52 protein-coding genes and 1 tRNA gene (1 of these 53 running past the window's edge) are annotated in these 57,671 nt (G+C 61.3%); 26 read left to right on the top strand and 27 right to left on the bottom strand.

Translation table 11 applies throughout. From position 1 onward, the window contains the following. Positions 1–35 precede the first annotated feature (35 nt). The gene (locus E9677_RS10925; RefSeq protein WP_136558152.1) at positions 36–791 is read right to left on the bottom strand and encodes a metallophosphoesterase; all 756 of its coding nucleotides are present in this window, start codon (positions 789–791) and stop codon (positions 36–38) included. Between the two features lie 467 nt (positions 792–1,258). On the opposite strand from E9677_RS10925, the gene E9677_RS10930 reads away from it, so the two are divergent. Next, positions 1,259–1,699 carry a DUF4864 domain-containing protein gene (locus tag E9677_RS10930; protein WP_235882929.1) on the top strand — a complete coding sequence of 147 codons (441 nt, stop codon included), beginning with the start codon at positions 1,259–1,261 and terminating at the stop codon, positions 1,697–1,699. Positions 1,700–1,742: 43 nt separating this feature from the next. Here the strand turns inward: E9677_RS10930 and tgt are convergent, their stop codons facing one another. The 5 genes from tgt to coaD all read right to left on the bottom strand — a co-directional run bounded on the left by tgt (position 1,743) and on the right by coaD (position 5,704). Continuing rightward, positions 1,743–2,873, bottom strand: a complete 1,131-nt coding sequence (gene tgt / locus E9677_RS10935) for a tRNA guanosine(34) transglycosylase Tgt (RefSeq protein ID WP_136558154.1) — start codon at positions 2,871–2,873, stop codon at positions 1,743–1,745. 3 nt (positions 2,874–2,876) lie between these two features. Then, on the bottom strand, positions 2,877–3,971 hold the full coding sequence (gene queA, locus E9677_RS10940; protein ID WP_136558155.1) for a tRNA preQ1(34) S-adenosylmethionine ribosyltransferase-isomerase QueA: 1,095 nt from the start codon (positions 3,969–3,971) through the stop codon (positions 2,877–2,879). A 92-nt stretch (positions 3,972–4,063) separates the two neighbouring features. Beyond that, a complete protein-coding gene (locus E9677_RS10945) occupies positions 4,064–4,573 on the bottom strand; it encodes a peptidylprolyl isomerase (RefSeq protein WP_136558156.1) in 510 nt (169 codons plus the stop codon). A 38-nt stretch (positions 4,574–4,611) separates the two neighbouring features. Beyond that, positions 4,612–5,181, bottom strand: coding sequence for a peptidylprolyl isomerase (locus E9677_RS10950; protein ID WP_136558157.1), 570 nt, complete (start codon positions 5,179–5,181; stop codon positions 4,612–4,614). A gap of 28 nt (positions 5,182–5,209) precedes the next feature. Next, positions 5,210–5,704, bottom strand: coding sequence for a pantetheine-phosphate adenylyltransferase (coaD, locus tag E9677_RS10955; protein WP_136558158.1), 495 nt, complete (start codon positions 5,702–5,704; stop codon positions 5,210–5,212). Between the two features lie 209 nt (positions 5,705–5,913). Between coaD and E9677_RS25165 the strand changes: the two genes are divergently transcribed. The 3 genes from E9677_RS25165 to E9677_RS25725 all read left to right on the top strand — a co-directional run bounded on the left by E9677_RS25165 (position 5,914) and on the right by E9677_RS25725 (position 6,504). Continuing rightward, entirely contained in the window at positions 5,914–6,072 is a 159-nt protein-coding gene (locus tag E9677_RS25165; protein ID WP_168801193.1) for a hypothetical protein, read from the top strand. Positions 6,073–6,155: 83 nt separating this feature from the next. Then, positions 6,156–6,308, top strand: coding sequence for a hypothetical protein (locus tag E9677_RS25170; protein ID WP_162760091.1), 153 nt, complete (start codon positions 6,156–6,158; stop codon positions 6,306–6,308). Positions 6,309–6,369: 61 nt separating this feature from the next. After that, positions 6,370–6,504: a hypothetical protein gene (locus E9677_RS25725; protein WP_267499031.1), complete on the top strand. Its 135-nt coding sequence runs from the start codon at positions 6,370–6,372 to the stop codon at positions 6,502–6,504. Positions 6,505–6,673: 169 nt separating this feature from the next. Here E9677_RS25725 and gyrA read toward each other — a convergent pair whose 3' ends face one another. Next, positions 6,674–9,484 carry a DNA gyrase subunit A gene (gene gyrA, locus E9677_RS10960; protein ID WP_136558159.1) on the bottom strand — a complete coding sequence of 937 codons (2,811 nt, stop codon included), beginning with the start codon at positions 9,482–9,484 and terminating at the stop codon, positions 6,674–6,676. Between the two features lie 195 nt (positions 9,485–9,679). Between gyrA and E9677_RS10965 the strand changes: the two genes are divergently transcribed. Together E9677_RS10965 and E9677_RS10970 are read left to right on the top strand one after the other, a co-directional pair. Continuing rightward, a complete protein-coding gene (locus E9677_RS10965) occupies positions 9,680–10,309 on the top strand; it encodes a MarC family protein (RefSeq protein WP_136558160.1) in 630 nt (209 codons plus the stop codon). Positions 10,310–10,319: 10 nt separating this feature from the next. Then, positions 10,320–11,597, top strand: a complete 1,278-nt coding sequence (locus E9677_RS10970; protein ID WP_136558161.1) for a DUF2254 domain-containing protein — start codon at positions 10,320–10,322, stop codon at positions 11,595–11,597. An 84-nt stretch (positions 11,598–11,681) separates the two neighbouring features. On the opposite strand, the gene E9677_RS10975 is transcribed toward E9677_RS10970, so the two are convergent. Next, a complete protein-coding gene (locus tag E9677_RS10975) occupies positions 11,682–12,218 on the bottom strand; it encodes a single-stranded DNA-binding protein (protein ID WP_136558162.1) in 537 nt (178 codons plus the stop codon). 268 nt (positions 12,219–12,486) lie between these two features. Here E9677_RS10975 and uvrA point away from each other — a divergent pair, with 268 nt between their 5' ends. The 3 genes from uvrA (at position 12,487) to E9677_RS10990 (ending at position 18,120) form a co-directional block, all read left to right on the top strand. Further along, positions 12,487–15,408: an excinuclease ABC subunit UvrA gene (uvrA, locus tag E9677_RS10980; protein WP_136558163.1), complete on the top strand. Its 2,922-nt coding sequence runs from the start codon at positions 12,487–12,489 to the stop codon at positions 15,406–15,408. A gap of 94 nt (positions 15,409–15,502) precedes the next feature. Beyond that, entirely contained in the window at positions 15,503–16,306 is an 804-nt protein-coding gene (locus E9677_RS10985; protein ID WP_136558164.1) for a DUF72 domain-containing protein, read from the top strand. Positions 16,307–16,458: 152 nt separating this feature from the next. Further along, positions 16,459–18,120: a Na/Pi cotransporter family protein gene (locus E9677_RS10990; RefSeq protein ID WP_168801194.1), complete on the top strand. Its 1,662-nt coding sequence runs from the start codon at positions 16,459–16,461 to the stop codon at positions 18,118–18,120. A 33-nt stretch (positions 18,121–18,153) separates the two neighbouring features. Here E9677_RS10990 and E9677_RS10995 read toward each other — a convergent pair whose 3' ends face one another. Further along, positions 18,154–19,629: an NAD(P)H-hydrate dehydratase gene (locus tag E9677_RS10995; protein ID WP_136558166.1), complete on the bottom strand. Its 1,476-nt coding sequence runs from the start codon at positions 19,627–19,629 to the stop codon at positions 18,154–18,156. A gap of 351 nt (positions 19,630–19,980) precedes the next feature. On the opposite strand from E9677_RS10995, the gene E9677_RS11000 reads away from it, so the two are divergent. From E9677_RS11000 to hspQ, 4 genes are all read left to right on the top strand, one after another. After that, on the top strand, positions 19,981–20,319 hold the full coding sequence (locus E9677_RS11000) for a P-II family nitrogen regulator (protein ID WP_136558167.1): 339 nt from the start codon (positions 19,981–19,983) through the stop codon (positions 20,317–20,319). Between the two features lie 62 nt (positions 20,320–20,381). Further along, a complete protein-coding gene (glnA, locus tag E9677_RS11005) occupies positions 20,382–21,791 on the top strand; it encodes a type I glutamate--ammonia ligase (protein ID WP_136558168.1) in 1,410 nt (469 codons plus the stop codon). A gap of 150 nt (positions 21,792–21,941) precedes the next feature. Then, positions 21,942–22,862 carry a DMT family transporter gene (locus tag E9677_RS11010; protein WP_136558169.1) on the top strand — a complete coding sequence of 307 codons (921 nt, stop codon included), beginning with the start codon at positions 21,942–21,944 and terminating at the stop codon, positions 22,860–22,862. Between the two features lie 87 nt (positions 22,863–22,949). Continuing rightward, positions 22,950–23,279: a heat shock protein HspQ gene (hspQ, locus tag E9677_RS11015; RefSeq protein WP_136558170.1), complete on the top strand. Its 330-nt coding sequence runs from the start codon at positions 22,950–22,952 to the stop codon at positions 23,277–23,279. Between the two features lie 82 nt (positions 23,280–23,361). On the opposite strand, the gene E9677_RS11020 is transcribed toward hspQ, so the two are convergent. Then, entirely contained in the window at positions 23,362–23,997 is a 636-nt protein-coding gene (locus tag E9677_RS11020; RefSeq protein WP_136558171.1) for an invasion associated locus B family protein, read from the bottom strand. A gap of 272 nt (positions 23,998–24,269) precedes the next feature. Here E9677_RS11020 and E9677_RS11025 point away from each other — a divergent pair, with 272 nt between their 5' ends. The 4 genes from E9677_RS11025 to E9677_RS11040 all read left to right on the top strand — a co-directional run bounded on the left by E9677_RS11025 (position 24,270) and on the right by E9677_RS11040 (position 28,326). Continuing rightward, positions 24,270–26,075: an extracellular solute-binding protein gene (locus E9677_RS11025; RefSeq protein WP_235882930.1), complete on the top strand. Its 1,806-nt coding sequence runs from the start codon at positions 24,270–24,272 to the stop codon at positions 26,073–26,075. Positions 26,076–26,173: 98 nt separating this feature from the next. Next, on the top strand, positions 26,174–26,845 hold the full coding sequence (locus E9677_RS11030) for a DsbA family oxidoreductase (protein WP_136558173.1): 672 nt from the start codon (positions 26,174–26,176) through the stop codon (positions 26,843–26,845). Positions 26,846–26,902: 57 nt separating this feature from the next. Beyond that, complete coding sequence (locus E9677_RS11035) at positions 26,903–27,835, top strand: DMT family transporter (RefSeq protein ID WP_136558174.1); 933 nt, start codon at positions 26,903–26,905, stop codon at positions 27,833–27,835. Between the two features lie 8 nt (positions 27,836–27,843). Further along, on the top strand, positions 27,844–28,326 hold the full coding sequence (locus tag E9677_RS11040; protein WP_136558175.1) for a GNAT family N-acetyltransferase: 483 nt from the start codon (positions 27,844–27,846) through the stop codon (positions 28,324–28,326). Between the two features lie 7 nt (positions 28,327–28,333). Here the strand turns inward: E9677_RS11040 and mfd are convergent, their stop codons facing one another. Continuing rightward, complete coding sequence (gene mfd / locus E9677_RS11045) at positions 28,334–31,840, bottom strand: transcription-repair coupling factor (RefSeq protein ID WP_408014726.1); 3,507 nt, start codon at positions 31,838–31,840, stop codon at positions 28,334–28,336. Positions 31,841–31,846: 6 nt separating this feature from the next. Next, a complete protein-coding gene (locus tag E9677_RS11050) occupies positions 31,847–32,161 on the bottom strand; it encodes an FAD assembly factor SdhE (RefSeq protein WP_136558177.1) in 315 nt (104 codons plus the stop codon). Positions 32,162–32,256: 95 nt separating this feature from the next. Between E9677_RS11050 and recG the strand changes: the two genes are divergently transcribed. Further along, entirely contained in the window at positions 32,257–34,362 is a 2,106-nt protein-coding gene (gene recG / locus E9677_RS11055) for an ATP-dependent DNA helicase RecG (protein ID WP_136558178.1), read from the top strand. A gap of 12 nt (positions 34,363–34,374) precedes the next feature. Here recG and E9677_RS11060 read toward each other — a convergent pair whose 3' ends face one another. From E9677_RS11060 to pcsA, 9 genes are all read right to left on the bottom strand, one after another. Further along, on the bottom strand, positions 34,375–35,103 hold the full coding sequence (locus E9677_RS11060) for a DUF502 domain-containing protein (protein ID WP_136558179.1): 729 nt from the start codon (positions 35,101–35,103) through the stop codon (positions 34,375–34,377). 102 nt (positions 35,104–35,205) lie between these two features. Then, a complete protein-coding gene (glmS, locus tag E9677_RS11065) occupies positions 35,206–37,032 on the bottom strand; it encodes a glutamine--fructose-6-phosphate transaminase (isomerizing) (RefSeq protein WP_136558180.1) in 1,827 nt (608 codons plus the stop codon). Positions 37,033–37,170: 138 nt separating this feature from the next. Beyond that, complete coding sequence (gene glmU, locus E9677_RS11070; protein ID WP_136558181.1) at positions 37,171–38,532, bottom strand: bifunctional UDP-N-acetylglucosamine diphosphorylase/glucosamine-1-phosphate N-acetyltransferase GlmU; 1,362 nt, start codon at positions 38,530–38,532, stop codon at positions 37,171–37,173. Positions 38,533–38,604: 72 nt separating this feature from the next. Continuing rightward, on the bottom strand, positions 38,605–39,357 hold the full coding sequence (locus E9677_RS11075) for a FadR/GntR family transcriptional regulator (RefSeq protein WP_136558182.1): 753 nt from the start codon (positions 39,355–39,357) through the stop codon (positions 38,605–38,607). A 150-nt stretch (positions 39,358–39,507) separates the two neighbouring features. Beyond that, the gene (locus E9677_RS11080; protein ID WP_136558183.1) at positions 39,508–40,581 is read right to left on the bottom strand and encodes a BMP family ABC transporter substrate-binding protein; all 1,074 of its coding nucleotides are present in this window, start codon (positions 40,579–40,581) and stop codon (positions 39,508–39,510) included. A 39-nt stretch (positions 40,582–40,620) separates the two neighbouring features. Next, positions 40,621–41,541 (bottom strand): ABC transporter permease, encoded by a 921-nt coding sequence (locus E9677_RS11085; protein WP_136558184.1) that lies wholly within the window; start codon positions 41,539–41,541, stop codon positions 40,621–40,623. Further along, positions 41,538–42,629, bottom strand: a complete 1,092-nt coding sequence (locus E9677_RS11090) for an ABC transporter permease (protein ID WP_136558185.1) — start codon at positions 42,627–42,629, stop codon at positions 41,538–41,540. Before E9677_RS11090 ends, E9677_RS11085 begins: the two co-directional genes overlap by 4 nt. Then, positions 42,619–44,214, bottom strand: coding sequence for an ABC transporter ATP-binding protein (locus tag E9677_RS11095; protein ID WP_136558186.1), 1,596 nt, complete (start codon positions 44,212–44,214; stop codon positions 42,619–42,621). Before E9677_RS11095 ends, E9677_RS11090 begins: the two co-directional genes overlap by 11 nt. 117 nt (positions 44,215–44,331) lie before the next feature. Continuing rightward, positions 44,332–45,060 carry a phosphatidylcholine synthase gene (gene pcsA, locus E9677_RS11100; RefSeq protein ID WP_136558187.1) on the bottom strand — a complete coding sequence of 243 codons (729 nt, stop codon included), beginning with the start codon at positions 45,058–45,060 and terminating at the stop codon, positions 44,332–44,334. Positions 45,061–45,249: 189 nt separating this feature from the next. On the opposite strand from pcsA, the gene E9677_RS11105 reads away from it, so the two are divergent. Further along, positions 45,250–46,455, top strand: a complete 1,206-nt coding sequence (locus E9677_RS11105) for a UbiH/UbiF family hydroxylase (RefSeq protein WP_136558188.1) — start codon at positions 45,250–45,252, stop codon at positions 46,453–46,455. Here the strand turns inward: E9677_RS11105 and E9677_RS11110 are convergent. Together E9677_RS11110 and E9677_RS11115 are read right to left on the bottom strand one after the other, a co-directional pair. Next, the gene (locus tag E9677_RS11110; protein WP_136558189.1) at positions 46,432–47,394 is read right to left on the bottom strand and encodes an AEC family transporter; all 963 of its coding nucleotides are present in this window, start codon (positions 47,392–47,394) and stop codon (positions 46,432–46,434) included. The genes E9677_RS11105 and E9677_RS11110 overlap by 24 nt on opposite strands. A 41-nt stretch (positions 47,395–47,435) precedes the next feature. Beyond that, positions 47,436–48,182 carry a cytochrome c biogenesis CcdA family protein gene (locus E9677_RS11115; protein WP_136558190.1) on the bottom strand — a complete coding sequence of 249 codons (747 nt, stop codon included), beginning with the start codon at positions 48,180–48,182 and terminating at the stop codon, positions 47,436–47,438. Positions 48,183–48,367: 185 nt separating this feature from the next. On the opposite strand from E9677_RS11115, the gene E9677_RS11120 reads away from it, so the two are divergent. Further along, positions 48,368–48,443: transfer RNA gene (locus E9677_RS11120), tRNA-Lys, on the top strand. A 359-nt stretch (positions 48,444–48,802) separates the two neighbouring features. Then, the gene (locus tag E9677_RS25730; RefSeq protein WP_268960303.1) at positions 48,803–48,928 is read left to right on the top strand and encodes a hypothetical protein; all 126 of its coding nucleotides are present in this window, start codon (positions 48,803–48,805) and stop codon (positions 48,926–48,928) included. 38 nt (positions 48,929–48,966) lie between these two features. On the opposite strand, the gene E9677_RS11125 is transcribed toward E9677_RS25730, so the two are convergent. Then, positions 48,967–50,421: a cobyric acid synthase gene (locus E9677_RS11125; protein WP_136558191.1), complete on the bottom strand. Its 1,455-nt coding sequence runs from the start codon at positions 50,419–50,421 to the stop codon at positions 48,967–48,969. A gap of 238 nt (positions 50,422–50,659) precedes the next feature. Here E9677_RS11125 and E9677_RS25735 point away from each other — a divergent pair, with 238 nt between their 5' ends. The 5 genes from E9677_RS25735 to bmt all read left to right on the top strand — a co-directional run bounded on the left by E9677_RS25735 (position 50,660) and on the right by bmt (position 55,754). Further along, positions 50,660–50,788, top strand: a complete 129-nt coding sequence (locus tag E9677_RS25735) for a hypothetical protein (protein WP_268960304.1) — start codon at positions 50,660–50,662, stop codon at positions 50,786–50,788. A 637-nt stretch (positions 50,789–51,425) separates the two neighbouring features. Continuing rightward, positions 51,426–52,424 carry an ABC transporter substrate-binding protein gene (locus E9677_RS11130; RefSeq protein ID WP_136558192.1) on the top strand — a complete coding sequence of 333 codons (999 nt, stop codon included), beginning with the start codon at positions 51,426–51,428 and terminating at the stop codon, positions 52,422–52,424. A 218-nt stretch (positions 52,425–52,642) separates the two neighbouring features. Then, positions 52,643–53,557, top strand: coding sequence for an ABC transporter permease (locus E9677_RS11135; RefSeq protein ID WP_136558193.1), 915 nt, complete (start codon positions 52,643–52,645; stop codon positions 53,555–53,557). Continuing rightward, positions 53,550–54,602: a quaternary amine ABC transporter ATP-binding protein gene (locus E9677_RS11140; protein WP_136558194.1), complete on the top strand. Its 1,053-nt coding sequence runs from the start codon at positions 53,550–53,552 to the stop codon at positions 54,600–54,602. Before E9677_RS11135 ends, E9677_RS11140 begins: the two co-directional genes overlap by 8 nt. 132 nt (positions 54,603–54,734) lie before the next feature. Further along, complete coding sequence (gene bmt, locus E9677_RS11145) at positions 54,735–55,754, top strand: betaine--homocysteine S-methyltransferase (protein WP_136558195.1); 1,020 nt, start codon at positions 54,735–54,737, stop codon at positions 55,752–55,754. 72 nt (positions 55,755–55,826) lie between these two features. On the opposite strand, the gene E9677_RS11150 is transcribed toward bmt, so the two are convergent. The 3 genes from E9677_RS11150 to E9677_RS11160 all read right to left on the bottom strand — a co-directional run. Then, positions 55,827–56,639 (bottom strand): ferredoxin--NADP reductase, encoded by an 813-nt coding sequence (locus E9677_RS11150; RefSeq protein ID WP_136558196.1) that lies wholly within the window; start codon positions 56,637–56,639, stop codon positions 55,827–55,829. Between the two features lie 170 nt (positions 56,640–56,809). Next, a complete protein-coding gene (locus tag E9677_RS11155; RefSeq protein WP_136558197.1) occupies positions 56,810–57,322 on the bottom strand; it encodes a DUF934 domain-containing protein in 513 nt (170 codons plus the stop codon). 13 nt (positions 57,323–57,335) lie between these two features. Further along, on the bottom strand, positions 57,336–57,671 hold the end of the coding sequence (locus tag E9677_RS11160; protein WP_136558198.1) for a nitrite/sulfite reductase. 1,338 nt of this gene lie beyond the right edge of the window; the window shows 336 of its 1,674 coding nt (coding positions 1,339–1,674); the start codon falls outside the window, past its right edge — the gene reads right to left on this strand; the stop codon is at positions 57,336–57,338.

The raw sequence follows: 57,671 nt of genomic DNA on the forward strand, positions 1-57,671 counted from the left end.
GTTGATAACAACGAGGATGGCCTTTCCCACGACCATCAGAGATCAGCGACATGCAGAATTGTCTTGGCCGAGATCTCTGTCTCCGACGGATAGCCGAAGGCGTTGTTGATGTAGGTCACGCCGTCAATCAGCTTGTTGCGGTTCAGATGGCTGTGTCCGTAGAAATGCTTCGATGAACCAAGGCGGCGGATCTGGGCTTCGAGCCTTTCGGTGCCCAGCACCGGAAACAGCGCCTTGTGTTTTTCCGGGTAACGGACCGGCATCAGGTCGAGGCGCGGCACGAAATGCGAGACGCTGTAGACGGCGTTAAAGCCTGAAGTCTCCGGGATTACGTTCATCGCGTCGAACCGGGCCGCGACATCCGGCGGTGTGAGACCTTGCCAATTGCATTTGTAAAAATCCATCCAGCCGCGGCGGATGCTAGGTCCGGGTTCACCGAAGGAATAATCATACCAGGCAAGCAATGGGACGATCAGGGTCTGGCCGACTGCAAGCGGTCCGGTCTCGATGCCGTAGCCGTGGCAGAGCGTGTTCAGCGTCTCGAATTTATCGAAGGATGGCCCCTTCCCGCTGCGCGACGTCCAGAGGTCGTGATTGCCAGGGAGGAAGAGGAGTTTCTTGTAACGCGGCACGATTTCGTCGAAACAGGATTTCACGAGATCGAGCCGGTCGGAGAGATCGCCCGCAACGATCAGGACGTCGTCCGTGAAATCGGCTCGCGATAGCGCGCGCAACCAATCCAGGTTCTGCTGGTAGTCGACGTGGAAATCGGATCCGAGGAAGAGACGCATGCTCAAGGGATCCGCTGAGTTTTCGGAGGCATGAAAACCTTCTAGCAATATTTGAGGCTTGGGCAAGGGACCACGGGCCGCATCACGGGCTTTGCCGTCTGTCCGCAGTCGATGACATCGGGCAGAAGGCCAACCAGGCTCCTTCCCGCCATTTGTCCGCTGGCGCAAGGCGCCGTCCGGACTTTTGTGCTCCGTCGTCCAGTGGAGTATGCCGTCAATCATCAGGAAGCTCGTGGAATTCCGTGGTGCTCCGCCCCCCATGGGCTGTGCGCGGCGGAATTGTGCTGCCACATCGGCATTTTCTTCAATCTGTACCCAGTGGCGTACTGACCAACTATCTGGTTTGGAAAAAAGCGACTTTCGCTCACGATCTCGCGATCTGTGACATCAAACGGTCACAGGGCCTTCCCGACGGAGAGAATCGTCCTATCCTGTTGTTTCGGACTTCCTAAACGAAGGGGATGATGATGCGCATGCGGATTGGAATTGCCCTGTTTCTCATGGCCGGCATTGTCACTGCCCCGGCCCTCGCCCAGCAGGAAACAGGCACCGGGGCCGCTGGACTGGCAAAGGACGTGATCGAGCAGCAGATCACCGCTTTCCTCAATGATGACGCGACGACTGCCTATTCCTTCGCATCGCCGGAGATCAAGTCGGTCTTTCCGAATGCAGAACGCTTCTTCGAGATGGTGAAGAAAACCTATGCGCCGGTCTATCGTCCCGGCAATTATGCATTTGGACGCAATCAGGTGTCGCCCGACGGCACCGTCGCCTATCAGGAGGTGCTGATCTCGGCGCCTGATGGCAAGGACTGGGCGGTCTACTACGAGCTGAAGCGGCAGCGTAACGGCCAGTTTGCCATCAATGGCGTGCGCATGATGCGCGAGACCAACAGCCAGGGGATCTGAGGACAGATCAGGGCGATAGGCGCGCCCTGCCCTTTGCCTTCGATCACACCGGATCGATGTCGCCGCGTGCCCAGGTTTCTATGGTTTCAGCCTTGAAGTCTTCGAAGCGGTTCTCGGCGATCGCTTGGCGGATGCCCTGCATCAGTTCCTGATAGTAGCTCAGATTGTTCCACGACAAGAGCATGCCGCCAAGCGCCTCGTTGGAGCGCACGAGGTGATGCAGATAGGCGCGCGAGTAATCGCGGGTCGCCGGGCAGGATGACTGTTCGTCGAGCGGGCGCGTGTCTTCGGCATGGCGGGCGTTGCGAATGTTGACCTTGCCGCGCCGGGTGAAGGCGAGGCCATGGCGGCCGGAACGGGTCGGCATGACGCAGTCGAACATGTCGATGCCTTCGGCGACCGATTTAAGCATGTCGTCGGGTGTTCCGACGCCCATCAGGTAACGCGGCTTTTCCGTGGGCAGAACCGGCAGTGTGATGCGCAGCATGTCGAGCATGACGGCCTGGGGTTCGCCGACGGCGAGACCGCCGATCGAATAACCCTTGAGGTCCAGTTGCTTCAGGCCTTCGGCCGAGCGGATGCGAAGCGCCGGCTGGTCGCCGCCTTGGACGATGCCAAACATGGCCTTGCCCGGCTGGTTGCCGAAGGCGACGCGGCAACGTTCGGCCCATCGCAGCGACAGTTCCATGGCACGTTCGATCTCGCGGGGCTCGTTGGGCAGCGCCACGCATTCGTCGAGCTGCATCTGGATGTCACTGTCGAGCAGGCCCTGGATCTCGATCGAGCGTTCCGGCGACATGTGGTGGAGCGAGCCGTCGACATGGCTCTTGAAGGTCACGCCCTGCTCGTCGAGCTTGCGCAGGCCCGAGAGCGACATGACCTGGAAGCCGCCCGAATCGGTCAAGATCGGGCCGGGCCAGCGGATGAGTTCATGCAGACCGCCGAGGCGGGCAACGCGTTCCGGGCCGGGGCGCAGCATCAGATGGTAGGTATTGCCGAGGATGATGTCGGCGCCGCCTTCCTTCACCTGGTCGAGATACATGGCCTTGACCGTGCCGACGGTACCAACAGGCATGAAGGCCGGCGTGCGGATCGTGCCGCGCGGCATGGTGATCTCACCGAGGCGGGCCTTGCCGCTGGTGGCCTTCAGATTGAACGTGAAATTCTCGGACATCGGTCAGTCGTCTTTCCGGAAGAGCAGGCTGGAATCGCCATAGGAGTAGAAGCGGTAGCCGGATTCGATGGCGTGGGCGTAAGCGGCCCGCATCGTGTCGAGACCGGCAAAGGCGGATACCAGCATGAAGAGCGTGGATTTGGGCAGGTGGAAATTGGTCATCAGCATGTCGACCGCCTTGAAGCGGTAGCCGGGCGTGATGAAGATGCCGGTCGCGCCCGACCAGGCGGGAATATGGCCATTCTCCTCGGCGGCACTTTCGAGCAGGCGGAGCGACGTGGTGCCGACGGCGATGATGCGGTTGCCGCGCGCATGCACGGCATTGAGTGCGGCAGCCGTGATTGCGTCGATATGGCCGATTTCCTGGTGCATCTTGTGGTCGGCGGTATCATCCGCCTTCACCGGCAGGAAGGTGCCAGCGCCGACATGCAGGGTGACGAAATGGCGCTCGATGCCGGCGGCGTCGAGTTTGGCGAAGAGATCGGGCGTGAAATGCAGGCCGGCAGTCGGGGCCGCGACCGCGCCCTCCTCGCGGGCGTAGATCGTCTGATAGTCCGTGCGGTCCTGTCCGTCTTCCGGCCGCTTGGCAGCGATATAGGGCGGGAGCGGAATGTGACCGACGGTGGCGATCGCCTGGTCGAGGTCCGGCCCGGAGAGGTCGAAGGCGAGGTCTATTTCGCCCGCCTCGCCCTTCTCTGCGACGGTCGCAACGAGAGAGCCGAGAAGGCAGGCGGCGCTGTCGCCCTGCCCTACACCAAAGTCGATGCGGTCGCCCGGCTTGATGCGCTTGCCGGGCCTGGCAAAGGCCTTCCATCTGGAAGCACCGACGCGCATGTGCAGCGTGCAGGAGACAGCGAGCTCTTCGGCACCCTCGCGGTGGCGGATGCCTTCGAGCTGTGCCGGGATGACCTTGGTGTCGTTGAAGACGAGGGCGTCACCCGGTTTCAGGAAGGACGGCAGGTCGTAGACGTGGTGATCTTCGAGAACCGGTTCGGCATCCGGGCGAACCACCAGGAAACGCGCATGGTCACGCGGGCTTGCAGGCCGCAGTGCGATATGGTCGTCCGGCAGGTCGAAGTCGAAAAGGTCTACACGCATTGCTGTTCGTTCGGGTCTGGATGGCGGGTCTAAACGCGAAAACCCGCCCGGGTGCTGCGCACCGAGGCGGGCTTCGTTTGGCTTTAAGCCGATCAGGCGTCGGCGGCAACCTTCATCGACAGGATCGAATCGGGGTCGGAGACGGGCTCGCCCTTCTTGATCTGGTCGATGATGTCCATGCCTTCGATGACCTGGCCCCAGACGGAGTACTGCTTGTTGAGCCACGGGGCATCGGTGAAGCAGACGAAGAACTGCGAGTTGGCCGAGTTCGGGCTCTGCGAGCGGGCCATGGAGCAGGTGCCGCGCACATGCGGGGTGGCCGAGAATTCAGCCTTGAGGTCGGGCTTATCCGAGCCGCCCATGCCGGCACGGCCAGGGTTGAAGTCGGCCCCGCCCTTCTTGCCGAACTTCACGTCGCCCGTCTGGGCCATGAAATCGGGGATGACGCGGTGGAACACGACGCCGTCATAGGCACCTTCGCGCGACAATTCCTTGATGCGGGCGACATGGCCGGGGGCCAGGTCGGGGAAGAGCGCGATGACGACCTTACCCTTGGTGGTTTCCATCAGGATGGTGTTTTCCGGATCCTTGATCTCGGCCATGGGGGTTCTCCTTGGTTGGGGCTGATGCCCGATAGATTTCAGTTGCGGCCGACGGTAACCTTGACCATGCGGTCGGGATCGGTGACTTCGCCGTTGCCGCCTTCGCCACGCTTGATCTTGTCGACATATTCCATGCCGGCCACGACCTTGCCGACGACCGTGTATTGGCCGTTCAGGAAGCCGCCTTCGGCGAACATGATGAAGAACTGCGAGTTGGCGGAGTTCGGATCCTGGCTGCGAGCCATGCCGACCGTGCCCTTTTCGAAGGGAACGTTCGAGAATTCGGCCTCAATGTCCGGCAGGCTGGAGCCACCGGTGCCTGCGCGTCCTGGCTCGAAACCATTTTCCATGTCGCCGAACTGCACATCACCGGTCTGGGCCATGAAACCCTCGATGACGCGGTGAAAGGCGACGTTGTCGTATTCACCCTTGGCGGCGAGATCCTTGATCTGGGCGACATGCTTCGGTGCGACGTCGGGCATGAGCTGGATAACGACCGGGCCGTCCTTGAGCTGAATGGTGAGGAAGTCCTCGTTGGACTGGGCCTGGGCGGAACCGAATCCGGCGACGGCCAGCAGGAATGCGGTTGCGAATTGGACAAGCTTCATGATCACTCCCTTTATCAATAATTGCGGCTCAACGGCCGTGTCTGGAATTGAGGGCGGCCAGCACCGGGGCCGGCACGAAGGGGGCGACATCCCCACCCATGGCCGCGATCTGACGAACCAATGTGGCGGTTATGGGCCGCGAGGCGGTTGCCGCCGGCAGGAAGACGGTCTGAAGTTCCGGTGCCATGCTGGCATTCATCCCGACAAGCTGCATCTCATAATCGAAATCCGTGCCGTCGCGCAGTCCACGCACCATGATACGCGCACCATGCCGGCGGGCGGCATCAACGGCGAGATCCGCGAACGACACGACGTCGAGATCCCCTGCCCGGCCCGGCAGGACCTCAGCCAGCGATGCGCGGATCAGATCGGCGCGCTGCTCATAGGTAAAGAGCGGCGTCTTGCCCGGATGCGTTCCGATCGCCACGACCAGACGGTCGACGATGTTCAGCGCCTGAACGAGCACGTCGAGGTGCCCGTTGGTCATCGGATCGAATGAGCCTGGATAGAATGCGGTCGCCATGAGAACCCGTTGGTTGGTTTCGACCGCCTTTTGTCACGGAAGGGCCGATATCGCAAGCACTGTCCCATCATGCAAGCATCAGGATTGCGTTCCGGAAAGACGGGATTCCAGCGCTGAACGGTAGATGAATGCCCCATTCAAAGTCGCTTCAGCAGCACGTCCCTAGAACGGTACCGTCACTCGAACACACCATTCTCAAGGTCGTTCCCATGCTGGTCCTTCTGATCGCCTCCGCCATCGCCGCATCACTTCTCGTCGAACTCGGGCTGATGGTGGTTCGGGATCAGTGGGAGGCGTTGCAAATCCGGTACGAAGATGAACGGCAGATGAACGGCGTGTTCAAGAGGACTTCAGGGGGGCGCTGGTAAACATCTTCCTACACTGTGCGGGAACTATTTCCGCACGCAAACATTTTACGGCTGTGAATGCCGGCATTCAAAGGACTAAAGCAATGCATGACAAAGTTACCCTGATCAACCTCGTGTGGATGATGATGATGACTGCCATGGTTGCCACCTCCGCAACCTTCTACATCAAGGACAGCGGTGACGCTGCTTTCTACGGCCCGCCGATGACGGCTCGATACCATAGCTTCGGCCATTAATCTGCAATCGGACCTTCGCCGCTAGAAACGCAACACCACGCTGAGAAAGAAAGGAAACGCCATGTTTATCACCCTATCGGTTCTGGCTGCTCTGATCAGCGGCATGTTCGTTGCCTCGGTCGTCTCGGCGATTGCGGCTCTGAAGCGCGAAGACGATGATTTCCGGGCCATGATGGAACGCCGCAAGGCTTTCTGAGACCGATCCCAAGCGGTCGCAGTCGGTGGATCCACACACCGGCCCAAAAACAAGACCGCATCGAACTTGATGCATACCTCCAGCAAAAAGCCCGCTCGGACAATGTCCGGCGGGCTTTTCGTTTGTCAGGCTTGTCATGAAAACCGGCCCTTATGGAGCCGGTCCTCGATCATTCCGTCGGGGTTTCGCCGTCTGCCTCGGGGGCCGGTGCGGCAATCGCCTCGCCCTCGATGACTTCGACGCCGTCTACGGCTTCGGTGACTTCTTCATCGGCTTCCGGCTCGTTGATCCGTTCGACCGACACGACCTTCTCATCCTTGGCCGTCGAGAAGATCGTCACGCCCTTTGTCGCGCGGCTCGCAATGCGGATGCCGTTGACCGGCACGCGGATTAGCTGACCGCCGTCGGACACCAGCATGAGCTGATCGGTCTCCTCGACCGGGAAAGCCGCGACCAGTTCACCGATTTCCGTAGTCTTGGAGGTGTCGGTGGCGCGTATACCCTTGCCGCCGCGACCGGAGGTGCGGAAGTCATAGGAGGAGGAGCGCTTGCCGTAGCCCTTTTCGGAGATCGTGAGCACGAACTGCTCGCGGGCCTTCAGCTCCTGATAACGCTCTTCCGTCAATTCGCCTTCGGCGCCAACTTCCTCGCCGACCAATGCGATGTCTTCCTCATCGACACCCATGGCGCGGCGGTCGGCGGCCGAACGCTTGAGATAGGCCGCACGCTGCCAGGGTTCGGCATCGACATGTGCAAGGATCGTCATCGAAATCAGGCGGTCGCCATCGGCCATGGTCATGCCACGAACGCCGATCGAGTTGCGGCCCGCAAAGACGCGCACTTCATCGACCGGGAAACGGATCGCCTGGCCGAGTGCCGTCGTCAACAGGACGTCGTCATGTTCGGTGCAGGTCTCGACGCCGAGGATCTGGTCGCCCTCTTCCTCGAGCTTCATCGCGATCTTGCCATTGCGGTTGACCTGGATGAAGTCGGAAAGCTTGTTGCGGCGAACCGTACCGCGGGTCGTCGAGAACATGACGTCGAGGTTTGCCCAGCTGGTCTCGTCTTCGGGCAGCGGCATGATCGACGTGATGCGCTCGCCGGGCTCCAGCGGGAACATGTTGATCATGGCCTTGCCGCGCGATGTCGGGGTCCCGATCGGCAGACGCCAGACCTTTTCCTTGTAGACGATGCCACGCGAGGAGAAGAAGAGAACTGGCGTGTGGGTGTTGGCAACGAAGAGGCGGGTTGCGAAATCCTCATCCTTCATCGTCATGCCCGAGCGGCCCTTGCCGCCGCGACGCTGCGCCCGATAGGTGGCGAGCGGCACGCGCTTGATATAGCCGGCATGCGACACGGTGACGACCATGTCTTCACGGGCGATCAGGTCCTCGTCGTCCATATCCGGACCGCCTTCGACGATCTGTGTGCGACGCGGGGTGCCGAATTCGTCGCGGATGGCGGTGAATTCATCCTTGACGATTTGCTGAATGCGAACCCGGGAAGAGAGGATGTCGAGATAATCCGAGATCTCAGCGCCGATCTTGTTCAGTTCCTCGTCGATTTCATCGCGACCCAGGGCCGTCAAGCGGGCGAGACGCAGCTCGAGGATGGCGCGAGCCTGCTCTTCCGAGAGATTATAGGTCAGGTCATCGTTGATCCGGTGGCGCGGATCATCGATCAGACGGATCAACGATTCCACGTCCTTGGCCGGCCAGCGGCGGGTCATCAACTGTTCGCGCGCGGTTGCCGGATCCGGCGCCTTGCGGATCAGCGCGATGATCTCGTCGATATTGGCGACTGCGATCGCAAGACCGACCAAGACATGGGCGCGGTCGCGCGACTTGCGCAGCAGATACTTGGTGCGGCGGCTGACGACTTCCTCGCGGAAGTGAACGAAGGCCCGCAGCATGTCGAGCAGCGTCAGCTGTTCCGGCTTGCCGCCATTCAGGGCAACCATGTTGCAGCCAAACGAGGTCTGCAGCGGCGTATACCGGTAAAGCTGGTTCAGAACGACGTCGGCGACGGCGTCACGCTTCAGCTCGATGACGACACGGTAGCCGTCGCGGTCGGATTCGTCGCGAAGATCGGAGATGCCCTCGATGCGCTTTTCGCGCACGAGTTCGGCCATCTTCTCGATCATCGTCGCCTTGTTCACCTGATAGGGGATCTCGGTGATGATGATCTGTTCGCGATCGCCGCGCATCGGCTCGACACGCGCGACACCGCGCTGGACGACCGAGCCACGGCCGGTCTCATAGGCCGAGCGGATGCCCGAACGGCCGAGGATCATGGCGCCTGTCGGGAAGTCAGGACCCGGGATGATCTGCATCAGTTCCGGCAGCTCGATCGCCGGATTGTCGATGAGCGCCGTGCAGCCGTCCAGGACTTCGACGAGGTTGTGCGGCGGGATGTTGGTGGCCATGCCGACGGCGATACCGCCCGCGCCGTTGACCAGCAAGTTCGGGAACTTGGCGGGAACCACGACCGGTTCCGACATGGTGCCGTCGTAGTTGTCGCGGAAGTCGACCGTCTCCTTGTCGAGGTCGTCGAGCAGCGCGTGCGAGACCTTCTGGAGACGGCATTCCGTGTAACGCTGAGCTGCCGGCGGGTCACCGTCGACCGAGCCGAAATTGCCCTGGCCGTCGATGAGCGGCATGCGCAGCGACCATGGCTGGGCCATTCGGGCCAGCGCGTCGTAGATCGCGGAGTCGCCATGCGGGTGATACTTACCCATGACGTCACCGGTGACGCGGGCGCTCTTGACGTATTTCTTGTTCCAGTCGAGCCCGAGCTCATTCATCCCGTAAAGGATGCGGCGGTGCACGGGCTTGAGCCCGTCACGCACGTCGGGAAGTGCGCGGCTCACGATCACGCTCATCGCGTAATCGAGATAGGACCGCTGCATTTCCTCCATGATGGAAATAGGCTCAATGCCTTGCGGGAACTTGCCGCCGCCGGGAGTGCTTTGCTCAGTCAAATCAGGTCACGATCTCTGTTCGGAATCACTGGGAAATCTATAGCGGAACACGCGCGAAAGCGCCAATTTCGAGCCCGGTTATAAACAGGCTTTTACGGCGTGGGAAAGGCATTTTCGTCAATATCTTGGGGGCCAGCCTTGCAAGGCCACCAAGGCTTCGGCTTTATGGGCGCTCGCATAGGAGCAAGACACGCCATGGCCGTGACCGATACGATGATCAGCGCGCTCACCACCCTTCTGGTCACCGTCGATCCGCCGGGCCTGGCGCCGCTCTTCCTCGGCCTCACTCAGGGCATGACACGGGCGCAGCGCCAGCAGGTTGCCATTCGCGGCTCGGTCATGGGTTTCGCCATCCTTACCGTCTTTGCGTTGTTCGGCGCCACAATTCTCGGCGCGCTCGGCATTTCCATGGGCGCCTTCCGCATCGCCGGTGGATTGATGCTGTTTGCCATCGCCTTCGAGATGATCTTCGAGAAACGCAACGAGCGGAAAGAGAAGACGACGGGTGATGCCATCACCAAGGACCACATCCACAACCTCGCCGTCTTTCCGCTCGCCATCCCGCTGATCGCCGGCCCCGGGGCGATTTCGGCGACGGTCCTGATATCAGGCACGATGGAGGGATGGATCGGCAAGCTGCAGCTGATCGCGGTCATCGGCGTGGTACTCGGCCTCGTTCTCGTCTCGCTTTATCTGGCCGAACGGCTCAACCGCTTCCTCGGTGTGACAGGACGAGCCTTGCTGACACGCCTGCTCGGCGTTCTTCTTGCGGCACTTTCTGTTCAGTTCGTCGTTGACGGGGTGAAGTCTGCCTTCATCGGCTGAGGAAACCGTCATGACACACGAACCAGCCATCTCCAGCCGCTGGCGATTCATTCTCAAACAATTCAGTCGGCGCCTATGGGTGCGTGCATCCGCAATCGGCGCGATCGGCGTGCTGGCGGCGGTCCTGGCGACGGTCGCCGAACGGTTCGTGCCGTTCGAGATTCCCGGATCAATCAAAGCGGACTCCGTCGACACGATCCTCAACATCATCGCCTCCAGCATGCTGGCCGTGACAACCTTTTCGTTGAGCGCGATGACATCGGCCTATGCCTCGGCAACCAGCAATGTCACGCCGCGCGCGACGACCCTGCTGGTCGAGGACCGCATGACGCAGAACGTGCTTTCGACATTCGTCGGCTCGTTCCTCTATGGCATCGTCGGCATCGTGGTGCTGCAGACCGGCGCCTATGGCGACAAGGGCCGCGTCATCCTGTTCGTCGTTACGATCGGGGTGATCGCACTCATCGTCTTCCAGTTGCTGCGCTGGATCGACCATCTGACCAAGCTCGGCCGGGTCGGTGAAACAACGGGGCGTATCGAGGAGGCGGCGGCTCGTGCCATCGACGCCCGGCGGCAAAACCCCTATCTCGGTGGAAAGCCATTGGCGCCCGGCAGCCATACGACGTTCGCAGACATGATCCCGGTCGAGGCCGGAGCAATCGGATACGTCCGGCATATCGATATGCAGGCGCTTTCCAGTCTGGCCGAAAGCATCGACGGCGAGATCCATCTGCTGGTCAATCCCGGCGCCTTCGTCTATCGCGACACCAAGATCGCCTATCTGGATGCGCCCAAAGCGGAACCGCATGAGGATATGGAGCCGGAGGATGTGACGCGACAGTCCGTGACCATCGGAAACGAACGCAGTTTCGATCAGGATCCGCGCTTTGGACTGGTCGTGCTGAGCGAGACCGCACAGCGCGCCCTGTCTCCGGCGGTGAACGATCCGGGCACTGCGATCGACGTCATCGGGCGAGCCACCCGACTGCTCAGCCAATGGTCGGAACCGGCTGAAGATCAGGAGCCACAATTCCCCCGTGTCTTTGTTCCGGCCCTGGCCGCCGACGACCTCTTCGAAGATGCCTTCATGACGATTGCCCGCGACGGTGCAGCACAGGTCGAGGTCCAGCTGCGCCTGCAGAAAAGTCTTGCTGCCCTGATACGGCGGGGAAGCGAAGACTTTCGCGCAGCGGCCAGACGGCAGGCCGCACTGGCGCTGTCGCGCGCCGAAAAGGCCTTGCCCATCGCGGCAGACGTCCAACGGCTGCGAGACGATCTGAAAGATTGAGGGCGCAAAACTGAAAACGCCCCGCATGAGCAGGGCGTCCAGAAAATCCGATTATGTGTTTCCGCTCGACGAAAATTCGCCGTCTCAGAACGGGATGTCGTCGTCGAGATCGCGCGAGAAACCGCCCGAGGGTGCGCTGCCGCCGCGGCTTGCGCCACCGGAGGAGCCGCCGCGCGAGGGGGCCGGAGCACTGTAGCCGCCGTCATAACCGCCGCCGCCGCCGCCGTAATCGGCACCGCCCATATCGCCACCGCGGGAGGCGCCATCGCCCCGACCGCCAAGCATGGTCAAGTTGCCGTTGAAGCCCTGCAGCACGACTTCCGTCGAGTAACGGTCATTGCCGGTCTGGTCCTGCCACTTGCGCGTCTGGAGCTGGCCCTCGACATATACGGTCGAGCCCTTTTTCAGATACTGCTCGGCAACCTTGCAGAGGCCCTCGTTGAAGATGACGACCGAATGCCATTCGGTCTTTTCCTTGCGCTCGCCGCTGTTCTTGTCGCGCCAGCTTTCCGAAGTCGCAATGCGAAGATTGGCGATCGGCCGGCCGTCCTGGGTCCGGCGAATTTCGGGATCGGCACCAAGATTGCCGATCAGAATGACCTTGTTGACGCTACCAGCCATGACACTCACCTTACTGCCGCGCCGCCGCGGCGTTCAAATTCCAATTAAAAGCCACCTTATCCCATCCACTGCTGCGAGTGGGCAGTGAGCGGTTTAAATCCACAGCGAAAATGTTCTTTATTTGTTCTAGTATTTCTCTATGATCCTGTCAACAGAATCGAAATTCCACATCGGTCGCGGCTTGTGCCTCGACTCAAGCGCTCCGTTGACTACATAAGGACAGTTCTCCCAAGAACCGTCCCCTTCCCTTTGCCGATCAGAGCCCGACATGAGCGAACTCAAGACTATTTCCATCCGCGGTGCGCGCGAGCACAATCTCAAGGGCATCGACCTCGATCTGCCGCGCAACAGCCTGATCGTCATGACGGGACTGTCCGGCTCGGGCAAGTCGTCCTTGGCTTTCGACACGATCTATGCCGAAGGACAGCGGCGTTATGTCGAGAGCCTGTCGGCCTATGCGCGCCAATTCCTGGAAATGATGCAGAAGCCGGATGTCGATCAGATCGAGGGACTTTCTCCCGCGATCTCGATCGAGCAGAAGACCACGTCGCGCAATCCACGCTCGACGGTCGGCACGGTCACTGAAATCTACGACTATATGCGCTTGCTGTTTGCCCGCGTCGGCGTGCCCTACTCGCCCGCGACAGGCCTGCCGATCGAGAGCCAGACGGTGAGCCAGATGGTCGACCGGATCCTCGCCTATGAGGAAGGCACGCGCCTCTACATCCTTGCGCCGATGATCCGCGGTCGCAAGGGCGAGTACAAGAAGGAACTCGCCGAGCTGATGAAGAAGGGCTTCCAGCGCGTCAAGATCGACGGGCAATTCTACGAGATCGCGGAGGCCCCGACGCTCGACAAGAAATACAAGCACGACATCGACGTGGTCGTGGACCGTGTCGTGGTGCGGCCTGACATCGCGAGCCGTCTGGCGGACAGTCTCGAGACCTGCCTTCGTCTGGCCGACGGGCTGGCCGTGGCCGAATTCGCCGACAAGCCGCTGCCACCCGAAGAAACCTCCGCAGGTGGCTCGGCGAACAAGTCGCTGAACGAGACGCATGAGCGCGTCCTGTTTTCGGAGAAGTTCGCCTGCCCTGTCTCAGGCTTCACCATTCCGGAAATCGAGCCGCGATTGTTCTCTTTCAACAATCCCTTCGGCGCCTGCCCGACCTGCGACGGTCTCGGGTCCCAGCAGAAGATCGACGAAGCACTGATCATTCCGGAAATGCACCGGAAGCTGAATGACGGGGCAATCGCTCCCTGGGCCAAGTCGAGCTCGCCTTATTACAACCAGACTGTCGAAGCGCTGGGCAAGGCATTTGGCTTCAAGCTGACGTCGAAATGGTCGGATCTTTCGGAGGCGGCGCAGAAGGCGATCCTGCACGGGACCGAGGAGAAGATCGACTTTCATTACGCCGACGGCGCGCGCTCCTATACGACCACTAAGACCTTCGAAGGCATCGTGCCGAACCTCGAGCGGCGCTGGAAGGAGACCGACAGCGCCTGGGCGCGCGAAGAGATCGAGCGCTTCATGTCGGCCGCCCCCTGCCCGGCCTGTAACGGCTTCCGCCTGAAGCCCGAGGCGCTGGCGGTCAAGATCAATGGCTTGCATATCGGCCAGGTGACGAACATGGCGATCCGCATTGCCGGCTCCTGGTTCGAAGACCTGCCGGCCAAGTTGACCGACAAGCAGAACGAGATCGCCGTACGCGTGCTGAAAGAGATCCGTGAGCGTCTGCGCTTCCTCAACGATGTCGGCCTCGACTATCTCTCCATGTCGCGCAATTCCGGCACACTGTCGGGCGGCGAAAGCCAGCGCATTCGTCTCGCCTCGCAGATCGGCTCCGGCCTGACGGGCGTGCTCTACGTGCTCGACGAGCCGTCGATCGGCCTGCACCAGCGTGACAATGCGCGGCTGCTCGACACGCTGAAGCATCTGCGTGACATCGGGAACACGGTCATCGTCGTCGAGCATGACGAGGATGCGATCCTCAGCGCCGACTATGTCGTCGACATCGGGCCGGCGGCCGGCATCCATGGCGGCCAGGTCATCGCGCAAGGGTCTCCGCAGGATATCATGGCGCATCCTAAATCGCTGACGGGCAAGTATCTGACCGGCGAAATGGGGGTCAGCGTTCCGGCGCAGCGGCGCAAGCCGAAAAAGGGCCAACAGATCAAGGTGGTCGGCGCTAAGGGCAACAACCTGAAGAATGTCACGGCCTCGATACCGCTCGGCATGTTCACGGCCGTCACCGGCGTGTCGGGTGGCGGCAAGTCGACCTTCCTGATCGAGACGCTTTACAAGGCGGCGGCGCGCCGCGTCATGGGTGCCCGCGAAAACCCGGCCGAACACGAACGCATCGACGGCTTCGAATTCATCGACAAGGTGATCGACATCGACCAGTCGCCGATTGGGCGTACGCCGCGCTCCAACCCTGCCACCTATACCGGTGCCTTCACGCCCATCCGCGACTGGTTCACCGGGTTGCCGGAGGCGAAGGCGCGCGGTTACCAGGCCGGTCGTTTCTCGTTCAACGTCAAGGGCGGCCGCTGCGAGGCCTGCCAGGGCGATGGCGTGATCAAGATCGAGATGCATTTCCTGCCCGACGTGTACGTCACCTGCGATGTCTGCCACGGCAAACGCTACAATCGCGAAACACTCGACGTGACCTTCAAGGGTAAGTCGATCGCCGACGTGCTCGACATGACGGTCGAAGAAGGTGTCGAGTTCTTCCAGGCGGTACCGGCGGTGCGGGACAAGCTGCAGGCGCTCTTCGACGTCGGCCTCGGCTATATCAAGGTCGGCCAGCAGGCCAACACGCTGTCGGGTGGTGAGGCGCAGCGCGTCAAGCTCGCCAAGGAACTGTCGAAGCGTTCGACCGGCCGCACGCTCTACATCCTCGACGAACCGACAACCGGCCTGCATTTCCACGACGTGGCCAAGCTTCTGGAAATGCTGCAGGAACTGGTCAACCAAGGCAATTCCGTCGTCGTCATCGAGCATAATCTCGAGGTCATCAAGACGGCCGACTACATCCTCGACTTCGGTCCGGAAGGTGGTGATGGCGGCGGCCAGATCGTGGCACAAGGCACGCCGGAAGAAGTGGTGAAGGTTGAGGCGTCCTATACCGGGCAGTTTCTCAAGGAGCTTTTGCAGCGTCGGCCGGTGAAGAAGGTGCAGGCGGCGGAGTGATCTTGAGCTCCCATACAAGAAGGTACCCTGCCTGTACGCAGGGTTCATTTTTGATTTAGCCAATCACCTATATTTATCGAGCGGGAGGCATTTCATGACCAAATCAGGCTCAATCCGATGTGGCATCGGGGGATGGACCTTTGATGCCTGGGACGACAGCTTTTATCCGAATGATCTGCCGAAGAAGCGCCAGCTGGAATATGCCAGCCGGCAGTTGACGGCGATCGAGGTGAACGGGACCTATTATTCCAGCCAGAAGCCGGCGACCTTTGCCAAATGGGCGTCCGAAGCTCCGGAAAAGTTCGTCTTTTCGCTAAAAGCCAGCCGGTTCTGTACCAACCGCAAGATTCTGGCCGAGGCTGGACCGTCGGTCGAGAAATTTTTGCATCAGGGTATCGAGGAACTGGGGCCGCATCTGGGGCCGATCCTCTGGCAGTTCATGGGGACTAAGAAATTCGACGCCGATGATTTCGAGGCGTTTCTTGGCCTGTTGCCGAAGGCGCTGAATGGACGGCCGCTGCGCCATGTGGTGGAACCCCGGCATGAGAGCTTTCTTGTGCCGGAGTTCATCGACATGCTGCGCCGGCATGGGGTGGCGGCCGTTTGTGCCGATCATCACGACTATCCGATGTTTGCCGATCCGACCGCCGATTTCATCTATGCGCGGCTGCAAAAGGGCACGGATGAAACGCCGACCTGCTATCCGCCAGGGGAGATCGACGCCTGGGGCGAGCGGTTCAAGGCTTATGCCGCGGGCAACGTGCCCGAGGATCTGAACCTGATTGCCAAGGACAAGCCGGCGAAAAAGGAGCCGCGCGACGTCTTCGCCTTCTTCATCTCCGGGGGCAAGGTAAATGCACCGAGGGGGGCGATAGAGTTGCAGAAGCGGATCGGCTAACGGCGCGGCCCGGCTGACCGTCATCAATTTGTGACATTGGCGAAACTGGACTAGGCTCGGTCGCAGAGTCGCACTCGCGACCGCGTTTTGGACCGGCATGCTTTTCCTCTTTGGACATGTGCGTCCAGATTTTTAGAGTTCGAGGCACTTCCATGTCGGGCATCGCCGTCTTTATTCATCTCGCTGGCGCCGTGGCGCTGCTTCTCTGGGCGACACGCATGGTGCGCACGGGGATCGAACGCGCCTATGGCGGCGTCCTGAAGGACAAACTGCGGCATGCGGTCGGAAACCGGTTCTCTGCGGCCTTTGCCGGTTTCCTGTTTGCGGTGGCACTGCAGAGTGCAACAGCGGTTGCGCTGATCGTTGCCTCGTTTTCAGCCGCCGGTTATGTCCTGCCGGCCATCGGGGTCGCGACGCTGCTCGGCGCGGATTTCGGGTCCGCCTTCGTGGTGCGCATCCTGCGCTATGATCTCTCGCTGCTGGTGCCTGTGCTGTTGCTTGCCGGAACGATCGCATTCCGCGCCTCCGAGGCGCGCGGCTGGCGACAGATCGGGCGCATTCTCTTCGGTCTCGGCCTGCTTCTCCTGTCGCTGCGCCTAATCGGCGAGGCATCGGAGCCGCTGCGCGAGAGCCGGATCCTGCCGGTTCTGTTCAATTATCTCGCCGGCGACTGGATCAGTGCCTTCGTGCTAGCGGCCCTGCTCGCCTGGGCATTCCATTCGAGTGTGGCGGCAGTTCTGCTGGTCGCTTCCCTTGCCGACCAGAACCTGCTGCCAGACGCCCTGATCATTCCGCTGGTGCTCGGCATCAATTTCGGCGCTGCGATCATTGCGGCCCTGCTCACCAAGAATGCCGAGGCGAATGCGAGGATCGTTCCGCTTGGCAATGTCGTCATCCGCGGGATGATGACCCTGATCGCGCTTGCCGCCCAATTTGTCTTTGCGCTCAGTCCCTCCGTCTTCTCCGCGCATCCCGGCGATTCCGTGGTGATGGTGCATCTGGCGATGAACGGCGCCGTTCTCGTATTCGGGCTTCCCTTTGCGGGCCTGGTCGCTTCCATGCTGGAACGGATGCTGGCGGGTTCGGAAGAGCGGGCGGCGAACGACGATCGTTTTTCCGCGCTGAACGTGATGGATCTGACCAACCCGCAGCAGGCCATTTCGAATGCGACACGCGAGGTTCTGACGGTCTGTGACAAGACCGAGATCATGCTCAACGGCATATTCGAGCTCTACGAGCGCTGGGACACGAAGAAAACGCAGCGGATCGAGGCGCTCGACGACCAGATCGACACGATCCACCGCGACATCAAGTTTTACCTCGCCCGCATTTCGCAGACGGCGCTCGACCAGGCCTCTGCCGCCCAGTGCCAGAACCTGCTCGGCGCGACGATCAAGATCGAACAGGCAGCCGACATTATCTCGCAGAACATGCTCACCCGGGCGCGCAAGAAGAACGAGCGCAATGTCGCCTTCTCCGCCGAGGGCTGGGCCGAACTCTGCGCCATGCATGACGAGGTGGTGCAGAATGCTCATCTCGCCTTCAACCTGTTGGTCAACCGTGACATCGGCCATGCGCGCCAGTTGGTTGCGCGCAAGGAAGCGATCCGGAACCTGGTGAAAACAAGCGAGGAAAGCCATTTGCAACGCTTGCGTCAGGGCAATGCGGCAAGCTTCGATTCGAGCTCCCTGCATATCGACACGATGCGGGATCTCAAGGAGATCAACTCGCTGTTCGTTTCCATCGCCTATCCGCTTCTCGAGGGCGAAGGCCTGTTGCGGCGCAGCCGACTGGTGCAGCCGGCGGAACTCTGAAACCGCGACATACTTTCGGGCGATGCGCCTGCGTCAGGCTGGCAGAACGTGTGAGACGAGGTCTTCAGCCGTGAGGCCTTCACCTGACCTGCCCGCCGCCTGGCCGTGCTGATGGACGCCGGCGCAGGCCGCTTCGAAAGCCGGCATGCCATTGGAGAGATTGGCGCCGATAATGCCTGCCAGAACGTCGCCTGAGCCGGCGGTTGCGAGTGTGGCCGGCGCCTTCTCCTCGACTGCGGCGTGGCCATCAGGGGATGCAATCACGGTGTCGGCGCCCTTGTAGACGACGATGCCGCCTATGGCTCTTGCAGCAGCGAGTGCCTTCTCGACCTTGCCTTCCTCGGATTTGGCGATTTCCGGAAAGAGACGGGTGAACTCACCTTCATGTGGTGTGATGACCAAGTGACCCGACGAGCCTGCAAAGGCGCTTTGCAGTGCGTTGGCATTGTCGGCGAAAGCCGAGATCCCATCGGCATCCAGCACCAGTCTCCGTCCATTCCGCGCGATGGCAAGGGCGTAGCTGCGCGCCTTGTCACGGCTTGCGAATCCCGGCCCGAGGACAAAGCTGTTGCGCCTCTGGTCGATCAGCCAGTTTTCGACATCGGCCAGTGTGTCGATCGGCGCCAGCATCACGGCCGTCAGATGTGCTCCGTTGGCAGCCAGAGCGTCGCTGGGTGAGGCCAAAGTGACAAGCCCTGCGCCGGCTTTCAATGCCGCGCCGGCCGACAAGCGGGCAGCGCCGGTCGAGATCGCCGGGCCGGAAAAAACCGTTAGATGGCCGCGACGATATTTGTGATCCTCGGCAGACAGCGCGCGACGGAATGCCTGGAAAAGCGCCGGCCCGTTGACCCGGAATTTTCCAGCCTCGGCGAGGACGATGCGCCGGGGTATGCCGATATCGAAGACTTCGACCGTGCCGCAGTGGCTACGCCCCGGAAGGAGCACATGACCCGGCTTTCGCTCGACGAAGGTGACGCTGCGGTCTGCGCGGAAGGCTGCCCCACGGATTTTACCGGTCGCGCCGTCGATACCGGAGGGCAGATCGACCGCGAGCACGGGCGCGCCGGTCTCTGCCACCTTATCGATCACCAGTCGCACAATGTCCGGGACGTCGCGCGCGAGGCCGGCCCCGAACAATGCGTCGATCACCACGTCCCCTGCATGGGGCATGTAGGCTTCGAGGCTTTCGACAGGGCCAGCCCAACTCTCTCGGGCGATCCTGGCATCGCCGCTCAGCCGGTCCGGGTCCCCCAAGGCGAAGACGCGGACGTCGGCACCGCAACGGACAAGCGCTGTTGCCGCAACGTAGCCATCACCGCCGTTGTTGCCAGGGCCGCAGAAAACTGGGAACCGACGCGCCGCTGGGTAGTGCCGTAAGGCAGAGGCAGCCACGGCCTCCCCGGCGCAACGCATCAGCATGGAGCCAATGAGTCCGGAGGCGATCGCAGCGGCATCGACGTGCGAAATCTCATTCGGGGTCAACAGGATCTCAGGTCTTGGAAGTCTCATGCCACACGTTAGAGCAGAAATCCCGACACGAGCAAAGCTGCACGATTTTAGGCACATTCTTTCTGGTTAAATTAAATGCAAATGCACGCTTTGTGAGCACCGCGTTTGCATTTTGTGCAATCCGGACAGGCGTTTAAGGGTGTGGTAACATTGGAAAAAAGATTGGCCGAAAGCGATAATTCAAGCAATTCGGGCTGGCTTTTCAGTTCGTTTTGCGGGAGATTTGCCCTGTCGGACGGAGGATGAAGGTATTTTTGCAGCAATTTCGCAAAAAACTGGCACATTCCATGCATTCAACCCGGCGGGCGGGGCTCATCCTGCTTTACTGAGGAAGCGGAGAGAAATTTTCTCATGAAAAAGATCGAAGCGATCATCAAGCCTTTCAAGCTCGACGAAGTGAAGGAAGCCCTTCAGGAAGTCGGTTTGCAGGGTATCACCGTGACGGAAGCCAAGGGCTTCGGTCGCCAGAAGGGCCATACCGAGCTCTATCGCGGCGCCGAATATGTCGTGGACTTCCTGCCTAAGGTGAAGGTCGAAGTGGTACTGGCCGACGAAAACGTGGAGGCCGTCATCGACGCCATCCGCAATGCAGCCCAGACGGGCCGCATCGGCGACGGCAAAATCTTCGTTTCGAACGTCGAAGAAGTCGTCCGCATCCGTACCGGCGAAACCGGTATGGACGCCATCTAAACGGACCCGACACCTAGGGAGGTCGGGTTTAAATCGTCAGCTCACGCGAGGAACATAAAAATATGACGACCGCAAACGATATCCTCAAACAGATCAAGGACAACGACGTCAAGTTCGTCGACCTGCGCTTCACGGACCCGAAGGGCAAGCTGCAGCACGTCACGATGGACATTGTCTGCGTCGACGAAGACATGTTCGCCGATGGCGTCATGTTCGACGGCTCCTCGATCGCCGGCTGGAAGGCCATCAACGAGTCCGACATGGTGCTGATGCCGGATCCGGCCACCGTTCACATGGACCCCTTCTTCGCCCAGTCGACTATGGTCATCCTCTGCGACATTCTTGATCCGGTTTCGGGCGAAGCCTATAACCGCGATCCGCGCGGCACCGCCAAGAAGGCCGAAGCCTATCTGAAGGCATCCGGCATCGGCGACACCGTCTTCGTCGGCCCGGAAGCCGAATTTTTCGTCTTCGACGACGTCAAGTACAAGGCCGATCCTTACAACACCGGCTTCAAGCTCGATTCGACCGAACTGCCGTCTAACGACGACACCGACTACGAGACCGGCAATCTCGGTCACCGTCCGCGCGTCAAGGGCGGCTATTTCCCGGTTCCGCCGATCGACAGCCTGCAGGACATGCGCTCCGAAATGCTGACGGTTCTCGGCGAAATGGGCGTTGTCGTTGAGAAGCACCACCATGAAGTGGCGGCGGCCCAGCACGAGCTCGGCATCAAATTCGACGCGCTGGTGCGCAATGCCGACAAGATGCAGATCTACAAGTATGTCGTGCACCAGGTCGCCAATGCCTATGGCAAGACCGCGACCTTCATGCCGAAGCCGATCTTCGGTGACAACGGCTCGGGCATGCACGTGCACATGTCGATCTGGAAGGATGGCAAGCCGACCTTCGCCGGTGATGAATATGCCGGGCTGTCGGAAAGCTGCCTGTATTTCATCGGTGGCATCATCAAGCACGCGAAGGCGATCAACGCCTTCTCCAACCCGTCGACCAATTCCTACAAGCGTCTGGTCCCGGGTTATGAAGCGCCGGTTCTGCTCGCCTATTCGGCCCGCAACCGTTCGGCCTCGTGCCGCATTCCCTTCGGCTCCAACCCGAAGGCCAAGCGCGTCGAAGTCCGCTTCCCGGATCCGACAGCGAACCCCTACCTCGCCTTCGCCGCCATGCTGATGGCCGGTCTCGACGGCATCAAGAACAAGATCCATCCGGGCAAGGCCATGGACAAGGACCTGTATGATCTGCCGCCGAAGGAACTGAAGAAGATCCCGACCGTCTGCGGTTCGCTGCGCGAAGCGCTGGAAAATCTGGACAAGGACCGCAAGTTCCTGACCGCCGGTGGCGTCTTCGACGACGACCAGATCGACTCGTTCATCGAGCTGAAGATGCAGGAAGTCATGCGCTACGAAATGACCCCGCATCCGGTCGAATACGACATGTACTACTCGGTCTGATCGACCACACATTCCAATCGAAACGCCGGCGGAGACATCCGCCGGCGTTTTTCGTTGCGTACGGAACCATTTGCCTTGAAAGACGCTTTCGCCGGACGGGCCGTCGCGCTAGCACTTGTTGAGATATTCCTCCGCGACAAGCGATCCCCGATGCCAGCGTCAAAACTTCCGACCGATCCGCGCCTCTACGACTGGCTGCTCTTCCTGCTGGCGCCGGTCTTCTTTTCGTCGAACCTGATCTTCGGTCGCGGCATCTCCGGCGAAGTCGGTCCCTTCGCCACAGCGCTCCTGCGCTGGCTCGGTGCGGCGATCCTGATGTCACCTTTCATCTGGCAGGAGCGGCAGGCCTGCCTCGATTTCGTCCGCCGCCACACGGCGCTCTGGTTGACACTCGGCATTCTCGGCATGGGGATCTGCGGTGGCGTCGTCTATTGGGCTCTGACGCTGACGACGGCCTCGAACGCGACGCTGATCTACACGACCTCTTCGCTGTTCATCATCCTGTTCCAGTGGCTATTCCAGAAGCGGGCGATCACGCAGCTGGAATTTTCGGGCATGGTGATCGCCTTTGCCGGTGTCGTCGCCATCGTGCTGAAAGGTCACCCGGAAGCGCTGCTGCAACTGAGTTTCAACATCGGCGACCTCGCAATCCTGGTCGCAGCGATTGCCTTTGCTGCCTATTCGCTGCTGCTGCGGCGTCCGTCCGTGCGCGCCATGCCGCCACTGCCGCTGTTTGCTTTGCTGGCCCTCTCCGGCTCGATCGTGCTTGTTCCGCCGGGGCTGATCGAGATTGCGATGGGCGGGCCCCTGCCCGACACGGGCATGGAATTCGCCAAGCTCGCAGGGATCATCCTGTTCGCCTCGCTCGCCGCCTTTTATTGTTTTCAGCACGCGGTACAGGTCTTCGGGCCGGGCATTGCCGGGATGACGCTCTACCTGATGCCGCCCATGTCGATCCTGATGGCGGTCTTCTTCCTGGACGAGAGCTTCGAGGCGTATCACGCGGTCGGGATCGTACTGGTGACCGGCGGCCTCATTTTGGCAACTGCGCCCCGGCGGAAATCGGGCTAGGTGTGGGAGACGACAATGGTCCCATACACCATCCCTTGATTTCGTCGGGCTTTCTTCCCAAATATGTCAGGGAAAGGAAGTCAAGCCATGAAACAACGAAGCGCTAAATTTGGTATCGGGGATGTCGTACGGCACCGGGTCTTTCCGTTCCGCGGCGTGATCTTCGATGTTGATCCGGAATTTGCGAATTCCGAGGAGTGGTGGAACGCTATCCCGGCCGAAGTCCGGCCGCACAAGGATCAGCCCTTCTACCACCTGCTCGCGGAGAATTCCGAGACGGAATACGTGGCCTATGTGTCCGAGCAGAACCTCGAACGCGATCAGAGCCAGGAGCCGCTGCGCAACCCGCAGATCCAGCAGATTTTCGAACCGCAGCAGAGCGGCCATTACAAGCCGAAGATGAACTTCGCCCACTGACGGTTCACTCTCGGTCCCGAAACGCAAAGAAGCCCGCGTCTGGCGACGCGGGCTTCTTTTCATTTCAATGCTGATTAGCGGATCAGTTGCCCTGCTTGGCAGCGTTCTGGGCGTCGGTGATGGCCTTGTTGCGCTCTTCCTGCTTCTTCTGCATGGCTTCCTGCAGGAGACGCTGACGCTCTTCGGCCTGAGACTGCGACATCGCTTCGCCATCGAAGGCGCCGGTGAAGCCGGTCAGCGGGATCTTGATCGGGTTCGGCGCGCGGCGGAAGTTGATCGAGGTGAAGACGACCTCGCCACCCTTCTTCAGGCTGTCGATGATCGCATCCGTCAGCGGGATTTCAGCCGTGCAGCGGTCGGGCAGGCAGACGGCATAGTCTAGCTTGGTGCCCTTGGCGCCGTCGATCTGCATCATTACGCCCGGCGGGATCAGGCGGGCCGATGGGACCGTGACCTGAAGGAGCTTGCGGTTGACCTTGCCTTCGACCGTGATCAGGCCGACGGCCGTGATCAGCTGACCATTGGCGGCGACGAGCTGGTTCTGGACGACGCAGACGTCCGACTCTTCCTGCTTGGCGCAGGTCTTGAACCATTTCGCCTCGGAGGGAGCTGCGGCGGCTTCCTGTGCCTGCGCGACGACCGGCATGGCGGTGGCTGCGAAGGACAAGGCGATTGCAGACACAGCCGTCCGCGTTGCGTTGCTAAGTTTGAACATCATACGTATTCCGTCTCCTGAAAACCCCTGTCGCGCGGACTTCGATGCCGCGTCATTCACCGGTCGTGTGTGCCCTCACCTGTCGTTCAAATGAGGCAAATACATGACCCGGCGATCTGGCTCACCTGTTACATTGTGGCGGCCGGAATATCCAGCATTTCTTTGACACCGGATCGACTCACCCCGCCTAAATCCCACCCGCTTGTGTTGGTTTTATGGTGACTGTGCTAGCTTCCGCGCGATTTGCAGATTCCATACCGGGGAGGACCAAGATCTTGCGCCGTCTCTTATTCAGCCTTTGCCTGCTGCCACTGGCGACCGCCGTCCAGGCGGAACCTGTGCACGGGATCGCCATGCATGGCGAACCTGCCCTCTCCTCTGGCTACACACATTTTCCCTATGTGAAGCCGGATGTGAAAAAGGGCGGCAGGGTGAATTACGGAGTCGTGGGCACTTTCGACGCGCTGAACCCCTTCGTGCTCAAGGGCATGCGGACCACGGCACGCGGTGTGTGGGATCCAGAATTCGGCAATCTGCTCTACGAACCGCTGATGACCCGCTCGGCCGACGAGCCCTTCACGCTCTATGGCTTGCTCGCCGAGACTGTCGAGTGGGACGCTGACCGGAGCTATGTGCAGTTCAATATCAATCCGCAGGCCAAATGGCACGACGGTACGCCTGTGACCCCCGAAGATGTGATCTTCACTTTCGAACTTTTGCGCGACAAGGGCCGCCCGCCCTTCAATGGCCGTCTCACCGCCGTCGCCAAGATGGAGAAGATCGGCGAGCACGGGGTGAAATTCACATTCAACGAGAAGGCGAACCGCGAGACGCCGCTGATCTTCGCCTCCGCAACCCCGATCCTGCCGAAGCATGCGATCGACCCTGAGACCTTCGACCAGGGCGGGCTTGCGATTCCTGTCGGATCAGGCCCCTACAAGATCAAGGAGCTGAAGCCCGGCGAAAAGGTGACCTGGGCACGCGACCCGAATTATTGGGGCAAGGACATCCCCGCGAAGGTCGGGTTCGACAATTACGACGAGATTACCGTCACCTATTTCCTCCAGGAAGCGACACTGTTCGAGGCCTTCAAGAAGGGCGAGATCGACATCTATCCGGACGGTGATTCCAATCACTGGCAGCGCGCCTATAATTTTCCGGCAGCCGAGAACGGGGATGTGGGGAAGGAGGCCTTCAAGCCGGGCCTGCCCTCGGGCATGCTGGGTTTCGTGTTCAACACCCGCCGGCCGATCTTCGCTGACGTGAAGGTGCGCGAGGCGATCAACACCGCCTTCGACTTTGAATGGTTGAACAAGACACTCTACGGCAATGCATTCACGCGGACCCAGAGCTATTGGCAGAATTCGGCACTCGGCGCTTATGGCAATGCCGCAGACGAAAAGGAACTGGCGCTTCTCGGCTCGGCCAAGGACAAGCTGTCGCCGGAGATCCTAGCCGGCACTTACACCCAGTCGGCGACCGACGGATCGGGGGGTGATCGCAAGGCACTCGGCAAGGCGGTCAAGCTGTTCGGCGAGGCCGGCTACAAGATCCAGGGCGGCAAGATGCTGGACGCGTCCGGCAAACCACTTGCCTTCGAAGTGATGACACAGAACGAGGGCCAGGAAAAGATGGCGCTCGCCTTCCAGCGGACGCTGAAGCTGATTGGCGTCGATATGGCGATCCGGACGGTTGACGATGCGCAGTATCAGGCGCGCTCCAACAGTTTCGACTATGACATGATCATCAAGTCCTACACCTCGTCGCTGTCTCCCGGCGCCGAGCAGGTCAATCGCTGGGGATCGGAATCGAAGGACGCGCAGGGCAGCTTCAACTATGCCGGTGTCGCCGATCCCGATATCGACCGGATGATGGAGGCCCTATTGCAGGCGCGCGAGCCTGAGGATTTCCAGGCGGCCGTGCGGGCCTATGACCGGCTGCTTGTCGCTGGGCATTATGTCGTGCCGCTCTACCATATCGGCGAGCAGTGGGTGGCACGGTGGAAGCATATCGGGCGACCGGAAACGGCGCCGCTGTACGGCTATCAGCGCCCGACCTGGTTCGACGCGCGCGTCCAGTAAACCTCAAGCATTTGACGCTGTGTTTTCGGGCCGGAGCTTGTCTCCGGCCCGCATTGCTTTAAGTGACAGGCATATCTCTGCCAGGAAAGGACAGCATCATGGACCGCATCACCATCGACCTCGTATCCGACGTGGTCTGCCCCTGGTGCTATCTCGGCAAGGCGCGGCTCGAGCTTGCGATCGCCGAAGTGCAGGACGAGGTCAGTGTCGACATCAACTGGCGCCCGTATCAGCTCAATCCCGATTATCCGCCTGAGGGTGTCGACCATCAGGTCGAACTCGCAAAAAAACTCGGCGGCAAGGACAAGATGGACCAGGCGCATGCGCATCTGAAGTCGCTCGGTGCCGAGGTCGGCATCGCTTTCGATTTCGGAGCGATCAAAGTGGGGCCGAACACGCTCGATGCGCACCGGCTGATCCACTGGGCAGGCCAGGAAAGCCGGGAGACGCAGACCCGCGTGGTCGATCTGCTGTTCAAGGCCAATTTCGAACAGGGCCGCAATATCGGTGACGCTGCCGTGCTTCTCGACATCGCGACGGAAGCCGGACTGTCTCGCCCGGTGATAGAATCGCTGCTGTCGGGCGATGCGGATGTGAGCCACGTGCTCTCGGAGGTCGAAGCTGCCAAGCAGATGGGCGTCAACGGCGTGCCCTTCTTCATCTTCGACCAGCAATATGCTGTCAGCGGTGCCCAACCGCCGGAGGAACTCGCCAATGCATTGCGTGAAATTGGCAAGGCGAAGGCCGAGGCGCTGCGCAATCTGAATTGACGGTTAGCGCGAACACTCGTATCCCGGTGAGGTCACCTCCTCCCCGGGATCATCATCTTGTCCGCCGACACCACCTTCAAGGGCGTGCTCTTCGCCTTCATCTGTTTTGCCGCCTATTCCTTCAGTGATGCCGCCGTAAAACTCGTCGAGGGTCGCGTGCCGGCTTTCGAAGCAGGCTTTATCGGGAGCCTGTTCGGCATCGCCGCCATCCCCTTCCTGATGAAGCGCGGCGACCGCTATACGGATCTGGTGCGCAGCACCAATTGGCCGCTCTGGGGGCTGCGCTTTGTCTGCTCCGCCGTCGGTACCGTCGGCAGCATTATCGCCTTTACCCAGCTCTCGATGGCCGAGGCTTTCTGCCTGATCTTCCTGCTGCCGAGTTTCGCGACGATCATGTCAGTGATCTTTCTGAAGGAACAGGTCGGCATGAAGCGCTGGGCGGCCGTCCTGATCGGCTTCCTCGGCGTTCTGGTGGTCCTGAGACCCGGATTTCGCGAACTGGAGGTCGGCCATCTCGCCGCGATGCTGTCGGGCTTTGCCGGTGCCGTCACGATCATCATCTTCCGCGCCATGGGGCCGCAGGAGAAGAACATCTCGCTCTACGGCGCCGGCCTGCTCGGCAGCGTCATCATCTGCGCCGTCTTCTCGCTGCCGGACTTCCAGGCGCCCGGGCGCTATGACCTGATGCTGCTCGCCGCCTTCGGTCTTCTGGCGGCCGTCGGCAATGTCTTCATGATGCTGGCGTCTTTCTACATCCCGGCCGCGATCGTCGGGCCGATCCAGTACAGCCAGATGCTCTGGGCCATCCTGCTCGGCTACCTGGTCTTTGGCGACAAGGTTGGCTGGCCCATGGGCATCGGCATCGTGCTGATCGTAAGCTCCGGGCTGCTGACGCTGATCCGCGAGCGCAAGCGTGACACGCCGCTTCCGCCGCCGGTGGCCGGCAAGTCGGATGCGGCGCTGGCGATCAAGCCGGAACAGGGCGACTAGGGGTCCGGATGGAGACCACCCCAGTCGCCGAGAGCATGCTTGTTATCCGATTGGCGGAGCGCGGTGACATCGCTGGTCTCCTGCGGATCTACCGAGATCTGATACCCGAAGATCCCGAACTCTCCGTCGAGGCTGCTGGGATGCATTTCGATGCCCTGGTCCGCATCCCTGGCAGCGCCGTCCATATCGGCGTTCTCAACGATAACATCGTCAGCACCTGCACGCTGATCGTCATCCCCAACCTCACGCGGGGCGGCCAGCCTTATGCGCTGATCGAAAACGTCGTCACTGCAGCAGAGCATCGGGGACGCGGTTACGGCCGCCAGACGCTGCTGCATGCCGTGTCATCTGCTTGGAAACATGGCTGTTACAAAGTCATGCTGCTGACCGGGTCCAGCAAGCCTGAGACGCTCGGTTTCTACCAGTCTGCGGGCTTCGAGCAGAACAAGACCGGGTTCCAGATCCGCCGCATTGCACCGCGCGCCGACTGAGACGCGCTTATCCCTTCGCCAGTTCCGCCAGCTGTGTCATCACCACCGCTGCCCCCGACAGCCGCTTTTCCGGAGTCGGCAGATCGCGGGTGAGGAACACGCTGTGGTCGGGCCGGATCTTCGCCATCGTACCCTGCTTGGCGATATAACCGACCAGCGCTGCCGGATTGGGGAACTGCTTGCCGCGGAACTGGACGACGACGCCCTTGGGGCCGGCTTCCAGCTTTTCGACATTGGCCTTGCGGCAGAGCGCCTTGATGTAGACGACCTTCAGCAGGTGCTGGACCTCGACCGGCATCGGGCCGAAGCGGTCGATCATCTCTGCGCCAAAGGCATCGATCTCGCCCAGCTCATTGATTTCACCCAGACGGCGATAGAGGCCGAGGCGCAAATGCAGGTCGGGCACGTAGGCGTCGGGGATCATCACGGATGTGCCGACCTGGATCTGCGGCGACCAGCCGGTGTCCTGGATCTCGTCGACGCCCTTCACTTCGGCGACCGCCTCTTCCAGCATCTGCTGGTAAAGTTCGAAACCGACTTCCTTGATGTGACCGGACTGCTCTTCGCCGAGCAGATTGCCGGCGCCGCGGATATCGAGGTCGTGGCTGGCGAGCTGGAAGCCCGCACCGAGCGTGTCGAGCGACTGCAGAACCTTGAGGCGGCGCTCGGCACCCGTGGTCAGCACCTTGTTGACCGGGAGCGTCAGCAGCGCGAAGGCGCGAACCTTGGAGCGGCCGACGCGGCCGCGAATCTGGTAGAGCTGCGCAAGGCCGAACATGTCGGCGCGGTGCACGATCAGAGTGTTGGCCGTCGGTACATCCAGGCCGGATTCAACGATGGTCGTCGACAACAGCACGTCGTAGCGGCCGTCGTAAAAGGCGTTCATGATGTCTTCGAGCTCGCCTGCCGCCATCTGGCCATGGGCGATGGCGACCTTCAGTTCCGGCACATTCTCGTCGAGGAAGCTCTTCACATCGGCGAGGTCCGATAGACGCGGGCACACATAGAAACTCTGGCCGCCGCGATAATGCTCGCGCATCAGGGTCTCGCGGATCACCAGTGGGTCGAAGGGCGAGATGAAGGTTCGCACCGCCATGCGGTCGACCGGCGGCGTGGTGATCAGCGAGAGTTCGCGCACGCCGGTCATGGCGAGCTGCAGGGTGCGCGGGATCGGGGTGGCGGACAGCGTCAGGACGTGGACGTCGGACTTGAGCTCCTTCAGCCGCTCCTTGTGCTTGACGCCGAAATGCTGCTCCTCGTCGATGATCAGGAGGCCGAGATTGGCGAAATTGACGCCCGTGCCGAGCAGCGCATGGGTGCCGACGACGATGTCGGTCTTGCCGTCTGCGACTTCCTTCTTGACGAGGTTGAGCTCCTTGGTGCCGACGAGGCGCGAGGCTTGCTGGATCCGGATCGGCAGGCCGCGGAAGCGTTCGGAGAAGGTCTTGAAATGCTGGCGGGCCAGCAGCGTGGTCGGCACGACGACGGCGACCTGGATTCCGTTCATCGCGGCGATGAAGGCCGCGCGCAGTGCCACTTCCGTCTTGCCGAAGCCGACGTCGCCGCAGACCAGGCGATCCATCGGGCGGCCGGCGCCGAGATCGGAGCGGACAGATTCGATCGCGGTTTCCTGGTCTTCCGTCTCGTCATAGGGGAAACGGGCGGCGAATTCGTCGTAGAGACCTTCCTGGGTGGTGAGCACCGGAGCCGTCCGCGTCATGCGTTCGGCGGCGATGCGGATCAGGGCGCCCGCCATATCGAGCAAGCGCTTCTTGAGCTTCGCCTTGCGCATCTGCCAGGCGCCGCCGCCCAGCTTGTCGAGCTGCACTTCCGTCGCCTCGCCGCCATAGCGCGAGAGGAGGTCGATGTTTTCGACAGGCAGGAAGAGCTTGGCGTCGTCGGCATATCGCAGTTCAAGGCATGCATGCGGGGCGCCGGCGGCCTCGATGGTGCGCAGACCGACAAACCGGCCGATGCCGTGCTCGGCATGCACCACGATCGAGCCTTCGTCGATACCGGCGACTTCCGAGATGAAATCGGCCGCGCGCTTGCGGCGCTTGGAGCGGCGGACCATGCGGTCGCCGAGGATGTCCTGCTCGCCGATGACGACGAGGCCGGCGGTCTCGAAGCCGCCTTCGAGACTGAGGACGGCGGTGCCCGCCTCGCCCTTTTTCAGCTTGTCGACGTCTTTCAGGGCAGCGACGGGCACGAGCCGTTCCAGGCCATGCTCGTTCAGCACCTGCAACAGGCGGTCGAGCGAGCCTTCTGACCAGCCTGATACAATAACCTTGGCGCCGGCCGCCCGCTTATCGGCGACATAGGTGACAGCCTGGCCGAAGACGTTGGTGCGGTTGTTTTCTTCGCTGCTTGCCTCATTGGCGGACTTTGCCCAGCGCGGCGTCGGGCGGGCATTGACCTCCATGACGAGACGGCTTTCGCCGCCGTGTTCGGCAAATGGGGTGATGCGGATCGGATCGAAGGCGTCGAGGTTCGCGCCAAATTCGCCAGCGCCGAGATAGAGCCGCTCCGGCGGCACCGGCTTGTAAGGCGTTCCCTGGGCGAGATGGCCCTTGCCGGGGGTCGCCGAGTTGAGGCGCGCCTCGTAATAGTCGCGGATCAGCTTGGCGCGTTCTTCAGCTGCCTCACGGACGGTATGGTCGGTGACCAAACGGAAACCGCGCAGATAATCGAAGGTGGTCTCCAACTTGTCGTAGAACATGGGCAGCCAATGCTCCATGCCCGCATAACGTCGGCCTTCGGAGACAGCGGCATAGAGCGCGTCGTCGCGGGTCGCCGCGCCAAAGAGCGACAGGTAGTTCTTGCGAAAGCGACTGATGCTCTCGGGCGTCAGCGTCACCTCGCTCATCGGGTTCAGATCAAGCGAGCGGATCTGGCCAATGGTGCGCTGGCTCGCCGGATCGAAGGAACGGATCGATTCGAGCGTATCGCCGAAGAAATCGAGGCGGACCGGCTCTTCTGCACCGGGCACGAAAACATCAAGGATGCCGCCGCGGACCGCGAACTCGCCGACTTCGCGCACGGTTGCGACGCGATCGAAGCCGTTGCGCTCAAGACGGGCGGCAATGTCATCCATGCGCACCTGGTTGCCCGGCTTTGCCGAAAAACCGAGGCTGTCGATCACATCCGCCGGTGCCACTTTCTGCAGCATGGCATTGACCGTCACCAGCACGATGGCCGGGTGCGGATTGAGATAGAGCGAAATCAGACCTGACAGCGCCGAGAGGCGGCGGGCGGAGACGTCCGCGGAGGGCGAGACGCGGTCGTAAGGAAGACAATCCCAGGCCGGCAGGCTCAAGACCGGGATGTCTGGCGCGGTGAAGCTCAGGGTCTGTTCGAGGTTCTGCAGCCGCTGTCCGTCGGAGACGATGTAGGCCACAGGGCGGCCCTGGCGCGCGAGTTCGGCGAGGATGAAGGAATCCATGCCGTCGGGCACATGGGAGAGCGTCAGGGCGGATTGTGCATCGACAATCCGCTTCACATCGATCAGGGACATCATCAGTTACTTTGCAGAGGTTTCATCGCCCGTGACCGGCGAGAAATCCGGCCGGAGAGCGGCTATGCGTTCGAAGAGCGGTGTCTGGAGATGGGCGGGCACCGGATCTGCGCCGGTAATGTAGCGGACGAGGTCATTGTCCTCCTCCTCCATGATATGCTCCAGTTCATCGAGTTCCTCATCGGAAAGCTCGGTGATATGGGCCTCGCAGAACTGGCCGAGCATCAGGTCCATTTCCCGGATGCCGCGATGCCAGCAGCGGAACAGGATGCGCCGACGGCGCGGATCGAGGTCGGCACTGCTTTTCACCAGTCCAGTCATCTTGGCATCCTTCCAATTCTTGCGCCTCTATAGAGCAGCGACCGGCAAATGTCAGCTTGCCAAACCGGCATTTTGCGAGGCATTTTGCCCCCATCATGCGTCCCCATCTTCTCGATCCCCTCTTCGCCTCCGTGGCTTCGCTCAGCGGAGTCGGTCCCAAGCTCGCCCAGCTTCTCGCCACACTGCTCGGGCGCGAGGATGCCGAGGATGCGCGGGTCGTCGACCTGCTGTTCCTGGCACCGCACCGGCTGATCGACCGGCGCCATCAGCCGGGCATCGCCTATGCGCAGCAGGGTTCGCTGGTGACCATCACCGGACGCGTCGACCGCCACATGCCGCCCCCGCCGGGCAAGAACAACATGCCCTACCGCATCTTCCTGCATGACGAGACGGGGGAACTGGCGCTCACCTTCTTCCGGGTCAAGGGCAACTGGCTGGAAAAGGCATTGCCCGTCGAAGAGATCGTCATGGTTTCAGGGAAAGTCGACTGGTTCAATGGTCGGCCATCCATGGTTCATCCCGACCTGATGGTGAAGGCGAGCGAGGCGGAGAACCTGCCGCTGGTCGAACCGGTCTATCCGCTGACGGCGGGGCTCGGACCAAAGGTGCTGCGCAAGGCTGTCGAAGCCGCCGTCGAGAAGATGCCGGAGCTCGCCGAATGGGCGGATGGTGCGCTTGCGACAAAGCAGGGCTTCGCCAGCGTGCGCGACTGTCTGGTCGCGCTCCACAATCCGCGCGACGAGAAGGACATCGACCCGCAGGCGCCCGCCCGGCGGCGTCTTGCTTATGACGAATTTCTCGCCGGTCAGGTGTCGCTCGCATTGGTGCGGCAGAAGCTGAGACGCGTGCCGGGGGTGCCGATCAAGCCGACTGGCGAACTCAGCGGCAGGATCCGCGCCGCCCTGCCCTTTACGCCGACAAACAGCCAGGTGGCGGCGATCGACGATATCCTGAAGGACATGGCGACGGACCAGCGCATGCTGCGGCTCGTCCAGGGTGACGTCGGCGCCGGCAAGACGCTGGTGGCGCTGTTTGCCATGGCAGCCGCTGTCGAGGCGGGTGGGCAAGCCGTGCTGATGGCGCCGACGGAAATCCTGGCGCGGCAGCATCATGCGACGCTTGCCAAGCTCGGCGCGCCGGCCGGGCTGAAGATCGAAGTCCTGACCGGGCGCACCAAGGGTAAGGAGCGCGAGGCGATCCTGGAGCGGATCGCATCCGGCGAGGCTCAGATCGTCATCGGCACGCATGCGCTGTTCCAGGATGCCGTTGTCTACCGGAACCTGACGCTTGCGGTCGTGGACGAGCAGCACCGCTTCGGCGTTCACCAGCGCCTGAGGCTGACCTCCAAGGGCATCTCGCCGCATATGCTGGTCATGACCGCGACGCCTATCCCGCGCACGCTGGTGTTGGCTGCCTTCGGAGACATGGATGTCTCAAAGCTCACCGAGAAACCGGCGGGTCGCAAGCCGATCCAGACGGTGACCGTGCCGACCGAGCGCGTGCCTGACGTCATCGAACGGCTCCGTTCCGCCATTGCCGAGGGCAAGAAGGCCTATTGGATCTGCCCGCTGGTGGAAGAGACCGAAGAAAGCGAGTTGATGTCGGCCGAGGAGCGGCAGGCCGTGCTCGCGCAGTTCATCAAGGCGCCGATCGGGCTGGTGCATGGACGCATGGCGGGACCGGAGAAGGATGCGGCCATGCTTGCTTTCAAGAATGGCGAGACGCGGCTGCTTGTGGCCACCACGGTGGTCGAGGTCGGCGTCGATGTGCCCGATGCGACGATCATGGTGATCGAACATGCCGAACGCTTTGGCCTCGCCCAGCTGCACCAGTTGCGCGGGCGTGTAGGCCGCGGCGACGAGGCGTCGAGCTGTATCCTGCTCTACAAGGGACCGCTCGGCGAAACGGGAAAGGCGCGGCTCTCGATCCTGCGCGATTCGGAGGATGGCTTCCTGATTGCGGAGGAGGATCTTAAGCTGCGTGGTGAAGGCGAATTGTTGGGGACAAGGCAATCAGGCACGCCGGGCTTCAAGATCGCCAGTCTGGAGCATCACGGCGATCTGCTGGAGATTGCCCGGAAGGATGCGGCCTATCTGCTGGATCGCGATCCGGAGCTGACAAGCGAGCGCGGCGAAGCGGTGAGGACGCTGCTCTACCTGCATCGCCGCGACGAGGCGATCCGCTTCCTGCATGCAGGATGAACGAGGTCAGGTTCAGGAACGGCCAGCGCGCTTGGGCGGTTCGACCGGCTCGTCCGTGTCAAGATTCCGAAATGCTGTCATGGCGTCGGCGACTGTTGGCTTGTATTCGGGCGTGACCAGACCCGCCGAGATCAGCAGTTTGATGCCCTCCTCCGGGCTCATGTCGAGCAACATCAGCTTGCTGCGTGGCACGAACATCAGGAAGCCTGCGGTTGGAACAGGGGTCGGCGCCAGAAAGACGGCGACCATTTCCTCGCCGTCCTGGTTCAACTTCACGGCAATCTCCCCCTTGGCATCGGAAGAGATGAAGACCAGCGCCCATGTGCCGGCGCGCGGAAACTCGATCAGGCCGACTTTCTTGAAGGAATTTCCCTGCTCCTTCAGAACCGTTTCGAAGATCTGCTTGGTGCTCTTGTAGACGGTGCGGACCAGCGGCATCCGGTTCAGGATGTTTTCGCTGTAGGCGACGATCGAGCGGCCGATCAGGTTTCGGCCGAGAAAGCCGACCAGCGTGATGAAGACAATCGCGATCAGAAGACCGGTCCCGGGGATCGCAAAGGTGAGATAGGCCTCGGGATTGTAACGATCGGGCAGATAGGGCTTCACCCAGCTGTCGGCCCAGCGGATGAAGGTCCAGGTCAGGTAGATGGTGATCGCCATCGGCGCGCAGATGATCAGGCCGGTCAGGAAGTTGTTCCTGAGCCTGGTTGCCATCGAAATCCTGTCAGAACCTTCGGTCATGCCCACCGTCATTGTGCAGTGCCGTAACGCTGCGGACAATGCCGGAGTGACACCTATGGCGCAAGAGCAAGAATTGGGGCAGTGGCCTGCCCCGATCCGGGATCACTCGACCGTGACGGACTTGGCGAGGTTGCGCGGCTGATCGACGTCGGTGCCCATGAAGACCGCCGTGTGATAGGCGAGCAGCTGGATCGGGATGGAATACACCATCGGGGAGATGATCTCGGCGACCACCGGCAGCACGATGGTGGCCATGGTGTCGAGCTTCGAGGCCGCAGCGCCCTTCTCGTCGGTGATGAAGATGATCTTGCCGCCGCGGGCTGCCACTTCCTGCATGTTCGACACGGTCTTTTCGAAGAAGCGGTCGAACGGTGCAATGACGATGACCGGCATATTCTCGTCGATCAGGGCGATCGGACCGTGCTTCAGCTCGCCGGCGGCATAGCCCTCGGCATGGATATAGGAGATTTCCTTGAGCTTCAGCGCGCCTTCGAGCGCCAGCGGATAGCTGGTGCCACGACCGAGATAGAGCACGTCCTTGAACTTTGAGAGGTCACGGGACAAGGCCTCGATCTGCGGCTGAACGGCGTTCAGGACCTGGCTCATGATGCGCGGCATTTCGGCCAGGCTCTTCACAAGCTGCTTTTCTTCCGTCTCATCAAGCGTGCCACGGGCACGGCCGGCGGCGAGCGCCAGCGAAGCGAGCACAGCGAGCTGGCAGGTGAACGCCTTGGTCGAGGCGACGCCGATTTCCGGGCCGGCGAGGATCGGGAAGACGGCATCCGCTTCGCGGGCGATCGTCGATTCCTTGACGTTGACGACGGCGCCGATCTTCAGGCCGTTGTCGCGGCAGTAGCGCAGCGATGCGAGTGTGTCGGCAGTCTCGCCCGACTGCGAGATGAAGAGGGCCGCCTGGTCCTTCGACAGCGGCATTTCGCGGTAGCGGAATTCCGAGGCGACATCGATCTCGACCGGCAGGCGGGCGTAGCGCTCGAACCAGTATTTGCCAACGAGGCCAGCCAGATAGGCGGTGCCGCAGGCGGAGATGGCGAGGCCGCGCAGGTTGGCAAAATCGATTTCGGCAGCCATGTCGCGCACGGTGTGCTCGGCAAAGTCGACATAATGCGACAAAGCATGGGAGATTACCTCCGGCTGCTCGTAGATCTCCTTCTCCATGAAGTGGCGATGGTTGCCCTTGTCGATCATGTAGGCGCTGGCTGAGGAGATCTGCACGGGGCGATCGACCGGATTGCCGTCGATGTCGAAGATGTGCGCGCCCTGCTTGCCGATGACGGCCCAGTCACCATCATGGAGATAGGCGATGCGGTTGGTGAAGGGCGACAGCGCGATTGCATCAGACCCTAAGAACATCTCGCCATCGCCGAAGCCGATCGCAAGCGGCGGGCCGGAGCGGGCAGCCATGATGGTCGAGGGATCGTCGCTGAAGATCACCGCGAGCGCATACGCGCCCGTCACATGGCGCAGCATCTCATGCATCGCCTCGCGGCGGCCAAGGCCCTGGCGACGATACTTCGCGAGCAACTGGGCGACGACTTCCGTGTCGGTCTGCGTGGTGAAGGTCGCGCCTTCGGCCGCGAGCTCTTCCTTGATCTCGGAAAAATTCTCGATGATCCCGTTGTGAACGACAGCGACGCCATCGACGAAATGCGGATGGGCGTTCGTTTCGTTCGGCACGCCATGGGTTGCCCAGCGGGTGTGGGCGATGCCGATATTGCCCGGAAGCGGTTCGCCGGCGAGCTTGGTCTCGAGATTGAAGAGCTTACCCTCGGCGCGGCGGCGGTCGAGCTTGCCGTCGTTGATCGTGGCGACGCCGGCAGAATCATAGCCGCGATATTCGAGCCGCTTCAAGGCGTCGACCAGACGCTCCGCCACGGGCTTGTTACCGACGATGCCGACGATGCCGCACATGCAATTCTCCGTTTCATATCCATCACGCGCACTGTTCCTAGCGGTTCCGCCGCAATAGGCAATCGCACACCAAGTCAAATTGCGTTTCGTCTCGTAATGCAACGCAGCATAACAGGCGGGAAAGTTGGTTTGGCGCTTTTACTTGCCGGACTTCTTGGCGGCCTTGATCGCCAGATTGCGCTCGCGGATGACGGCCGCGCGGCCTGGCTTCATCTCCTGGCGGGCACGACCGAAGGCGAGCGCGTCGGCTGGCACATCCTCGGTGATCACGCTGCCGGAGGCGATGAGGGCTCCGTCGCCGATCGAGACGGGGGCGACGAGGGATGAATTGGAGCCTATGAAGGCCCCTGCCCCGATCCGGGTCTCATGCTTGTTCACGCCATCATAGTTGCAGGTGATCGTGCCGGCCCCGATATTGGTCTCGGCCCCAACGACGGCATCGCCGATATAGGTCAGGTGGTTGACCTTGGCGCCGCGGCCGATTTCAGCCTTTTTCACTTCGCAGAAATTGCCAACCTTTGAGCCTTCGGCGAGGTTGGCGCCAGGACGCAGGCGGGCAAAGGGGCCGACGGTCGCGCCGGCTGACACGTGGGCGCCTTCGAGATGCGAGAAGGCATGGATGACCGCGCCGCCCTCGACGGTGACGCCCGGGCCAAAGACGACGTTCGGTTCGATCAGGGCGTCCTGGCCAATGACTGTATCGTGGCTGAGAAAGACGGTTTCCGGGGCGATCATCGTGACGCCCGAGACCATCAGCTCGTGGCGACGGCGCTCCTGCCATAGCCGCTCGATCACGGCGAGCTCGGCGCGATTGTTGCAGCCGGTCAGTTCGCTCTCCGGCGCGTCGACAGCAACTGCCTTGCCACCCAAGGACCGGGCAATCTCGACGAGGTCGGTCAGGTAGTATTCACCCTTGGCGTTCTGGTTGCCGATCCGAGAGAGCAGATCGAGGGCCTTTTTGCCATCGATCGCCATCAATCCACTGTTGCACCAGGTAACGGCGCGCTCGGCATCGGTCGCATCCTTCTCCTCGCGGATCGCAATCAGCTCGCCATCTTCGACCAGCAAGCGTCCATAGCCTGTCGGATTGGCCGTATGAAAACCGATTACGGCGACAGCCGCACCGTCGGCAAGTGCTTCGCGCGCAGCTTTCAGCGGTGCGGCTGTGATCAGCGGGACATCGCCATAGGCAACGAGGATCTCGTCATAACCTCGGGCGATCGCCTCCTTGGCCATCAGAACGGCGTGACCTGTGCCGAGGCGTTCGGTCTGCAAGACGCCTTCCACGGCAAGTCCATCAATCGAGGCGGCCTTCTCGACCTTTTCGGCATCACGGCCGAGAACCAGCGCCACATCCGACACACCGGACGCGGCGATCGATGCCATGACATGGGCGATCATCGGACGCCCCCCGACCGAATGCAGCACCTTGGACATGGAGGACTTCATCCTGGTGCTGTCGCCTGCGGCGAGGACAATGGCGAGACAGGTGCGGGTCATGGATGGCTCCGGGCATGAGAAACGGGAATCTCACTAACGCCCAAGGACGTCAGCTGCAAGGGTGGCCGGCAATCAGCCCTTGTTGCTGGATGTATCGACCGCCTTCAACGCGGCGGCGCGGCCCTGCTGGATCGCCCTGCCAGTTGCGACACGGGCAGCCTCCGGGTCGCGTTTCTCCAACGCATCGACGATGGCCAGATGCAGTTCGGTAATCGCCTCCCCGCGTCCCGCGAGGTCCGGATCGAAGGCCATGGTGAAGGCACCGTCGAGCGAGGCCTTGATAAAGCCGACCATGCTTTCGAGGAAGGGGTTCGCGCCCGCGATTGTCAACAGCACGTGGAAGCGCAGATCTGCCTCCACCTGGCTCGGCCAGTCGAGTTCATTCGATCCGAGGAGATTGGCATAGTGCCGGAGCTCCACGCAGTCCTCAGGTGTCGCCCGCAACGCGGCAAATGCGGCTGACGCGGGCTCCAGCACCATTCTGATATCGTAGAGGTGGTCGATGAATTCGCGCGTCACTCCCGATGTGAAATGCCAACGCAGCACGTCTTCATCGATAAGGTTCCAGTGACACCTTTCGGTCACCCGGGTGCCAACGCGCGATTTCGCGACCACGAGCCCCTTCGCGGCGAGAGTCTTCATTGCCTCGCGCAAAACAGAGCGTGACACGTCTAATTCGGATTCGAGTTCGTTGTCGCCTGGCAAAGGCTCGCCAATTCCGAATCGACCACCGACGATCGCAAGCCCGAGTTTCTCGACCACTTTGGCATGGCTGGTCCGAAGATTGGTTACGACCCTCAGATCCCGAACATCATCCTTGCGCATTCCGCCTCGCATCCCATCACCGTGGCCCGGCTTGTTATACGAAAGGCCAATGCGGGTGAAGTCGATATGTGAGCATTTCCGGATTTTTCAGAAGCCTAAACAAGAAAGGGCGCCATTAGCGCCCTTTCCAATACGATTTCGGCCGGTGTTTTACTGCGGCAGCTTGTCGTCTACGCCTTCGATGTAGAAGTTCATGCCGAGGATGGTGCCATCGTCAGCAGACTCACCTTCCTTCAGCCATGCCGAACCGTCCTGCTTGTTGATCGGGCCGGAGAAGGGCTTGAGTTCGCCGGACTTGATCTTGGCTTCGCTGTCCATCGCCATGGCCTTCACGTCGTCAGGCATGTTGGTGTAGGGCGCCATCGACAGGATGCCGTCCTTCAGGCCGTCGAAGGTCTGGGCGGAGGTCCAGGTACCGTCGAGCACCGCCTGGGTGCGCTTGATGTAATAAGGCGCCCAGGTGTCCACGATGGCGCTCAGCTGCGCGGTCGGGCCGGCGGCGATCATGTCGGATGCCTGGCCAAAGGCCTTCAGGCCGCGCTCTTCGGCAACCTGCATCGGCGCGGTGGTATCGGTGTGCTGGGTCAGGATATCGACGCCCTGGTCGAACAGAGCCTTGGCAGCATCGGCTTCCTTGCCGGGGTCGAACCAGGTGTTGACCCAAATGACCTTCAGCTTGAACTCGGGGTTTACCGTGCGGGCGCCGTGGAGGAAGGCGTTGATGCCGGCAACGACTTCCGGGATCGGGAAGGATGCGATGTAACCGGCCACGCCGGTCTTCGACATCTTGCCGGCGATCTGACCGTTGATGAAGCGGCCTTCATAGAAGCGCGAATTGTAGGTGGCGACATTGTCGGCGGTCTTGTAGCCGGTCGCATGTTCGAACTTCACGTCCGGGAACTTTTCGGCGACCTTCAAGGTCGCATCCATGAAGCCGAAAGAAGTCGTGTAGACCAGGGCGCAGCCGGAGCGGGCCATGCGCTCGATGGCGCGCTCAGCATCCGGACCTTCCGGCACGTTTTCGAGGTAAGGCGTTTCGATCTTGTCGCCGAAATGAGCCTGGAGCTCTTGGCGGCCGATGTCGTGCGCCTGGGTCCAGCCACCGTCGGTCTTCGAGCCGACGTGGACGAAGCAGATCTTGGTCTTGTCCTGGGCTGCTGCCGGCGCCGCGAGGCCGACGATTGCGGCTGCCGAAGCGGCAAGCGCGAGGAGGATGTTCTTCATGATTTACCCCTGTTGGTTTGGTTGAAGCTTTTGTTTTCTTTATCTATCCGGCACGAACGGCTTGCCGAGGCAGGCCGGCGTGTTGATCAGCGTCGTGCGGCGATTATGCGAGATGATGATCAGCACGACAATGGTCGCCGCATAAGGCAATGCGGACAGAAACTGGGACGGCAGGCCGAGGCCGAGCGCCTGGGCATGGAGCTGGCCGATGGTGACGGCGCCAAAGAGATAACCACCCGCCAGGAGCCGCCAGGGTCGCCAGGCCGCGAAGACCACCAGCGCAAGCGCGATCCAGCCGCGACCGGCAGACATGTTCTCGACCCATTGCGGCGTGTAGACCAGCGACAGCTGCGCGCCGGCGAGACCGGCACAGGCGCCGCCGAACATCACGGCGAGATAACGCGTGCGGATAACCGGAAGCCCCAGCGTGTGCGCCGAACCGTGGCTGTCGCCGATGGCACGGAGCTTGAGGCCCGAGCGGCTCTTGAACAGATACCAGTTCACGCCGGCAACAAGCAGAATGGAGAGGTAGAAGAACAGGTCCTGAGCAAAAAGGATGGGTCCAATGACAGGAATGTCTGACAGCAGCGGGATGACGATCGGCTGCATCTTGACGCCGGGGACACCGACCACGCCCTCGCCGACCATGCCGGAGACGCCAAGGCCGAGGATGGTGAGGGCCAGACCGGTCGCAACCTGATTTGCGACGAGGGTCAGGGTCAGGAAGCCGAAGAGCAGCGAGAAGGCGGCGCCGGTCGCGACGCCCGCGAGAAGGCCGATATAGGGCGACCCGGTCATGTTGGTGGCGATGAAGGCACAGACGGCACCGATGATCATCATGCCCTCGACGCCGAGGTTCAAGACGCCCGAACGTTCGGTCACGAGTTCTCCCATGGCGGCGATGACCAAAGGGGTCGAGGCGGTGATGATGGTCAGCAGGATGGCTTCGAACATGGTCACGCCTCCTTTGCCGACGCAGCGCGGGCGCGATCGAAGACCAGGCGCACCTTGTAGAGGATAAGCGTGTCGCAGGAGAGCACGAAGAAGAGCAGCAGTCCCTGGAAGACCCGCGTCACCTTGTCGGAAACGCCGATCGACAGCTGCGCACCCTCGCCGCCGAGATAGGTGAGCGCCAGCACGAAGCCGGAAGCCACAATGCCGAGCGGGTTGAGGCGACCGAGGAAGGCGACGATGATCGCGGTGAAACCGTAGCCCGGCGAGATCGTCGGCTGCATGTGACCGATCGAGCCGGACACTTCCGAAATGCCGGCCAAGCCCGCAAGCGCGCCGGAGAACATCATCGAGAACCAGACCATCTTGCGCGACGAGAAGCCGGCGAAGCGCCCTGCCCGCTCGGACTGGCCGAGGACCACGACCTGGAAGCCCTTCAGCGTGTAGCGCATCATGAACCAGACGGCGACGGCAGCGACGAGTGCGAAGATGATGCCGAGATGCGCACGGCCCGAGGACAGGATTTCCGGCAGCACGGCTTCCGAGACGAAGGATCTCGACTGCGGGAAGTTGTAGCCGGCCGGATCCTTCCAGATACCGCGAGTCAGCCAGTCGAGAAGGAGTTGCGCAATATAGACCAGCATCAGGCTGGTCAGGATCTCGTTGGTGTTGAAACGGGTCTTCAACAGCGCCGGGATCGCGGCATAGGCCGCGCCACCGATCGCGCCCATGACCAGCATCAGCGGCAGGAGCAGCGGCGACGTCCATTCGTAGAATGTAATCGGCAGGATGGATCCGACGATCGCGCCGGCGATGAACTGGCCTTCGGCGCCGATATTCCAGTTGTTCGAGCGATAACAGACGGACAGGCCGACACCGATCAGGATCAGGGGGGCCGCCTTGACCGCCAGTTCATGCAGCGACCACATCTCGAGCAGCGGCTCGATGAAGAAGCTGTAGAGCGCCGAAACCGGGTCCTTGCCGAGCAACGCGAACATGATGCCGCCGAAGAAGACGGTGAGCGCCAATGCCAGAAGCGGCGACACGATCGCAAACATGTTCGACTGGCGTGAACGGCGTTCGAGTTCAATGCGCATGGGCGGCCTCCGGAGCACTCTGAAGGCCATGCACGCCGCCCATAAGTATCCCAATGCGCTCGCGGGTCATGGTCGAGGCAGGATAGGCATCCGATAGCGTGCCTTCCGAGATGGCCGCAATCGCGGTCGCGACTTCGAAGATCTCGTCGAGATCCTGGCTGATGACGACGACGGCGGAGCCCGACTTGGCGAGATCGACGAGCGCCTGGCGGATACGGCTCGCAGCCCCCGCGTCGACGCCCCAGGTGGGCTGGTTGACGACAAGGACCGACGGCTGGCGATCGAGTTCACGCCCAACGATGAATTTCTGCAAGTTGCCGCCCGAGAGCGAACCGGCGGAAGGGTCATCGCCGCTCTTGCGCACATCCATCATCTCAGAAATGCGACGAGCCGCCTGCTGGACGAGACCATGGCGGATGAGACCGATTTTGCCGCCCGAAAGATAGGCGCTGCGGTCGGAGGCATTGCGCGACAGGAAGAGGTTTTCCGACAAGCTCATGGCGGGTATCGCTGCATGGCCGTGGCGTTCCTCGGGTACGAATCCGGCGCCGAGCAGACGGCGCTCGTTGATGCCGAGGCGACCGACGGAATTTCCGCGCAGGCGGATCGCGTCGGGGTTCTGGACCGGATACTCGCCGGACAGGGCATCGAAGAGTTCGCTCTGGCCATTTCCGGCAACCCCGGCGATGGCAAGGATCTCGCCGGCCTTGACGGTCATCGACACGTTCTTCAAGGGCATGGCGAAAGGCGTGCGCGGGCTGACCGACAACGCGGTCACCTGGAGTTGGACAGCACCATCTGTCGGCGGCTCGACCTTTTCGACGCCGGCGACATCAGCACCGACCATCATGCGAGCCAGCGAAGCCGGTGTTTCCTGGCGCGGATCGCAGGCGCCCGTCACCTTGCCGTGACGGAGTACGGTGGCGCGGTCACAGATGCGCTGCACCTCTTCGAGGCGGTGGCTGATATAGAGGACCGAACGCCCTTCCGCCTTCAGCTTGAACAGCGTTTCGAACAGCTTGTCCGCTTCCTGTGGGGTCAGCACCGAGGTGGGTTCGTCGAGGATGATCAGTTTAGGATTCTGGAGTAACGCGCGAACGATCTCGATGCGCTGGCGCTCGCCGACCGAAAGATCCGCCACATGGGCGTAAGGATCCAGCGGAAGTCCATAGGCGACCGACAGTTCCGCTGCCTTTTTCGAAAGCTCGGAGATCGAGATTTTCTCGTCGAGCGACAGCGCGATGTTTTCAGCGACCGTCAACGCTTCGAAAAGAGAAAAATGTTGAAAAACCATACCGATGCCCAGACGGCGCGCGGCGGCCGGATTGGGGATAACCCGATCCATGCCTTCCCAGCCGATCGTGCCGGCGGACGGGGCGAGAATGCCGAAAAGCATCTTGACGAGGGTCGACTTTCCGGCGCCGTTTTCGCCGAGGAGTGCGTGAATCTCGCCGTGACCGATATCGAGATCGATGCCGTCGCAGGCCTTGAAACTGCCGAACAGCTTCGTGAGGCCCCGCACAGTCAATAGCGGCTTGTCACCCTCGGGCGATTGTTGCGGCACAGGTCCCCCTTGCACTCTCATGCGTACCGGCCGGGTCTTCCGCCCGATCCACCGCTCAATTCATAACCGGTTTGCGGCAGCGCACAATATATAGGCAAAAGTTTTTTTTGGTTTTGCCCAGACGCGTTCTAAACGACGTCAGCCGTCGCGCCCAAGTGCCGGAAACAACTGCAGCACTCCCCCGATCACGTAGAGATAGATGCCGCTCAAAACCATGCCGATGACCACCCATGGCGGTGAATCGAAATGCAGCAGGAGCGCATAGCCTCCGAAACCGCACCATAGGAAGAAAACGGCGAGGTTGAGCTTGCGCAGCCGCTTGACGCGGACCGGGTGGAGAAAATGGATCGGAAGAAAAGTCAGGACGACGGAAACCAGGACGGAAATCAGCGCGGTCGTGGCACTGGCGTCGATGACGAAGAGGGTGAAGATCAGCATGTTCCAGACGACCGGAAAGCCCGAAAAGAAATACTCGTCCGTCTTCATGCCCATGTCGGCATAGTAAATGGCGCTGGACACCACGATCAGGCCGGCGGCGACAAAGGACCAGGGTTCGCCGATCATGCCGCTCTGATAGAGCGCAAAGGCCGGCAGAAGAACATAGGTGACATAGTCGATGATATTGTCGAGCGTATCGCCGGACCAGTTGGGCAGGACTTCCTTGACGCGCACCTTGCGGGCGATGGGGCCGTCTATGCCATCGACCAGAAGCGCGAGGCCAAGCCACCAGAACATATCGACGAAGCGGTGCTCGCCTGCCGCGACGACACCGAGAAAGGCCAGGAAGGATCCGGAAGCGGTCAGAATATGGACCGAGAAGGCGCGAATCTCGGCATAGGGTACCCGCTTGTAATTGAAGATCTTCATCCCTGCTCCAGTCGGCGGCACTCGAAAGCAAACGGTATCGGACGAATTGGAGACGTTTGCAACAGAAGCGGCGACCTATGCCCGGATTTCGCGTGGAGGCGTGGTGACTGCTGCGCCATTTCGGCCCATGGATTTTATGGTGGTGGGGATCTAGATACAGATGAGACGCCACCATTCGGGATGCTGAAGATGCAAGACCAGTTCGACATTGCCGTCATCGGCGCCGGTCCGGCCGGTCAGATCGCCGCCATTGCCATGGCGCGTGGCGGACGGCGGGTCGTGCTCGTCGGGCCAGAGCCACATGGCTCGGACCGTCGCACCACGGCCCTGATGGATCAGTCCCTATCGATGATGGAGCGTCTCGGGCTCTGGCAGGATCTCAAGGCCCGGGCAGCCCCGCTTGCGGTCATGCAGATCATCGATGGCACGAAGCGCCTGCTTCGGGCGCCGACGGTCGCCTTTCGCAGCGCCGAAATCGGACTGGAAGCCTTCGGCTACAATGTCCCGAACGCTTCCCTGCTCCAGACGCTGTCGAAAGCCGTCGCATCGGAGCCCCTGATCACCCGCAGGGCGGTTCCGGCCGAAACGATCCATGTCGGCGCCGACACGGTGACCATTGGCCTCGGTGGCGACGAGACGGTCACCGCAGCCTTCGTGATCGGTGCGGACGGGCGGCGGTCGAAGACCCGCGAGAGCGCCGGTGTCGGGGTGAAGACATGGTCCTATCCACAGACAGCCGTGGTGATGAATTTCAGCCATAGCCTGCCGCATCAAAACATTTCGACCGAATTCCACACCGAATCGGGACCTTTTACCCAGGTTCCGCTGCCCGGCCTGCGCTCGAGCCTCGTCTGGGTCGTTACGCCCCAGGATGCAGATCGCTTGACATCGCTGTCGGCCGATCAACTGTCCGCCGAAGTGGAAGCGCGCATGCAGTCCATGCTCGGCAAGATCAGCGTGGAAGACGGCGTGCAGGCCTGGCCGCTGTCCGGGATGACGGCGCTGCATTACGGCAAGGGCCGTGCAGCCTTCGTCGGCGAAGCGGGTCACGCCTTTCCGCCGATCGGGGCGCAGGGGCTCAACCTAAGCCTGCGCGACATTGCAGCGCTCGAGGAAATCCTCATCGATCGTGGTTCTGTGCCGATCGCGGCAGATAGCGGCGACCGGTTCGACCGCAAGCGCCGAATCGACATTGCCAGCCGTACGGCCAGCGTGGACCTGCTCAACCGCTCGCTGTTGTCCGGCCTGCTGCCCGTCCAGATGCTCAGGGCCGCCGGGCTCCAGGTGCTGGCGAGTGTCGCGCCGCTGCGCAACTTGATCATGCAGGAAGGCGTGGCACCAGGGTGCGGCCTGAAGAACCTGCCGTCGCTGTTACGGAAAAAGGTCGGGCGGTAACACGCCGCTGGTAATCGCGAACAGCAGGGCCGAGACAGAGAAGACCGAAATCACCGTGGTGATCAGGATGGTGGCGGAGGCCCTCTCCTGCCAGACGCCGTATTGCTGGCCGATGACGAAGACGTTGGTCGCCGTCGGCAATGACGCGAGCAAGATCGCGGTATAGACCCAGAGCGGATCGAAGTTTCCGACAAAACTCAGCACCACATAGACCAGGATCGGATGCAGGGCGAGCTTGATCGGCACGATGTAGCCGATCTCGGCTGGGATACGTTTCAAGGGCCGAAGCGCCAGCGTCACACCCATGGCGAAGAGTGCGCAAGGGGCGGCGGCCTGGGCCAGATAGTCTATCAGACGCTGTAGCGCGAGGGGCGGCTCGAAGGTCAGGGCTGCGGCGAGAAATCCGACCAGAGTCGCGATGATGAAGGGATGCGTCAGGATCTTCCTGATCACATCGAGCGTCAGCTGCAGGGGCGGCCGCTTGTCACCGCCGGCAAAGGCCATCATGGCGGGTGCGACCATGAAATGGACCGCGTTTTCGAAGCAGAAGATGAGCGCCACCGGGACGGCCGCCTTTTCACCGAAGGCGAGCAAGGCGAGCCCCGGCCCCATGTAACCGATATTACCGTAGGCGCCTGCCAGCGCCTGGACGGTGGATTCGGCGATGGTGTTACCGCGAACATAGCGGCCAATGACAAACACCAGAACGAAGATGGAATAGGTGGCTGCAAGGCAGGCGGCAATGAAATCGATCCGCGTCAGCTCCTCGATCGGCGTGCGTGAGACGAGCTTGAAGAACAGCGCCGGCAGCGAGACGTAGATGACGAAGAAATTCAGCCAACCGAGCGCCTGGGCCGAATGGTCGCCGAGCTTACCGGAGACATAGCCGATCAGGATCAGGCCGAAGAACGGCAATACCAGTGCGACGATATCCGCCATGGCTCACTCCTCCAGGACGCGACCCTGCGTCCTGTCCGGACTTAGCCGATTTGGGAGAGGATTGGAAAGGTCTGCTGGAACCAGATCGCCATGTCGGAGACATAACCGAAGATGAAAGCGAGACCTGTCAGCACCAGGAGCGCGCCCATCGCCTTTTCCACCAGGCCGAGGTGACGACGGAACCGGATGAGAAAGCGCATGAAGGCGCCGGAGAAACCGGCTGCGATCCAGAAGGGCACGGCAAGGCCGAGCGAATAGATGGCGAGCAGAAGCGCGCCGTCGCCGACGGTCTCCTTCGAAGCGGCCACGCCGAGGATCGCCCCCAGGACCGGCCCGATGCAGGGCGTCCAGCCGAAGGCGAAGGCGAGCCCCATGACATAGGCGCCCGAAAGCGTCGCCGGCTTTCCGCCGCCCGCGAATCGATATTCCGAAGACAGCAAGCCGAGACGGAAGACACCGAGGAAATTGAGACCCATCACGATGATGATCGCACCACCGATCTTGGAAAGCAGATCCATATGCTGTCGCAAGAGCCCGCCGATGGTCGAGGCACCCGCGCCGAGCGACACGAAGACGGTGGCGAAACCGAGGGTGAATATCAGCGATGTCAGGAGCACGGTGCGGCGGGCAGCCGCATTTTGCGCCTGTTCGCCCTCGCGGAACTGGTCGACAGAAATTCCGGCCATGTAACAGAGATAAGGCGGCACGAGTGGCAGCACGCAGGGAGACAGAAAGGACAGGGCTCCGGCCAGAAGCGCACTGAAAAAGGAAATATCGGCAATCGACACGATCAACTCCGGAACCCGAACCGGGCTCTTCCTAATCCCGCGACCCCATGCTTGCCAATCACCATTGCGTAGGCTGCGACAACGGGGCTGATTTTTGCTCGACCAACTGCATTTTTGCGGTTGACCCGTCGGGGTCACCTGCCTATGTTCCGCGCACTTCTTGAGGCGGCGCAAAATCCGCACGGGAGAGCGTAGCTCAGCCGGTAGAGCAACTGACTTTTAATCAGTAGGTCCAGGGTTCGAACCCCTGCGCTCTCACCATTATCCTAATTCCATCAGATGACTCAGATTGTAACGATCGATTTATTCGATCGCCAATCACTCGTGTCCTATTCTGAGCCATGTTCAGGCTAGGGGTAGCTCATGCGCGTGATGGTATTCTTGATGATCGCGGCTGTGTTCAGCATTCTGGCGATCAAACATTCGGACAATTCTTTCGGGACCGGCCGGTTGACCGCCTCGCCGGCCGAAATCGCCACTGGGTGATCCCGACGGAGAGCGATTCGTTGCGGATCCGCAACAGTATCGAACCATCGTGCCTCCCTGCGGTCTGATTGGCATGGGGCCGGAACCGCTTTCGCCGCAATCTCGTTGACGATGATCAGGCAGGAGCAAAAACAATGCGATACATATTCATCCTGCTGGTCGCCTCGGTGCTCAGCATTCTCGCTTTCAAATATTCCAACAATTCGCTGGGTGGCGGAGAGCTCATGGCATCGCCCATGGATGTGAGCGAGGCGACATGAGATTCCTCTTTCTCACGAGCGATCGGTAAGCCCGACCGTTACCGGAGCAGTCGACCCAACCAATCGCCTGACAAACGCTGCTCGAGTTCCGATGCCAGTTCGTCCAGCGCTTCGTCGACCATGGCCCGGTAACTTCGCCCGCCGCCTTCGATCCCAAAACTTTCAAGCAATTTCCGCCGGTAGCCATCGCTCGAAAACAAGCCGTGCAGATAGGTGCCCATGACCATGCGATCGGCGGAGCTCGCTCCGTCGGACCGGCCGTCGATCGCGATCGGCGCGCGTAGCGTGTCTGGACCCTCGGTCACACCGAGATGGATCTCGTAGCCCGAAAGGGGCACGTCGTGTTCCAGCGATTGGGCTCTTGTGTTGCGCACCGTCTTTTCGGCTGCCATCACAGTGTCCACATCAAGCAGGCCGAGACCCTCAACCGTGCGTGGAGTGCCTTCCAGGCCGAGTGGATCGGCGACGCTGCGGCCGAGCATCTGATAGCCGCCGCAGATGCCGATCACGCGTCCGCCACGGCGGACATGCATGTGGAGTTCGCGGTCCCAGCCATGGCCGCGGAATTCCTCCAGATCGGCAATGGTCGACTTCGACCCCGGCAAAACGACGAGCCCGGCATCCACGGGCAGGCGATCACCGGCCCGGATGAAGACCAGATCGACTTCTGGTTCGGCGGCGAGCGGATCGAGATCGTCGAAATTGGCGATACGCGACAGGACCGGGACAGCGATCTTCAAGGCCCCACCATTTCCCTTCACCAGCCGCTCAAGAACAACCGAATCTTCGGCAGGCAGCCGCCCCGCAGCCTTGAGCCAGGGAACGACACCGAAACAGGGCCAGCCGGTGAAGGCATCGATTGCGGCAATGCCGTCGTCGAACAGGGTAACGTCGCCGCGGAACTTGTTGATGATGTAGCCGACGATCTGGTCGCGGTCTTGCTCGGGCAGGATCGTATGCGTCCCGACGAGCGAGGCGATCACCCCTCCCCGGTCGATGTCTCCGACCAACACAACTGGCACCCCGGCACGCGTGGCAAACCCCATATTGGCGATATCGCCAGCGCGCAGGTTGATCTCGGCCGGAGAGCCTGCCCCTTCCACGATGACGAGGTCCCTGCCCTCGCTGACCCTTGCGAAACTGTCCATGACGGCGCCGAGGAGTTGGGGCTTGAGGCGCTGATAGTCCCGCCCCTTGGCCTTGCCGAAGACCTTGCCCTGGACGATGATCTGGCTGCCCGTCTCGCTTTGCGGCTTCAACAGAACCGGGTTCATGTGCACGGACGATGGAGTACGGGCGGCCAGCGCCTGCAGCCATTGGGCCCGGCCGATCTCTCCCCCGTCGTCGGATACGGCGGCATTGTTCGACATGTTCTGCGGCTTGAATGGGGCGACCTTCAGGCCGCGGTTCGATGCCAGTCGGCAAAGGCCTGCGACGAGTATCGTCTTTCCGACATCCGACCCTGTTCCCTGTAACATGATCGCTCGCGTCATCGCATCCTGTCCTGTTTCCGCCACGGCGCCCGACGCCTGTTTTCCCCTGTTTTGCCGCGATCTCGCCATGAAGGTTACCGCAGATGCGACACTGCGGCAGCCTGTCGCGGGCTTTTCGTCGTCAGTTTGTCGTTTGCGACATACGGTGACGGTTTGCGCTCTGGCGCGCGGGCAGATCAGTGGTTATCTGCGCCTCGAAACCAGCGCTCGAAGAGGCGCGGCAATCTAGGAAACACCCATGCTCTACATCCTGCAGAACCGCAATAGTCTTGCCATTGCCTGGAACGGCCGCGCGCCGCAGAGCAAGCCGGTCGCCCGCTGGGAAGTGCGCGATCCGCGCATGCCTGTCACCTTGATCAAGGGCTGATCGGGACCGCAGGGCCAATTGGCCGCAAGTCGGCCGGGCATTGCCCGCGCCAAAACCCTGTCCACAAAAAACAAACGCCCCGGGACGCAATACTCGATCCGGGGCGCAACCGACAGTTACCTGCCGGCCGATCCATCTATCGTTACAAGCGTTACCGCATCGTTAGCGCGCCCCTTCAGAAACATTTTTTGATTATTTTTTTGTGTCCGCGAAACCGGACGCACGCCCTATGTATTGGCGCATCTGGGATATTCGAAGTCTCATCCGGAACGGCTACATGGCCTCCACTGCGATCTGCCGAATGCAACTGCCCGTCTCTTGAGCGACTTGACCTCGCGCAGCAGCCGAAATGCGGCAAAATCAGTCGCACCAATGACTTGGTGGTTGCGTCCTTGCACCATGCCCTCCGTCCGAGAGGTTGATTTTCGATCCCAAAGACGTAGGCTGTTAGGCGTGACAGACGGTCGACAGGGCAGAACGCTCTCTATGACAAGACCGGGTCCGATGGATGTCGCACCGGTTCGACGCGTCCCGGTCGCCATCCACAATGAAGACAAAATTGGCCGAGCGGTCCGCAGTAGCCGCCTCTGCCCGTCCCGATGAACGCTGCAAGATAAGACTGGGAGGTCTTAACTCCATGAAGAAGCTCCTCGCTTCCACACTTCTCGCCGCGGGTCTTTACGCAGTTGCAGGGTCCGCCCAGGCTGCCGAATGCGGCGATGTCTCCATCGCAGAAATGAACTGGGCCTCGGCCGGCGTCGCCGCCTATGTCGACAAGATCATCCTGGAAAGCGGCTATGGCTGCGCCGTGACCGTCGTCACCGGTGACACCATGCCGACCTTCGCCTCGATGAACGAGAAAGGCCAGCCGGACATGGCGCCCGAATTTTGGGTCAATGCCGTGCGTACCGCCCTCGACGAAGCGATCGCCGAAGGCCGCCTGATCCAGGCCGCTCCGCTGCTCTCCGACGGTGGTGTCGAAGGCTGGTGGATTCCAAAGTTCATCGCCGACGCCAATCCGGACATCACGACGGTCGAGGATGCCTTGAAGCATCCGGAACTGTTCCCGGCTCCGGAAGATGCAACCAAGGCTGCCGTGACGAACTGCCCTTCGGGCTGGAACTGCCAGGTCTCGACGGCTAACCTCTATCGTGCTCTCGGCGCGAAGGAAAAAGGCTTTGAACTGATCGATACCGGTTCGGCTGCCGGCCTCGACGGCTCGATCGCCAATGCCTTCGAAAACAAGAAGGGCTGGCTCGGCTACTACTGGGCTCCGACCGCGATCCTCGGCAAGTATGAGATGGTCAAGCTCTCCTTCGGCGTTGAACACGACAAGGCCTCCTGGGATGCCTGCACGGCCGTTCCGGATTGCGCTGAACCGAAGGTGAATGCCTATCCGGTCTCCGACGTCTATACGGTCGTGACCAAGGGCTTTGCTGAAAAGGCTGGCGTTGCCATGGATTACGTGAAGACCCGCAAATGGGACAACGCGACCGTCGGCAAGGTCCTCGCTTGGATGGAAGAAAACCAGGGCACCAACGAAGACGGCGCCAAGCACTTCCTGGAAACCTATCCGGACATGTGGACCACTTGGGTCGCTCCCGAGGTTGCCGACAAGGTCAAGGCAGCTCTCTGAGCACGGTCTCATGCAAACATGCGGCGGGCTTCGGCCCGCCGCGCTTTCTGCGAAGCGGCATGCCGCATCACGCCATTCAAACGACTCCCGACGTCGCAGACGGCATGAATTCCCTCCCGGAACTCGATTAGCCTCTCACCTCGGGAAATGGCATCGCCGACAAGGCCCATCGCAGCGTGCAAGCGTCATCAAGGGCGAGGGTCGACAAGGGGAACGAGATGGCTTCGACTTTATGCAATTACCTGCCGGAACTGCTCTGCACGTTTCCGAAGATTGACGACACCGTCATGCGCGTCGGGCGCAAAAGTATCGACGACAGCTTCAAGGGTTTCGTCCGTGCCTATGGCAACGTCATCGATGCCGTGACGCATCCACTGCAACTCTTCCTCAACTGGCTCGAGGCGTTGTTCGTCACAACACCCTGGTTCATATTCCTCGCCGTCATGGTGGCGATCGTCTATCTCACCAGCCGCAACCTGCGCATCGTGGTGATCACGGTGATTGGCATGTTGTTCATCGGGTTCGTCGGTCTGTGGGAAGACACGATGATCACGCTGGCGATCGTGACCGTTTCGACGCTGCTCGCGATCGTCATCGGCATTCCGATCGGCATCATGATGGCGCGCTCGGACCGCGCCCAGTCGATCGTAAATCCGGTCCTCGACGTGATGCAGACAATGCCAAGTTTCGTCTATCTCATACCGGTCGTCATGGTCTTCGGAATCGGCAAGGTGCCGGGCGTGATCGCGGTCGTCATCTATGCCGTACCGCCGATGATCCGCCTGACCAATCTCGGCATCCGTCTCGTCGACCGGGAAGTGCTCGAAGCCGCCGACGCCTTCGGCTCTTCGCCGCGCCAGAAGCTGATGAATGTGCAGATCCCGCTGGCGCTCCCGACCGTCATGGCCGGCATCAACCAGACCATCATGATGTCGCTCGCCATGGTCGTGGTCGCCTCCATGATCGGCGTCGGTGGCCTTGGGAAGAACGTGCTTCAGGCCATTTCCAACCAGTTCCTGACCATCGGCTTCCTAAACGGCTTTGCGCTCGTCGCCATTGCCATCATCTTCGACCGCGCCAGCCAGGCTTACGGCAAGCGCCTGCAGCGCCATACGGAGGTCGTCCATGGCTAGTCACGGGATTGAAATCAAGAGCCTTTACAAGATCTTCGGCCCTGACGGCGCAGCCCATATCGACGCCGTCAAGGCCGGTATGTCCAAGGCGGAGCTCAACGAAAAGCACGGCCACGTGCTGGGTCTCAAGGACATCAACATCTCGATGCCGGCTGGCGGCATCACCGTCGTCATGGGTTTGTCCGGATCCGGCAAATCGACGCTGATCCGCCACATCAACCGCCTGATCGAGCCGACTGCCGGTGAAGTCCTCTATGACACCGTCGATGTCTGTCGCATGTCGGAACTGGAATTGCGGGAATTCCGTCGCCACAAGACCGCGATGGTCTTCCAGAAGTTCGCGCTGCTCCCGCACCGCACGGTGCTCGAGAACACCATTTACGGACTGGACATCCAGGGCATTCCCCGCTCGAAGAGCGAGGAGATTGGTCGCCGCTGGATTGATCGGGTGGGTCTCTCCGGCTTCGAGAGCCATTATCCGAACCAGCTGTCAGGTGGGATGCAGCAGCGTGTTGGACTTGCCCGTGCGCTCTCCAATGATGCCGACATCCTGTTGATGGACGAAGCCTATTCAGCGCTCGACCCGCTCATCCGTGTCGACATGCAGACGGTTCTGCTCGACCTGCAGCAGGAACTCAAGAAGACCGTCGTCTTCATTACCCATGACCTCGATGAGGCGCTGCGTCTCGGCGACCGTATCGCAGTCCTGCGGGATGGCGAAGTGATCCAGCAGGGAACGGGTCAGCAAATCGTCTTGCAGCCGGCGGACGACTATATCTCGGCTTTCGTCAAGGAAGTGAACCGCGGGCGCGTCATCAGACTGGACACCATCATGGGGCCTCTGTCTGGTGCCACTGAAGGCCTTGCCATGCCCGGCGATACCGTTCTCGAGGCTGCGGCACGGGTCATGACGGACGCCCACCAGTCGAGCATCATCGTGACGGATGGGGCCGGCACTCCGATCGGGCGAGCGGACCTGCAGCAGATCATCTCGGCGATGGTCACACCGAAGAGCCATGAGGACAACCAGTTGGCTGCGGAATAGCGGCAACCTCCCTCCTGCACTGGGAAGATACGGCTCGACGGCCCCGCCCTTCGCGGGGCCGTTGTCGCTTTGGAGATTGAAACCATATAAAGGCTTCTTTATATGGTTGGCATGACAAAGAGAGGAACCACCATGGCGACCCCGTCCAATCCGCTTTCCGAATTGCTGGCCGAAAAGGGCGTGCTGCTCGCCGATGGCGCCACCGGCACCAATCTCTTCGCGCAAGGGCTCGAGGCCGGCGAGGCGCCGGAACTGTGGAACGAGGCGCAGCCGGAGAAAATCGTCAAGCTGCACCAGGATTTCGTTGATGCCGGTGCCGACATCATCCTCACCAATTCCTTTGGCGGCACCCGCCACCGCCTGAAGCTTCACCATGCACAGGACCGCGTGCACGAGTTGAACAAGAAGGCCGCCGAGATCGCCCGTTCGGTCGCCGACAAGGCGCCGCGCAAGGTGATAGTGGCCGGTTCGGTGGGTCCGACCGGAGAATTGCTGATTCCGCTTGGGGCGATGTCCTATGAAGAAGCGGTCGCCGCTTTTGTCGAGCAGATGGAAGGCTTGAAAGCCGGTGGCGCGGATGTCGCCTGGATCGAGACCATGTCTTCAGCGGATGAAATCCGCGCTGCCGCCGAGGCCGCCGTCAAGGTCGGCATGCCCTACACCTTTACCGGTTCCTTCGACACGGCAGGCAAGACGATGATGGGGCTTCACCCGAAGGATATTCATGGCGTCGCGCCCGATGTGGGCGGCGGGCCACTTGCCGTCGGCGCCAATTGCGGTGTCGGCGCGTCCGACATCCTGCAGAGCCTGCTCGACATGACCGGCGCGAACCCCGAGGCGGTCGTGATCGTCAAGGGAAATTGCGGCATCCCGGAATTCCGCGGAACCGAGATCTTCTATTCCGGCACGCCACCGTTGATGGCGGATTACGCCCGCCTCGCCCGCGATGCCGGCGCCAAGATCATCGGCGGCTGCTGTGGCACGTCCTGCGATCACCTGGCCGCCATGCGGCAGGCGCTTGACAACTACACGCCTGGCCCACGTCCGACCCTGGATGTGATCGTCGAGCGGATCGGGCCGCTGCGCAACAAGACGGCCGACCAGAGCGGTGCTCAGGAAAGCAGCCGTCGCCCCCGCCGTCGCGGCAACTGAGCCGAACAGAACTGCATCAATGAAAAAGGGCGCCGCGCGGCGCCCTTTCTGATTCCCGTGTACGATCGAAACTTAGCCGACGAAGGCGCGTTCGATGACGAATTCGGCCGGCTTGTTGTTGGCGCCTTCGGTCAGGCCCGCCTGTTCGAGCAGCGCCTTGGTGTCCTTGAGCATGGCGGTGGAGCCGCAGATCATGCCGCGATCGACGGCCGGATCGAGTGGCGGCACGCCGAGATCGGCGAACATCTTTCCATTCTCGATCAGTGTCGTGATGCGGCCCTGAAAGGGGTAGTCTTCCCGAGTGACCGTCGCATAGTGCTTCAGCTTGTCGCCGACGACTTCGGCGAGGAACTCGTGGTTCCTGATCTCCTCGACGAGATCGAAGCCGTATTTGAGTTCGGCGACATCGCGGCAGGTGTGCGTGAGGATGACTTCCTCGAACTTCTCATAGGTTTCCGGATCGCGGATCAGGCTGGCGAAGGGCGCAATGCCGGTGCCGGTCGAGAACATGTAGAGGCGCTTGCCGGGGGTGAGCGCGTCGAGAACCAGCGTGCCAGTCGGCTTCTTGCGCATCAGCACCCTGTCACCCGGCTGGATGCGCTGCAGGTGCTGGGTGAGCGGACCGTCCGGAACCTTGATCGAGAAGAATTCGAGTTCTTCGTCCCAGGAAGGGCTGGCGATCGAATAGGCTCGGTAAATCGGCTTGCCCTCGACCATCAGGCCGATCATCGCAAACTCGCCGGAGCGAAAGCGGAAGCCGGCGGGGCGGGTCATACGGAAGCGGAACAGGTGGTCGGTATAATGCGTGACGCTCAGCACCGTCTCCGCATAGACGCCATCAGGCACGATCAGTTCGGCATTGTCGGTCTTCACAGGAGCATTCATAGGCTGTCGGTCCTATCCTTCGGTCGATTGGGATGAGCCTATAATCCAGACCGTCCCATTCCACAATTCAGCCGGCATGCAGATTTCGCAGCCGAGATATCCGTTAAAGCGAAGACGGCGACCTTGACCGAGGTCAATTCGCCGCCGTCATATAGCGATTTATATATGTCTCAGGCGCCTCTGGAGCCAAGGCGACGCCAGCTGAAACCGCCGACCGCTTCGGAAGCCCGAGCCGTCGGCTGGTAGCGCTGGGCAACGCCCGTGAGACAGTTTTCGGCGAGCCTGCGCTGGGCGACCGGGTTGGTGACTGCGAAGCTGTCAAAACCGGTGCGCAGCATCAGCGGCACCTGGTCGATCAGCACGTCACCGACGGCGCGAAGCTCGCCGGTGTAACCTAGGCGTTCGCGGAGCAGCGTTGCATGGCTGAAGCCACGTCCGTCATTGAACGCCGGGAAGGCCACGGCGATCAGGGCGATGCGGTCGAGATGCGGCTCGAGTTTCTTCACGTCGTCGGCTGGTGCCACAAACACGCCGAGACCGACGTCGTTGGTATCACCGACGGCTTCGAGGAAAGCGTCCAGCGGCAGCAGGGCTTTTTCGCCCTCGCCCGCCTTGCGCTCTTCCGTCTCGGTCACCCAGCTATCGCCCTCGACGAAACCGGCTTCTTTCCAAATCTTGGTCATGTCTTGTCCTGTCTCAGGCAGCTTCAACGGCGGCGTTGCCGTAGAGCGCGTCCTTGAACGGCTTCGGGCCGACGCGGCGATAGGCTTCGAGGAAGGTTTCCTTCGGATCGAGGCGCAGGCCGAGATAGGTATCGACGATCGTCTCGACTGCGTCCGTCACCTTTTCCGGCTCGAAGCCGCGACCGATGATTTCGCCGATCGAGGAGTTCTCGTCACCGGAACCGCCAAGCGTGATCTGGTAGAGTTCGGCCCCCTTCTTTTCGACACCCAGCAGGCCGATATGTCCGACATGGTGGTGGCCGCAGGCATTAATGCAGCCGGAGATCTTGATCTTCAGCTCGCCGATCTC

It is taken from the genome of Peteryoungia rhizophila (genome assembly GCF_004912145.1).
GTDB lineage: Bacteria > Pseudomonadota > Alphaproteobacteria > Rhizobiales > Rhizobiaceae > Allorhizobium > Allorhizobium rhizophilum.

Coding starts and splice junctions, on each gene's coding strand:
- E9677_RS10925 (WP_136558152.1), bottom strand. CDS start 791: ATGCGTCTCTTCCTCGGATCCGATTTCCACGTCGACTACCAGCAGAAC.
- E9677_RS10930 (WP_235882929.1), top strand. CDS start 1,259: ATGCGCATGCGGATTGGAATTGCCCTGTTTCTCATGGCCGGCATTGTC.
- tgt (WP_136558154.1), bottom strand. CDS start 2,873: ATGTCCGAGAATTTCACGTTCAATCTGAAGGCCACCAGCGGCAAGGCC.
- queA (WP_136558155.1), bottom strand. CDS start 3,971: ATGCGTGTAGACCTTTTCGACTTCGACCTGCCGGACGACCATATCGCA.
- E9677_RS10945 (WP_136558156.1), bottom strand. CDS start 4,573: ATGGCCGAGATCAAGGATCCGGAAAACACCATCCTGATGGAAACCACC.
- E9677_RS10950 (WP_136558157.1), bottom strand. CDS start 5,181: ATGAAGCTTGTCCAATTCGCAACCGCATTCCTGCTGGCCGTCGCCGGA.
- coaD (WP_136558158.1), bottom strand. CDS start 5,704: ATGGCGACCGCATTCTATCCAGGCTCATTCGATCCGATGACCAACGGG.
- E9677_RS25165 (WP_168801193.1), top strand. CDS start 5,914: ATGCTGGTCCTTCTGATCGCCTCCGCCATCGCCGCATCACTTCTCGTC.
- E9677_RS25170 (WP_162760091.1), top strand. CDS start 6,156: ATGCATGACAAAGTTACCCTGATCAACCTCGTGTGGATGATGATGATG.
- E9677_RS25725 (WP_267499031.1), top strand. CDS start 6,370: ATGTTTATCACCCTATCGGTTCTGGCTGCTCTGATCAGCGGCATGTTC.
- E9677_RS10965 (WP_136558160.1), top strand. CDS start 9,680: ATGGCCGTGACCGATACGATGATCAGCGCGCTCACCACCCTTCTGGTC.
- E9677_RS10970 (WP_136558161.1), top strand. CDS start 10,320: ATGACACACGAACCAGCCATCTCCAGCCGCTGGCGATTCATTCTCAAA.
- E9677_RS10975 (WP_136558162.1), bottom strand. CDS start 12,218: ATGGCTGGTAGCGTCAACAAGGTCATTCTGATCGGCAATCTTGGTGCC.
- uvrA (WP_136558163.1), top strand. CDS start 12,487: ATGAGCGAACTCAAGACTATTTCCATCCGCGGTGCGCGCGAGCACAAT.
- E9677_RS10985 (WP_136558164.1), top strand. CDS start 15,503: ATGACCAAATCAGGCTCAATCCGATGTGGCATCGGGGGATGGACCTTT.
- E9677_RS10990 (WP_168801194.1), top strand. CDS start 16,459: ATGTCGGGCATCGCCGTCTTTATTCATCTCGCTGGCGCCGTGGCGCTG.
- E9677_RS10995 (WP_136558166.1), bottom strand. CDS start 19,629: ATGAGACTTCCAAGACCTGAGATCCTGTTGACCCCGAATGAGATTTCG.
- E9677_RS11000 (WP_136558167.1), top strand. CDS start 19,981: ATGAAAAAGATCGAAGCGATCATCAAGCCTTTCAAGCTCGACGAAGTG.
- glnA (WP_136558168.1), top strand. CDS start 20,382: ATGACGACCGCAAACGATATCCTCAAACAGATCAAGGACAACGACGTC.
- E9677_RS11010 (WP_136558169.1), top strand. CDS start 21,942: ATGCCAGCGTCAAAACTTCCGACCGATCCGCGCCTCTACGACTGGCTG.
- hspQ (WP_136558170.1), top strand. CDS start 22,950: ATGAAACAACGAAGCGCTAAATTTGGTATCGGGGATGTCGTACGGCAC.
- E9677_RS11020 (WP_136558171.1), bottom strand. CDS start 23,997: ATGATGTTCAAACTTAGCAACGCAACGCGGACGGCTGTGTCTGCAATC.
- E9677_RS11030 (WP_136558173.1), top strand. CDS start 26,174: ATGGACCGCATCACCATCGACCTCGTATCCGACGTGGTCTGCCCCTGG.
- E9677_RS11040 (WP_136558175.1), top strand. CDS start 27,844: ATGGAGACCACCCCAGTCGCCGAGAGCATGCTTGTTATCCGATTGGCG.
- mfd (WP_408014726.1), bottom strand. CDS start 31,840: ATGTCCCTGATCGATGTGAAGCGGATTGTCGATGCACAATCCGCCCTG.
- E9677_RS11050 (WP_136558177.1), bottom strand. CDS start 32,161: ATGACTGGACTGGTGAAAAGCAGTGCCGACCTCGATCCGCGCCGTCGG.
- recG (WP_136558178.1), top strand. CDS start 32,257: ATGCGTCCCCATCTTCTCGATCCCCTCTTCGCCTCCGTGGCTTCGCTC.
- E9677_RS11060 (WP_136558179.1), bottom strand. CDS start 35,103: ATGACCGAAGGTTCTGACAGGATTTCGATGGCAACCAGGCTCAGGAAC.
- glmS (WP_136558180.1), bottom strand. CDS start 37,032: ATGTGCGGCATCGTCGGCATCGTCGGTAACAAGCCCGTGGCGGAGCGT.
- glmU (WP_136558181.1), bottom strand. CDS start 38,532: ATGACCCGCACCTGTCTCGCCATTGTCCTCGCCGCAGGCGACAGCACC.
- E9677_RS11075 (WP_136558182.1), bottom strand. CDS start 39,357: ATGCGCAAGGATGATGTTCGGGATCTGAGGGTCGTAACCAATCTTCGG.
- E9677_RS11080 (WP_136558183.1), bottom strand. CDS start 40,581: ATGAAGAACATCCTCCTCGCGCTTGCCGCTTCGGCAGCCGCAATCGTC.
- E9677_RS11090 (WP_136558185.1), bottom strand. CDS start 42,629: ATGCGCATTGAACTCGAACGCCGTTCACGCCAGTCGAACATGTTTGCG.
- E9677_RS11095 (WP_136558186.1), bottom strand. CDS start 44,214: ATGAGAGTGCAAGGGGGACCTGTGCCGCAACAATCGCCCGAGGGTGAC.
- pcsA (WP_136558187.1), bottom strand. CDS start 45,060: ATGAAGATCTTCAATTACAAGCGGGTACCCTATGCCGAGATTCGCGCC.
- E9677_RS11105 (WP_136558188.1), top strand. CDS start 45,250: ATGCAAGACCAGTTCGACATTGCCGTCATCGGCGCCGGTCCGGCCGGT.
- E9677_RS11110 (WP_136558189.1), bottom strand. CDS start 47,394: ATGGCGGATATCGTCGCACTGGTATTGCCGTTCTTCGGCCTGATCCTG.
- E9677_RS25730 (WP_268960303.1), top strand. CDS start 48,803: ATGCGATACATATTCATCCTGCTGGTCGCCTCGGTGCTCAGCATTCTC.
- E9677_RS11125 (WP_136558191.1), bottom strand. CDS start 50,421: ATGACGCGAGCGATCATGTTACAGGGAACAGGGTCGGATGTCGGAAAG.
- E9677_RS25735 (WP_268960304.1), top strand. CDS start 50,660: ATGCTCTACATCCTGCAGAACCGCAATAGTCTTGCCATTGCCTGGAAC.
- E9677_RS11130 (WP_136558192.1), top strand. CDS start 51,426: ATGAAGAAGCTCCTCGCTTCCACACTTCTCGCCGCGGGTCTTTACGCA.
- E9677_RS11135 (WP_136558193.1), top strand. CDS start 52,643: ATGGCTTCGACTTTATGCAATTACCTGCCGGAACTGCTCTGCACGTTT.
- E9677_RS11140 (WP_136558194.1), top strand. CDS start 53,550: ATGGCTAGTCACGGGATTGAAATCAAGAGCCTTTACAAGATCTTCGGC.
- bmt (WP_136558195.1), top strand. CDS start 54,735: ATGGCGACCCCGTCCAATCCGCTTTCCGAATTGCTGGCCGAAAAGGGC.
- E9677_RS11150 (WP_136558196.1), bottom strand. CDS start 56,639: ATGAATGCTCCTGTGAAGACCGACAATGCCGAACTGATCGTGCCTGAT.
- E9677_RS11155 (WP_136558197.1), bottom strand. CDS start 57,322: ATGACCAAGATTTGGAAAGAAGCCGGTTTCGTCGAGGGCGATAGCTGG.